The sequence below is a fragment of the Mesorhizobium sp. M1088 genome, assembly GCF_040318575.1.
In the GTDB taxonomy this organism is placed as follows: Bacteria; Pseudomonadota; Alphaproteobacteria; order Rhizobiales; family Rhizobiaceae; genus Mesorhizobium.
This window is the reverse complement of the sequence record NZ_JAMYMO010000002.1, coordinates 229,110-285,257: the sequence shown is the minus strand read 5'-3', so window position 1 is coordinate 285,257 and position 56,148 is coordinate 229,110. Positions and strand designations below refer to the sequence as shown.

The 56,148-nt window shown below is 61.8% G+C and carries 55 protein-coding genes and 1 pseudogene (2 of these 56 running past the window's edge); 18 read left to right on the top strand and 38 right to left on the bottom strand.

The features are described 5' to 3' along the window. Window positions 1–1,259 carry the 5' portion of a leucyl aminopeptidase family protein gene (locus tag NKH49_RS04090; protein ID WP_352613902.1) on the bottom strand. 106 nt of this gene lie to the left of the window's left edge, so only the first 1,259 of its 1,365 coding nucleotides appear in the window; its start codon is at window positions 1,257–1,259; its stop codon lies off the left edge, out of view. A gap of 122 nt (window positions 1,260–1,381) precedes the next feature. Between NKH49_RS04090 and NKH49_RS04085 the strand changes: the two genes are divergently transcribed. Further along, window positions 1,382–2,203: a tetratricopeptide repeat protein gene (locus NKH49_RS04085; protein WP_352470190.1), complete on the top strand. Its 822-nt coding sequence runs from the start codon at window positions 1,382–1,384 to the stop codon at window positions 2,201–2,203. Window positions 2,204–2,319: 116 nt separating this feature from the next. On the opposite strand, the gene NKH49_RS04080 is transcribed toward NKH49_RS04085, so the two are convergent. The 9 genes from NKH49_RS04080 to NKH49_RS04040 form a co-directional block, all read right to left on the bottom strand. After that, a complete protein-coding gene (locus NKH49_RS04080; protein ID WP_023676936.1) occupies window positions 2,320–3,336 on the bottom strand; it encodes a type II secretion system F family protein in 1,017 nt (338 codons plus the stop codon). 8 nt (window positions 3,337–3,344) lie between these two features. Further along, window positions 3,345–4,358, bottom strand: a complete 1,014-nt coding sequence (locus NKH49_RS04075; RefSeq protein WP_023676935.1) for a type II secretion system F family protein — start codon at window positions 4,356–4,358, stop codon at window positions 3,345–3,347. 29 nt (window positions 4,359–4,387) lie between these two features. Further along, a complete protein-coding gene (locus tag NKH49_RS04070; RefSeq protein ID WP_352613901.1) occupies window positions 4,388–5,896 on the bottom strand; it encodes a TadA family conjugal transfer-associated ATPase in 1,509 nt (502 codons plus the stop codon). A gap of 29 nt (window positions 5,897–5,925) precedes the next feature. Further along, the gene (locus NKH49_RS04065) at window positions 5,926–7,209 is read right to left on the bottom strand and encodes a CpaE/TadZ family protein (protein ID WP_352621909.1); all 1,284 of its coding nucleotides are present in this window, start codon (window positions 7,207–7,209) and stop codon (window positions 5,926–5,928) included. A gap of 55 nt (window positions 7,210–7,264) precedes the next feature. Further along, a complete protein-coding gene (locus NKH49_RS04060; protein ID WP_352448620.1) occupies window positions 7,265–7,999 on the bottom strand; it encodes a CpaD family pilus assembly protein in 735 nt (244 codons plus the stop codon). Window positions 8,000–8,013: 14 nt separating this feature from the next. Continuing rightward, window positions 8,014–9,540, bottom strand: a complete 1,527-nt coding sequence (locus tag NKH49_RS04055) for a type II and III secretion system protein family protein (protein ID WP_352613899.1) — start codon at window positions 9,538–9,540, stop codon at window positions 8,014–8,016. Further along, window positions 9,537–10,352 carry a Flp pilus assembly protein CpaB gene (gene cpaB, locus NKH49_RS04050; protein WP_023676931.1) on the bottom strand — a complete coding sequence of 272 codons (816 nt, stop codon included), beginning with the start codon at window positions 10,350–10,352 and terminating at the stop codon, window positions 9,537–9,539. The genes NKH49_RS04055 and cpaB overlap by 4 nt, the downstream gene beginning before the upstream one ends. 189 nt (window positions 10,353–10,541) lie before the next feature. Next, on the bottom strand, window positions 10,542–11,060 hold the full coding sequence (locus tag NKH49_RS04045; RefSeq protein WP_352613898.1) for an A24 family peptidase: 519 nt from the start codon (window positions 11,058–11,060) through the stop codon (window positions 10,542–10,544). A gap of 149 nt (window positions 11,061–11,209) precedes the next feature. Beyond that, complete coding sequence (locus NKH49_RS04040) at window positions 11,210–11,380, bottom strand: Flp family type IVb pilin (RefSeq protein WP_023676929.1); 171 nt, start codon at window positions 11,378–11,380, stop codon at window positions 11,210–11,212. A 342-nt stretch (window positions 11,381–11,722) separates the two neighbouring features. On the opposite strand from NKH49_RS04040, the gene NKH49_RS04035 reads away from it, so the two are divergent. The 3 genes from NKH49_RS04035 to NKH49_RS04025 all read left to right on the top strand — a co-directional run bounded on the left by NKH49_RS04035 (window position 11,723) and on the right by NKH49_RS04025 (window position 13,508). Continuing rightward, on the top strand, window positions 11,723–12,145 hold the full coding sequence (locus NKH49_RS04035) for a pilus assembly protein N-terminal domain-containing protein (protein ID WP_352613897.1): 423 nt from the start codon (window positions 11,723–11,725) through the stop codon (window positions 12,143–12,145). A 151-nt stretch (window positions 12,146–12,296) separates the two neighbouring features. Continuing rightward, entirely contained in the window at window positions 12,297–12,857 is a 561-nt protein-coding gene (locus NKH49_RS04030) for a TadE/TadG family type IV pilus assembly protein (RefSeq protein WP_352613896.1), read from the top strand. A 30-nt stretch (window positions 12,858–12,887) separates the two neighbouring features. After that, window positions 12,888–13,508: a TadE/TadG family type IV pilus assembly protein gene (locus NKH49_RS04025; protein ID WP_352470083.1), complete on the top strand. Its 621-nt coding sequence runs from the start codon at window positions 12,888–12,890 to the stop codon at window positions 13,506–13,508. A 101-nt stretch (window positions 13,509–13,609) separates the two neighbouring features. Here the strand turns inward: NKH49_RS04025 and NKH49_RS34900 are convergent. Beyond that, window positions 13,610–13,738: pseudogene (locus tag NKH49_RS34900) on the bottom strand (phosphate/phosphite/phosphonate ABC transporter substrate-binding protein); the annotation flags it as partial. Window positions 13,739–13,898: 160 nt separating this feature from the next. On the opposite strand from NKH49_RS34900, the gene NKH49_RS04020 reads away from it, so the two are divergent. From NKH49_RS04020 to NKH49_RS03980, 9 genes are all read left to right on the top strand, one after another. Beyond that, the gene (locus tag NKH49_RS04020) at window positions 13,899–15,140 is read left to right on the top strand and encodes a phosphopentomutase (protein ID WP_352613895.1); all 1,242 of its coding nucleotides are present in this window, start codon (window positions 13,899–13,901) and stop codon (window positions 15,138–15,140) included. Beyond that, window positions 15,133–16,023, top strand: a complete 891-nt coding sequence (gene mutM, locus NKH49_RS04015; protein WP_352613894.1) for a bifunctional DNA-formamidopyrimidine glycosylase/DNA-(apurinic or apyrimidinic site) lyase — start codon at window positions 15,133–15,135, stop codon at window positions 16,021–16,023. Before NKH49_RS04020 ends, mutM begins: the two co-directional genes overlap by 8 nt. 24 nt (window positions 16,024–16,047) lie before the next feature. Beyond that, window positions 16,048–16,821, top strand: coding sequence for an enoyl-CoA hydratase (locus tag NKH49_RS04010; RefSeq protein ID WP_352613893.1), 774 nt, complete (start codon window positions 16,048–16,050; stop codon window positions 16,819–16,821). A 160-nt stretch (window positions 16,822–16,981) separates the two neighbouring features. Beyond that, window positions 16,982–17,248 carry a 30S ribosomal protein S20 gene (gene rpsT / locus NKH49_RS04005; protein WP_023676922.1) on the top strand — a complete coding sequence of 89 codons (267 nt, stop codon included), beginning with the start codon at window positions 16,982–16,984 and terminating at the stop codon, window positions 17,246–17,248. Between the two features lie 841 nt (window positions 17,249–18,089). Continuing rightward, window positions 18,090–19,637 (top strand): chromosomal replication initiator protein DnaA, encoded by a 1,548-nt coding sequence (gene dnaA, locus NKH49_RS04000; protein ID WP_031211816.1) that lies wholly within the window; start codon window positions 18,090–18,092, stop codon window positions 19,635–19,637. A 199-nt stretch (window positions 19,638–19,836) separates the two neighbouring features. Continuing rightward, entirely contained in the window at window positions 19,837–20,955 is a 1,119-nt protein-coding gene (gene dnaN / locus NKH49_RS03995) for a DNA polymerase III subunit beta (protein ID WP_352613892.1), read from the top strand. 26 nt (window positions 20,956–20,981) lie between these two features. Further along, entirely contained in the window at window positions 20,982–22,130 is a 1,149-nt protein-coding gene (gene recF, locus NKH49_RS03990; RefSeq protein ID WP_352613891.1) for a DNA replication/repair protein RecF, read from the top strand. Between the two features lie 76 nt (window positions 22,131–22,206). Then, the gene (locus NKH49_RS03985) at window positions 22,207–22,968 is read left to right on the top strand and encodes a molybdopterin-synthase adenylyltransferase MoeB (RefSeq protein WP_352470078.1); all 762 of its coding nucleotides are present in this window, start codon (window positions 22,207–22,209) and stop codon (window positions 22,966–22,968) included. Then, window positions 22,965–23,453, top strand: coding sequence for a GNAT family N-acetyltransferase (locus tag NKH49_RS03980; RefSeq protein ID WP_352613890.1), 489 nt, complete (start codon window positions 22,965–22,967; stop codon window positions 23,451–23,453). Before NKH49_RS03985 ends, NKH49_RS03980 begins: the two co-directional genes overlap by 4 nt. 64 nt (window positions 23,454–23,517) lie before the next feature. Here NKH49_RS03980 and NKH49_RS03975 read toward each other — a convergent pair whose 3' ends face one another. After that, window positions 23,518–24,519, bottom strand: a complete 1,002-nt coding sequence (locus NKH49_RS03975) for a 2-hydroxyacid dehydrogenase (protein ID WP_352470076.1) — start codon at window positions 24,517–24,519, stop codon at window positions 23,518–23,520. Between the two features lie 156 nt (window positions 24,520–24,675). Here NKH49_RS03975 and NKH49_RS03970 point away from each other — a divergent pair, with 156 nt between their 5' ends. Beyond that, window positions 24,676–25,233: an SH3 domain-containing protein gene (locus NKH49_RS03970; RefSeq protein WP_352541270.1), complete on the top strand. Its 558-nt coding sequence runs from the start codon at window positions 24,676–24,678 to the stop codon at window positions 25,231–25,233. Window positions 25,234–25,314: 81 nt separating this feature from the next. Here NKH49_RS03970 and NKH49_RS03965 read toward each other — a convergent pair whose 3' ends face one another. Beyond that, a complete protein-coding gene (locus tag NKH49_RS03965) occupies window positions 25,315–25,674 on the bottom strand; it encodes a DUF4260 domain-containing protein (RefSeq protein WP_352613888.1) in 360 nt (119 codons plus the stop codon). A gap of 10 nt (window positions 25,675–25,684) precedes the next feature. Beyond that, the gene (gene irrA / locus NKH49_RS03960) at window positions 25,685–26,116 is read right to left on the bottom strand and encodes an iron response transcriptional regulator IrrA (protein ID WP_023676913.1); all 432 of its coding nucleotides are present in this window, start codon (window positions 26,114–26,116) and stop codon (window positions 25,685–25,687) included. 240 nt (window positions 26,117–26,356) lie between these two features. Here irrA and fabA point away from each other — a divergent pair, with 240 nt between their 5' ends. From fabA to fabI, 3 genes are all read left to right on the top strand, one after another. Further along, window positions 26,357–26,875, top strand: coding sequence for a 3-hydroxyacyl-[acyl-carrier-protein] dehydratase FabA (gene fabA, locus NKH49_RS03955; protein ID WP_352470073.1), 519 nt, complete (start codon window positions 26,357–26,359; stop codon window positions 26,873–26,875). A gap of 120 nt (window positions 26,876–26,995) precedes the next feature. Beyond that, entirely contained in the window at window positions 26,996–28,216 is a 1,221-nt protein-coding gene (gene fabB / locus NKH49_RS03950; RefSeq protein WP_023676911.1) for a beta-ketoacyl-ACP synthase I, read from the top strand. Between the two features lie 13 nt (window positions 28,217–28,229). Beyond that, a complete protein-coding gene (fabI, locus tag NKH49_RS03945; protein ID WP_352613887.1) occupies window positions 28,230–29,042 on the top strand; it encodes an enoyl-ACP reductase FabI in 813 nt (270 codons plus the stop codon). 36 nt (window positions 29,043–29,078) lie between these two features. Here the strand turns inward: fabI and NKH49_RS03940 are convergent, their stop codons facing one another. The 10 genes from NKH49_RS03940 to rimP all read right to left on the bottom strand — a co-directional run bounded on the left by NKH49_RS03940 (window position 29,079) and on the right by rimP (window position 42,030). Beyond that, a complete protein-coding gene (locus NKH49_RS03940) occupies window positions 29,079–30,092 on the bottom strand; it encodes a class I SAM-dependent methyltransferase (RefSeq protein WP_352613886.1) in 1,014 nt (337 codons plus the stop codon). Window positions 30,093–30,180: 88 nt separating this feature from the next. Further along, a complete protein-coding gene (gene pnp / locus NKH49_RS03935; protein WP_023676908.1) occupies window positions 30,181–32,328 on the bottom strand; it encodes a polyribonucleotide nucleotidyltransferase in 2,148 nt (715 codons plus the stop codon). A 408-nt stretch (window positions 32,329–32,736) separates the two neighbouring features. Then, window positions 32,737–33,048, bottom strand: a complete 312-nt coding sequence (rpsO, locus tag NKH49_RS03930) for a 30S ribosomal protein S15 (RefSeq protein ID WP_280940423.1) — start codon at window positions 33,046–33,048, stop codon at window positions 32,737–32,739. A 139-nt stretch (window positions 33,049–33,187) separates the two neighbouring features. After that, the gene (gene corA / locus NKH49_RS03925) at window positions 33,188–34,282 is read right to left on the bottom strand and encodes a magnesium/cobalt transporter CorA (protein ID WP_352613885.1); all 1,095 of its coding nucleotides are present in this window, start codon (window positions 34,280–34,282) and stop codon (window positions 33,188–33,190) included. Window positions 34,283–34,428: 146 nt separating this feature from the next. Beyond that, window positions 34,429–35,382 (bottom strand): tRNA pseudouridine(55) synthase TruB, encoded by a 954-nt coding sequence (gene truB / locus NKH49_RS03920; RefSeq protein WP_352925204.1) that lies wholly within the window; start codon window positions 35,380–35,382, stop codon window positions 34,429–34,431. Continuing rightward, window positions 35,382–35,807 carry a 30S ribosome-binding factor RbfA gene (gene rbfA, locus NKH49_RS03915; RefSeq protein ID WP_352613883.1) on the bottom strand — a complete coding sequence of 142 codons (426 nt, stop codon included), beginning with the start codon at window positions 35,805–35,807 and terminating at the stop codon, window positions 35,382–35,384. Before rbfA ends, truB begins: the two co-directional genes overlap by 1 nt. A gap of 694 nt (window positions 35,808–36,501) precedes the next feature. Next, a complete protein-coding gene (infB, locus tag NKH49_RS03910; protein ID WP_352613882.1) occupies window positions 36,502–39,069 on the bottom strand; it encodes a translation initiation factor IF-2 in 2,568 nt (855 codons plus the stop codon). Next, window positions 39,066–39,716 carry an RNA-binding protein gene (locus NKH49_RS03905; protein ID WP_352455116.1) on the bottom strand — a complete coding sequence of 217 codons (651 nt, stop codon included), beginning with the start codon at window positions 39,714–39,716 and terminating at the stop codon, window positions 39,066–39,068. The genes infB and NKH49_RS03905 overlap by 4 nt, the downstream gene beginning before the upstream one ends. Before the next feature lie 38 nt (window positions 39,717–39,754). Beyond that, window positions 39,755–41,350: a transcription termination factor NusA gene (gene nusA / locus NKH49_RS03900; RefSeq protein WP_023676901.1), complete on the bottom strand. Its 1,596-nt coding sequence runs from the start codon at window positions 41,348–41,350 to the stop codon at window positions 39,755–39,757. 47 nt (window positions 41,351–41,397) lie between these two features. Beyond that, window positions 41,398–42,030, bottom strand: a complete 633-nt coding sequence (gene rimP / locus NKH49_RS03895) for a ribosome maturation factor RimP (RefSeq protein WP_023676900.1) — start codon at window positions 42,028–42,030, stop codon at window positions 41,398–41,400. A 281-nt stretch (window positions 42,031–42,311) separates the two neighbouring features. Here rimP and NKH49_RS03890 point away from each other — a divergent pair, with 281 nt between their 5' ends. Continuing rightward, complete coding sequence (locus NKH49_RS03890) at window positions 42,312–42,476, top strand: hypothetical protein (protein ID WP_352470065.1); 165 nt, start codon at window positions 42,312–42,314, stop codon at window positions 42,474–42,476. A gap of 60 nt (window positions 42,477–42,536) precedes the next feature. Here NKH49_RS03890 and trmB read toward each other — a convergent pair whose 3' ends face one another. From trmB to NKH49_RS03820, 14 genes are all read right to left on the bottom strand, one after another. Then, on the bottom strand, window positions 42,537–43,238 hold the full coding sequence (gene trmB, locus NKH49_RS03885; protein WP_352925202.1) for a tRNA (guanine(46)-N(7))-methyltransferase TrmB: 702 nt from the start codon (window positions 43,236–43,238) through the stop codon (window positions 42,537–42,539). A gap of 11 nt (window positions 43,239–43,249) precedes the next feature. Beyond that, window positions 43,250–44,539: a methionine adenosyltransferase gene (gene metK / locus NKH49_RS03880; protein WP_023676896.1), complete on the bottom strand. Its 1,290-nt coding sequence runs from the start codon at window positions 44,537–44,539 to the stop codon at window positions 43,250–43,252. Window positions 44,540–44,868: 329 nt separating this feature from the next. Beyond that, window positions 44,869–45,288 carry a helix-turn-helix domain-containing protein gene (locus NKH49_RS03875; RefSeq protein ID WP_023676895.1) on the bottom strand — a complete coding sequence of 140 codons (420 nt, stop codon included), beginning with the start codon at window positions 45,286–45,288 and terminating at the stop codon, window positions 44,869–44,871. 137 nt (window positions 45,289–45,425) lie between these two features. Further along, entirely contained in the window at window positions 45,426–47,012 is a 1,587-nt protein-coding gene (gene lnt, locus NKH49_RS03870; protein WP_352470063.1) for an apolipoprotein N-acyltransferase, read from the bottom strand. 377 nt (window positions 47,013–47,389) lie between these two features. After that, on the bottom strand, window positions 47,390–48,463 hold the full coding sequence (locus NKH49_RS03865; RefSeq protein WP_352613880.1) for a hemolysin family protein: 1,074 nt from the start codon (window positions 48,461–48,463) through the stop codon (window positions 47,390–47,392). Window positions 48,464–48,491: 28 nt separating this feature from the next. After that, the gene (gene ybeY / locus NKH49_RS03860) at window positions 48,492–48,989 is read right to left on the bottom strand and encodes an rRNA maturation RNase YbeY (RefSeq protein WP_352541254.1); all 498 of its coding nucleotides are present in this window, start codon (window positions 48,987–48,989) and stop codon (window positions 48,492–48,494) included. A 17-nt stretch (window positions 48,990–49,006) separates the two neighbouring features. Further along, window positions 49,007–50,056, bottom strand: a complete 1,050-nt coding sequence (locus tag NKH49_RS03855; RefSeq protein WP_352541253.1) for a PhoH family protein — start codon at window positions 50,054–50,056, stop codon at window positions 49,007–49,009. Between the two features lie 26 nt (window positions 50,057–50,082). After that, window positions 50,083–51,492 carry a tRNA (N6-isopentenyl adenosine(37)-C2)-methylthiotransferase MiaB gene (gene miaB, locus NKH49_RS03850; RefSeq protein WP_352613879.1) on the bottom strand — a complete coding sequence of 470 codons (1,410 nt, stop codon included), beginning with the start codon at window positions 51,490–51,492 and terminating at the stop codon, window positions 50,083–50,085. Window positions 51,493–51,555: 63 nt separating this feature from the next. After that, window positions 51,556–52,356 carry a lyso-ornithine lipid O-acyltransferase gene (gene olsA, locus NKH49_RS03845; RefSeq protein ID WP_352613878.1) on the bottom strand — a complete coding sequence of 267 codons (801 nt, stop codon included), beginning with the start codon at window positions 52,354–52,356 and terminating at the stop codon, window positions 51,556–51,558. A 21-nt stretch (window positions 52,357–52,377) separates the two neighbouring features. Continuing rightward, the gene (gene rimI, locus NKH49_RS03840; protein ID WP_352470057.1) at window positions 52,378–52,872 is read right to left on the bottom strand and encodes a ribosomal protein S18-alanine N-acetyltransferase; all 495 of its coding nucleotides are present in this window, start codon (window positions 52,870–52,872) and stop codon (window positions 52,378–52,380) included. Then, window positions 52,872–53,564 (bottom strand): tRNA (adenosine(37)-N6)-threonylcarbamoyltransferase complex dimerization subunit type 1 TsaB, encoded by a 693-nt coding sequence (gene tsaB / locus NKH49_RS03835; protein WP_352613877.1) that lies wholly within the window; start codon window positions 53,562–53,564, stop codon window positions 52,872–52,874. Before tsaB ends, rimI begins: the two co-directional genes overlap by 1 nt. Before the next feature lie 159 nt (window positions 53,565–53,723). Further along, window positions 53,724–54,830 (bottom strand): DUF1513 domain-containing protein, encoded by a 1,107-nt coding sequence (locus NKH49_RS03830; RefSeq protein ID WP_352925200.1) that lies wholly within the window; start codon window positions 54,828–54,830, stop codon window positions 53,724–53,726. A gap of 2 nt (window positions 54,831–54,832) precedes the next feature. Then, complete coding sequence (locus tag NKH49_RS03825) at window positions 54,833–55,906, bottom strand: imelysin family protein (protein ID WP_352767057.1); 1,074 nt, start codon at window positions 55,904–55,906, stop codon at window positions 54,833–54,835. After that, window positions 55,906–56,148, bottom strand: partial view of a di-heme oxidoreductase family protein gene (locus tag NKH49_RS03820; protein ID WP_352925199.1) — the final stretch only. It continues 1,365 nt past the right edge of the window; the window shows 243 of its 1,608 coding nt (coding positions 1,366–1,608); its start codon lies beyond the right edge, outside the window; its stop codon occupies window positions 55,906–55,908. Before NKH49_RS03820 ends, NKH49_RS03825 begins: the two co-directional genes overlap by 1 nt.

The window sequence follows — 56,148 nt, the reverse complement described above, 5'->3', positions numbered from 1 at the left end:
ACATGCGCCCAGCCGGCGGTCTTTTCCACGAAGCGCTTCAGGAAAAGCGCCGCGGTGATCGAGCCGGCGAAACCGTCCGGCGTGACGTTGTTGACGTCGGCCACCTTCGACGCCAGCTTGGCGTCATAGGGCTTCCACAACGGCATCCGCCATAGCGGATCCTCGACCGCAACGGAGGCGTCCGCCAGCTCGGATGCAAGCGTCTCGTCACCGGTATAGAACGGCGGCAAGTCGGGACCGAGCGCAACACGGGCAGCGCCTGTCAGCGTTGCCATATCGACCAGCATCTGCGGCTCTTCGTCATCGGCCAAGGCCAGGGCATCGGCGAGCACCAGCCGTCCTTCGGCGTCGGTGTTGCCGATTTCGACGGTAATGCCCTTGCGGCTCACCAGCACGTCGCCTGGCCGGAAGGCGTTGCCGGCTATCGAATTCTCGACAGCCGGGATGAGCACGCGCAGCCGAACCTTCAACCCGGTGGCCATGATCATGGAAGCGAGACCCAGCACGTTGGCAGCGCCACCCATGTCCTTCTTCATCAAAAGCATGCCCGAGGACGGCTTGATGTCGAGACCGCCTGTATCGAAGCAGACGCCCTTGCCGACCAGCGTTATCTTGGGGGCATTGTTCGGCCCCCAAATCATGTCGATCAGGCGTGGCGCGTCGGCAGAAGCCCGACCGACGGCGTGGATCATCGGAAAGTTGGCGGTAAGAAGATCGTCGCCTTTGGTCACCGATATTTCGGCCTTGTGCGTCGCGGCCAAGGTCCGGGCGGCCTTTTCCAACTGCCCGGGGCCCATATCGCTGGTCGGCGTGTTAACCAGATCGCGCGCCAGGAAAATGCCATCGGCGAGGCGGCGGATGCGGGCGGCGTCGGTGCCTGCCGGCAGCGCGAGGCGAAGCGTCTTGCCTGGCTTCTTGCCGTAGCGGGTGAAGACATAGCCGCCGAGCGCCACGGCGAGTGCCGTAAGCTCCGGCTTGGCCGGTGCGGACGCAAAATGCCACTCGCCTGCGGGCAAGGCTCTCGCTAGTGCGCCGATGGCCAGTGCGCCCTCGCCATCACCGGTGCCGAACAGGGCTCCGGCAATCGCGCCGTTGTCGCCAGGCATGATCAGCGTCCTGCCGGCCTCGCCGGAAAAGCCGTTGGCCTTGGCCCAGGCGACCGAGGATGGCGCAAGGCCCGCCGCCGCCAGAGCATCCTTCGCCACCAGATGGACCGGCAGCGCATTGCTCAATTCTTTCTCGACGAGTTCGACAGGCATTCGCTGGCCTCCGGCTTCCGAGTCGGCGTTTCTTAACTCTCCGTTAGGGTTAACAGAATATTTCTGCGGGAGGAAAGATGACCTCGCAAATGGTCACGCGCATGAACGGAGCCCTGGTGCCGATGCCGACCAACCGCAGGATGAACGCCAGCGCAAATAGGCTGATCACCACGGCGTTGATGATGGTGCTTGCTGCAGGCGTCGCCGGCTGCGGAACCAGCAAATTGACGACTGGCTCGATTTCTCGTCCAAGCGGCAAGCCGCTGGAAACAATGTCGGCGGGCGAACTGCACAACGCTACGATGGCGCTCGGCCAGTCCTATTCGAAAAACCCCAGCGACAAGCGGATCGCGACAAATTATGCCGCGGCGCTGCAGATGGACGGCGACGCAGACCAATCGCTTGCGGTGATGCGCAAGCTGGCGATCGCCTTGCCGAAGGATCGCGACGTGCTCGCCGCCTATGGCAAGGCGCTTGCCGCCAACGGACAGTTCGAGCCGGCACTCGATGCCGTGCGCCGCGCCCAGACGCCCGAATATCCTGACTGGAAACTGGTATCGGCGGAAGCTGCTATTCTCGACCAGCTCGGCCAGAAGGACGAGGCTCGCCAAGGCTATCGCAAGGCGCTTGACCTCAGGCCGAACGAACCGTCGATCCTTTCCAATCTCGGCATGTCGTACGTGCTGGAAGGTGATTTGCGCACAGCCGAAACCTATATGCGCTCAGCCGCCCAGCAGCCGAATGCAGACAGCCGCGTCCGCCAGAACCTTGCGCTGGTCGTCGGTCTGCAAGGCCGTTTCGACGAGGCAGAGAAGATCGCCTCGCAAGAGCTGTCGCCGGATCAGGCGCAGGCTAACGTCGCTTACCTTCGCCAGATGCTGGCGCAGCAGAATGCCTGGAGCCAGCTCAAGGACCAGGACAAGGCAAAGCCCGCCACCAACTGACCGCTTCGAGCGCCGAACCGGCGCGCGAATTCCGCAACATGTCTAACGCAAAGAGCCGCGCTGCACCGGCAGCGTGGCTCTGAATCGTATCAGCGTTTCTGGCAACGCCGCTGGCGCTACTCGCTGCTTGATTTCGGCTGGTCGCCAAAGATGCCGCGCTGGCTCACCTGGATGCCGGCGGGACCCAGAATGATGGCGAACAGCACCGGCAGGAAGAACAGGATCATCGGCACGGTGAGCTTCGGCGGCAGCGCGGCCGCCTTCTTCTCGGCGGCATTCATGCGCATGTCGCGGCTCTCACTGGCAAGCACCCGCAATGCATGCGCCACGGGCGTGCCGTAGCGCTCGGCCTGAACCAACGCCTGGGACACCGACCTGACGGATTCCAGGCCAGTTCGGCTTGCAAGGTTCTCGTAGGCCTGCTTGCGCTCCTGCAGATAGGAAAGCTCGGCGTTTGTCAGGATGAATTCTTCCGCCAATGCCACCGATTGCGCGCCGATCTCATCGGCGACCTTGCGAAGCGCCGCTTCCACCGACATGCCGGACTCGACGCATATCAGCAACAGGTCGAGCGCGTCCGGCCACGCCATCTGAATCGATTGCTTGCGCTTGGTAGCGCGGTTGTTGACGTAGAGCACCGGCGCGTAGAATCCCGCATAGGCTACCACGATGCACACGAACAGCTTCACGAAAAGCGGCTGCTCGGGCAATCCGCCGAGCACGAACAGATACATCGCCGCCAATGCAAAGCCGATGAAGGGCAGGACGAGACGGAAGAAAAGGAAGCGCGTCAGCGGATTTTGCCCGCGAAAACCCGCCACTTTCAATTTCTGCAAGGTACCTTCATCCGCCAGCGCACGCCTGAGATCCAGGCGATCGACAATATTGCGCATGCCGACCGACTGTTCTTCGCGCAGGCCCTTGCGGCGGCGGTCGGCTTCGACTGCCAGCCGCGCGCGCTGCTTGGCGCGCAGCTCATCGCGCTCCAGCGCTACGGATTTCATGCGCGCCTTGAGCTGGTTCCCGCCAAAAGCGGGCAGCAGCGTGAAGACGGTCGCAAACACCGCGATGCCGACCAGCAGTGCGATCAGCAGGGACGGGTCGGTGAGAGTTCTGATGACGTGATCGGTCATAACGGGTCCTAGACTTCGAAATTCATCATCTTGCGCATTACCAGGACGCCCATCGACATCCAGATGCCGGAACAACCGAGGATCAGATGGCCGGTGCTGGTGATGAAGAGGGGCATGATGTAGTTCGGGCTCGTCAAATAGACGAGAAAGGCGACGACGAAAGGCAACGCGCCGATGATCACGGCGGATGCCTTGGCTTCCATGGACAATGCCTGGACCTTGGCTTTCATTTTCTTGCGGTCGCGAAGCACGCGCGAAAGATTGCCCAGCGCTTCGGAAAGATTGCCGCCGGCCTGAGACTGGATCTGGATGACGATGCCGAAGAAGCTCGCCTCGGTGCACGGCATCGTTTCTGGCATGCGCATGGCCGCGTCAGGGATCGACAAACCCATTTGCTGCGAATCGACTATGCGGCGGAACTCGGTCTTGACCGGCTCGGGGGATTCGTTGGCGATCAGACGCACGGCGTCGTTCAGCGGCAGGCCGGATTTTACCGCACGCACGATGATGTCGAGCGCGTTCGGAAATTCGTTGAGGAACGCCTTGACGCGGTGCGCGCGGCGAAACGAGACGAACCAGCGGGGCAGACCCAAGACGCCGACCAGCAGCGCAGCCGGCAAGACCAGCAACGGTGCGCCGATGAAATATACAAGAGCCGTCAATACGACGCCGCAGACCGCCGAGTAGACATAGAAGCGCTCAAGCGAGATCTTCATGCCGGCCTGGCGGATTTGGATCTTCAGCGGTGGTTTCTTGACCAGGCTCTGATTGGACTTTTGCTTTTGATCGAGATCCTTCAGCGAATCCTGGACGGACTTGCGACGCTTGGCCGCTTCCGCCACGCGATCGCGCGACGCCTTGACGACGGAACGATCCGTCTCGGCGGTCTTGATCGATTCAAGCCGCTTGCCGACCTGCTTCTCGGTGCTGATCCGGTTGAACAGGAAAGCATAGGCCACAGCGCCGGCGCTGAAGCCGGCGAGCACGACGAATGCCAATACGGTGCCGTCAATTCCGAACATCGACCCTGGCCCCCACGCTTCCAGACGGATCAATCAGCGCGTTTCTCCATCGCCTCGAGCGCGACCGCGAGGCGCTGCTCCTCACCGTAGTAGCGGGCGCGCTCCCAGAAATGCGGACGGCCGATGCCAGTCGACACGTGCTCGCCCAGCAGCCTGCCGTTCGCGTCCTCGCCCTTGATGTTATAGAGAACGATGTCCTGGGTGATGATGACGTCGCCTTCCATGCCGATTACCTCGGTGATGTGGGTGATACGCCGCGATCCGTCGCGCAGGCGTGCAGCCTGTATGATCACGTCGACGGAGCCGACGACGATCTCGCGCACGGTTTTTTGCGGCAGCGTGTAGCCGCCCATGGCGATCATCGACTCTATGCGGTTGAGGCATTCGCGCGGGCTGTTCGAGTGGATCGTTCCCATCGAGCCGTCATGGCCGGTGTTCATCGCCTGCAGCAGGTCGAACACTTCGGGTCCGCGCACTTCGCCGACGATAATACGTTCGGGGCGCATGCGCAGACAGTTCTTGACCAGGTCGCGCATGGTCACTTCGCCCTCGCCTTCGAGGTTGGGCGGACGGGTTTCGAGACGCACCACATGCGGCTGCTGCAATTGCAGCTCAGCTGAGTCCTCGCAGGTGATGACGCGTTCTTCGCGGTCGATATAGTTGGTCAGGCAATTGAGCAGCGTCGTCTTGCCTGAGCCGGTACCGCCCGAGATGACAATGTTGCAGCGGACACGCCCGATGATCTTGAGAATCTCGGCCCCTTGCGGAGAAATCGAACCGAACTTGACCAGCTGGTCGAGCGTCAGCTTGTCCTTCTTGAACTTGCGGATGGTAAGTGCGGTGCCGTCGATAGCCAGGGGCGGTGCGATGACGTTGACACGGGAGCCATCAGGAAGACGCGCATCGCAGATCGGGCTTGATTCATCGACGCGGCGGCCAACCTGGCTGACGATACGCTGGCAGATGTTGAGGAGCTGCTGGTTGTCGCGGAAACGGATGCCGGTCTGCTCGACCTTGCCGTTGACTTCGATGTAGACGTTCTTGGAGCCATTGACCATGATGTCGGCAATATCGTCGCGGGCAAGCAGTGGCTCCAGCGGCCCGTAGCCCAAAACGTCGTTGCAGATATCCTCGAGAAGCTCTTCCTGCTCGGCGATGGACATCGCGAAATTCTTGATCGCGATGATGTCGTTGACAATATCGCGGATTTCCTCGCGCGCGCTTTCGGGATCGAGTTTGGCGAGCTGCGACAGATCTATCGTATCGATGAGTGCGGCGAAGACCTGGCTTTTGGTGTCGTAGTAGGTTTCGCTCTTTTGGCGCTGGATACTTTTCGGCTCCGGCGCCAATGGCGGCGGCTCGACCGCACGGCGAACCGCCGGCGCGGCAGGCGCGCCGGATGGCGGCAGCGCCGCCGGCCTGGCAGCTACAGCCGCTTCCACAGGGTTCGCGGCCGCCGGCGCGGCAGGCGCGGGTGCTGGCTGACGGAATTCCGGAATGGTCCGGTTGCCGTCGTCGCTGCCTCTTTTACCAAACATGATCGCTTACCAATTCCACCGCTGAGGCATCACTTCTTGTTGCGCGAAAGCTTGCCGATCAGATTGCCGAGGCCAGCCTTTTTCTTCACCTTGATTTCGCTGCGCCCTGTCAGCACATGGGCGATCTCGTTGATCGTGGCGACAACCGGACTCTTGGCATCCATCTCACCGAGCATACGTCCGTTGTTGGCAGCATTTCCGAACAAAAGCGGCTCGAACGGGATGACCGACATCGGCGAAAGGCCGAGCGATTCGGAGAAGTCGGACGGCGTAATCTCAGGACGTTTCGGCACACCGGCCTGGTTGATCACAAGCTTTGGCGCGGGGTCGTTCGGACGAAGCCGCTTCAGCATGTCGACCAGGTTCTTCGTGTTGCGCAGATTGGCAAGTTCGGGCGTCGCCGTGATGACGATCTCGTCGGCCTTGACCAGCGTGTTCTTGGTCCAGCCGGCCCACACGTGGGGAACATCGAGCACGAGGAGCGGCGCGCTACGCTGGGCTATGTCGATAAGCTGGGTGAAGGCGTCTGGATCGAAATCGTAGACCCGCTCCAGGGTCGAAGGGGCCGCAAGCAGCGACAGGTGCTCGGCGCATTGGGCGAGCAGCCGGTCGAGATAGACCTCGTCGACGCGTTCCGGCGAGAAGACTGCCTCGGCAATGCCTTGCGCCGGATCCTGGTCGAAATTGATATTGGCCGTTCCGAAGGCGAGGTCGAGATCGGCGACAACCACTTCGGATTTGAAAAGGGACGACATGGCCCAGGCCACATTATGGGCTATGGTCGAGGAGCCGACGCCGCCTTTGGCGCCGATGAAGGCAATCGAGCGGCCGATCGGCTCAGCTTCCGGATCAACGAAGATCGAAGACACCACGCTGACGATGTCGGCCATCGATACGGGCGCGATGACATACTCGGAAATGCCCGAACGGATGAGTTCGCGGTACAGGCCGACATCGTTGTAGTGGCCGACAACCACCACCTTGGAGGTCGGGTCGCAATGCTCGGAGAGCTGGGCGAGTTGTTCCAGCAACAGCTTCGGCTCGCTGCGCGATTCAAGCAGGATCAGGTTCGGCGTCGGCGCCGACTGATAGAATTCGATAGCGGTGGGGATGCCCCCCATATGCACCTTCAAATGGGCCTTGGCCATGCGGCGATCCTCGCCGGCGCGCTCGACCGGATTGGCTACGCCTTCGGTCTCGCAAAATGCCTGGATCGAAATGCGCGGGATCGGCCGCAACGCCTGCATCGCGGCAATATCCTGCTCCGAGGTTTCGCCGCCCGGTACCTCTGTGTCATAGGCAAGATTGCTCATTGTCATCACTTTCCGTGACTTGCGCGGCTTAGGGTTTGTTGAGCCTCAACACTCGTTAATATTCGACTTCCGAATTGCCGAGGAATTCGTCCGAAATACCTCTGTCACGATAGACGTCGATCACCGCGCCGCGATTTTCCGCGTCGATCGGCGTCGGCTTGCGTGGCCCGATCAGATCGGACGGATTGGCCATCTGGGCAGCCAGGTTGTTCTGATACGAACAGCCGAAATCGGCATAGTGCTTGTTTTCCGAAGTCTGCAGCAGGTCTTCGGGCCAGCGCCCGCATTTATCCGTCTGAGCCTTCACCGAGACGTAGGCAACACGAACCGGTGCGGACGCTTCGGCCGAAACAGACTGATAGGACCGCATGTCGATCCGCTTCCGGCTGATGCCGCTGGCTATGGCCAGCCTGGCGAAATCGCGGCCGGCCGCGGCCGCTGCGATTTCGTTGGCTGAGCCGCTCGGAATCTCGATCGTCAGCACCGGAGCCGCGCTCCTGTCGTATCCGTCCAGGAAGCCCAGGAGCGTGTCACGCTGGGATCTGGTCATGCCACGGTCGCCGGCGCCGACCGGAAGGTCGATCTTCTGTATCTTCTCAGCTATGACGATCGGATGGGTGGTGCGATAATCGTCCGGTATGGCACCCACCGTGACGCTGTCGCGATTGGCGCAGCCGGCCAGCAATGCCGCCACCGCGATCGCCATAATGGGAACGGCCGGCCGCCAGATTCGCGAATGGACTGACCGCGTCGCGGTGATCGCCCGTGCCTTCGATGTTGCCTTAGACATGACCGCTTCCCCGCTTACTTGTAGATAAAGCCGACAACGCCGTGGTAACGGCCGTTGGGCTTGTTGGTCTGCATGGTGCCGTAGACACGGTTGACGCGGCCAAGGAAAATGCCGGCGCCATCGCTGGCGGCGTTGAAATTGTCATCCGGCTTGGCAAGATCGTTGCGCGCCACCGGCTTCACCAGATAGGGCGTAATGATGATGACGAGCTCGGTCTCGTTGCGAACGAAATCCCTGCTGCGGAACAGCGCGCCAAGCACTGGAATCTTTGTCAGACCGGGCAAGCCGTTGACAGCTTGCCTGAGATCATCGCGGACAAGGCCGGCAATCATCATCGAGCCGCCCGAAGGCAGTTCCACTGTTGTGTCGGCCAAGCGCTTGCGGAGCGACAGGGCATTCATGCCCGGGCTCGTTACGCCTTCGGACAAAGACACAGATCCCTCCGTTGTCGGCTCGGAAACCGAGGTTCTGACTTTCAGGCTGATACGGCCGGGAGACAGCACCACCGGCTGGAATTCCAGGCCAATGCCGTATTCGATCTTCTCGACCGAATACGTCTTCAGACCGGTCTGGTTATCGTTTGATACGGCTTGGGAAACGCTGGTCACCATGTTGTATTCGCCGCCAACCTTGAAGGTCGCCTTCTCGCCGGATACGGCCGTCAATGTTGGTTCGGCGAGGGTTTTCATGACACCGGACTGTTCCATGGCATTGATGTAGGCCTGCAGCGTCGAGCTCCCGATAGAGAGGCCCGAGTTCGACAGCGACTTGCCCAAACCAGTGAAATTGTCGCTTACCGCGCCCCAGCTGATGCCGTTGCTGCTGCCGTTGCCCACCATGTTGACGCCGAGCTGCTTCATCACCGAGCGGCTGACTTCCGCGACCGTCACCTTCAGCGTCACCTGGTCGTCGCCGATGATCTGCAGCAGGTTGACGATCTTGCTGACGCGGCGCTCGGCATCCGGGTTATCGATCGCGACGCCGGCTTCAGCCGAACCGCCGGCAGCGGTCTGCGAGTATTGACCCGTGGTTGCCTCGCCGCCGGACACGAAAATAGTTGCCAGATCGGCCGCGCGCTTGGCGTCCAGAGGAGTGTCCACGGTTCCGGTCAGAACGACGTTGTCGTTCAGCAACTCGACCTTGACCTCCGATGACGGGATGAAGCGCTTGATATAATCCTCCAGCCCGGCGACGTCACGTTCGACCGCTAGGTCAAGGCTGACGATCTGCTCGCCATTCGAGCCAAAGACGAAGATATTTGTCTCGCCGACCGCCTTTCCAAACAGATAGATGCGCCTGGCGGTGCGGGTCACCGCGTCGGCTACAGCGGGGTTGGCGACGAGAATGTCGTAGGCATCGCTCGGGAGGTCGATGACCACCGACTTGTTCAGTCCGAGCTTAACCCGCTGGGTGGCGGTCGAAGCCGTCACCCTGGCATTGCCCGCCGCACTGGCATCGACAATGCCATATGCATTCGTTCCAAGGAGAAACAGGCCGATCGCCGCAGCCAGGATGAGCGGCAGTTTGGTTTTTAGCCTCATTTCCTTGCCCCCACTTCGGAAACTTCGCCCGACTTGATCAACCGCACTGTTCCGCGCCGGCCATTGCCGGAAACCAGGTAATCGGCTTCGCCCACATTCTTGTCCTGGCTGTCCTTGATCGAGCGCAGCGCCAATGTCAGGCGATCCGCCATCTGCTGTGCGACGGTGATGATCTCGGACTGCTGCGGCGTCAGTTCCAGGGTGGCGGTCTGGCCAACCCTGGTCTTCTTACCTTCCTCGTCCTCCTGAATGGTCTGGTCGATCGCCAGGACGCGAATGTTCTTCAGGATAGTTTCGGTCGTGAAGCCCGGACCACCGCCATTGGCGGGATCGGCTCGGCGGGTCATGATGACGTCGACGAAATCGTTGGGAAGAATAAAGCCACCGGCCGAGGTGTCGGCCGAGATGCTTGTGGCAACGGCCCGCATGCCGGAGGGCAGGATCGACGACATGAAGCTTTGCCCTTCACCGATCAGCTTCGAGCGCCGCAGCGGCTCGCCGGCGTAGAGCGCCACGCGAGCGACGGCGCCCTTCAGCTTGTCCAGCGCTTCAGGCTCGGCGGCGCGGGTGATGAAATTTGCGTTGATGCCTGCGGACGGCCATGACTCCCAGGAAATGTTGTTTTCAAGCGGACTGCCCATCGGAACGTCGCCGGAAAGAACAAGCACATCCTGCAGCGCGATCGCCGGCGCCTGAGGACCGGAATCGACAACCGGAGGCGGCGGAGCCACGACCATGTTCTTCGCGACATAGCCTGCACCACCGGCCGCGGCTATCGCCACGCTCAGAATAATCAATCGGGATGCTGGCATCTGTCCGAACCTCGCCTTGGCAAACCACGTAGCCAAGCGGGACTTTGCAGCGGCAATCGTCAAAACAAGGTTAATGTTATACTTACGATCGTGATTAATTTAACGTTTATATAAATTGGACCGACAAGCCCGGCCCGAAGGAAAACGTGGCCAACTCGCCTGCTCGGCGCCAACCGCGTAAAGTGAAATTCAGCCCGCCAGCCTGGTGAGTGCCCAGGCCATCAATGGCGAGTCGGAATAGGTGAGCAGACCGCCAATGCCAAGCGCGATGCCGTACGGAACGCCGGTCGCCTCATCGGCGAAATGGCGCAGGAACGGATTATGGCTTGTGACGGCGGCAAGCGGCGATTTTCGATAGGCGAGGATGGCTAGCGTCAGCAGGCCGCCGATGAATGTCGAGGCGACGAGGTATTCGATGAGATGGATGTTCAGTCCCATCCACATGCCAGTGGCAGCCAGAAGCTTGGCGTCGCCGCCGCCCATGCCGCCCAGCGCGAACAGGCCGAACGTCACCGCGAGAACCAGGCCGGCGGCGGCGAAATGCCAGCCATAGGTGGCCCAGTCCATACCGGTCAAAGGCGCAACCAAGGCGAAGACGACCACAAGCAACACCGGCACGCGATTGGCGATCGTCATCGAAAGCATGTCGGAGATCGCGGCAAAAAGCATGCAGAACGGAAATACGACGAAGATCACGGCTTCAAGCATCGGCGCGCCTATGACCCAATTGCATCTGGCCCCCAACCCAATCCTATTCGACTAACGACTGATGAGGCGCAAATTTCAATTCATACCAGGACTAAATAAGGGCCGCCAGTGCGGCGGCCCTTATTTCAGAACAAGCGAACCCGTTACGGTCAGCTACCGTTCACCTTAGTGGAGATGGCGGTGAACTTGGCGTTCAGCGAGTTGCCGAGCTGGCCGGCGCCGACCATGATGGCGAGTGCGATAAGAGCGGCGATCAGACCGTATTCGATAGCGGTCGCGCCGGATTCGTCCTTCACAAAACGTGCGATGAGGTTAGACATTCGAGCTCCTACTCCAATTGTTACAGCACTTCCGTCAACTTCTCTTGGTGGCTGATCGGATACTGCGAATCTAAGGAGAAGCTGTTTCAATCGGCTTAATAAACAGGCTTACCGATTCCTTTCCCGCTTCGACGACATTGCGTGGTTAACCCAGAACTAAAATACCCGCCGCCAGGGCCCCGGCCGACAAAAGGCGCAACAGGCGCAATTCGGCAAAGACGTTTCAGCCGTGCCGGCTAGACCCAATGCCGGTTCCGGCTTGATTCTGAATTCCAGCCGCTTAACGGTTGGTTCACCAATCTCGTTCATGTTCCGTTGAACAGTTTGCCAGGGGGCGCCTCAATGGCCGGGCCGAGATCATCATTTCCAGTTGCCGTGCTTTTTGCCGCAGCGGCTTTCGCCTTTCCAGCCAAGGCCGGCGCCGGCATCGAGGTGACGATGAACCAGGCAAAGATCATCAAATTGTCGCGCGCCGCCGATACGATTGTCGTCGGCAATCCGGCGATCGCCGACGCCTCCGTGCAGGACGCATCGACGATCGTACTGACCGGCAAGGGATTTGGCGTCACCAATCTCGTCGTCCTCGACCAGCAGGGCAATCCGATCGTCGATGAGCAAATAACCGTCGTGCGCCAGGCAGCGTCGTCGGTGCGCATCTATCGGCGTTCCGAAGTACAGACCATGTCCTGTGCGCCATATTGCGAAAGCTCGTATAAGAGCGATGCCGAGAAGGCCTCTGAAGCCGAAATGAGCGCCGTGCATTAGCTAGCCGACGTCTCCGTCTTTGGCGGGAACGTGCTTCGGTTATCGCCGGGTTAAGGCCTTCCCGTTGAATTTAACGGTCATTCCAACCGGACTTCAATCGGTTCCGACTAAGGGTGGACCGATACAGAAGCGGCATCGGCGGGCAGCGGACATGAGCAAGGCAGGACGAGCAGGTTCTCCAAGACGGTTTTTGGGCGACCGCCGCGGAAGCACGGCGATCGAATTCGCCATGCTTGCAATTCCTTTCGCGCTTCTTGTCTTCGCCATCCTGGAGAGCTGCATTTCTTTTGCCGCACAGGAAGTGATGGCAAACGCAACCGACGACATCGCGCGCCAGCTGCGTACCGGCCAATTAAGACCGACCGATGTGTCCGGCACCAAGCTGCGGGATATGATCTGCACCAAATTGGAGATCATGGTCGCCAAGACCTGTCCCGGATTGCTGGTGGACTTGCGCGAATATCCGACCTTCGCCGATGCGGCGCTGGCCGGTTTCAAGGTCCAGGATGGCGACGTCGTGCTGACCAAAGGCACGAGCACACAGACCTTCACCGTCGCACCTGGCCTGGCGGAGTCGAGAAACATGCTGCGTGTTTTTTACAAATGGCCGGTGATGACCGACTTCATGGCCAAATCGATGGCCAACCTGAAGGACGGCAAAACGCTGCATTTTGCTTCGATCACTTGGCAGAACGAGCCGTTCGACAACTGAACCACGTAGTCGCTTGAAAAGGGCAAAGCCATGATTCGTGCGGGGGCACAGCTGGGCATCGCAGGGATTTGTACAAGAGCAGTCCGACTTTGCTCGGACCGCCGCGGTATTGCGGCTGTCGAGTTTGCCCTCATCGTGCCTATCCTGTTGATCATGTACTTTATGACAATGGAGGCCTCGCAAGCCATCGAGACCAGCAAGAAGGTCAGCCGCATCGGCAGCATGGTAGCGGACCTCGTCACGCAGCAGCAGACCGTCAAGGCGGCCGATGTCGATGCCATCATGGCGATCGGCAGTTCCACGCTCCAGCCCTACAACCGCTCGAAACCGAAGATCATTATCACGGCGATACAGGTGACGAACGAGACGACGCCGAAAGTCCTGGTCGTGTGGTCGCGCAAACTGGTCGATGGCGTCTCTAGCGTCGACGCGGTCAAGGATTCCACCACAACGGTCCCTAGCGCGCTCAAGATCAAAGGCACGTTCCTCATCCGGGTCGAAAGCGATCTCGCCTACAAGCCAATCATTACCTGGTCGGCGGACGGCCAAAGCCGGTTCGGGTTGAGCTCGGTCTTCAATTCGATATCGATGGCGGAAACTTATTATCTGCGGCCGCGCAGGAGCCCGACCATTCCGTGCAGCGATTGCTGACGCCTGAAGCCCGCTAACCGGTCTGTTGCTATTGCTTGCGACCGCGGGCCGAGACTAGACGCACGATGGCTGCAGCCAGCACATAGTCCCTCGACCGGCAACGGTTCGGCGACGATACCGATACGGAACGTTCTGATAACATCGCGCCAATCGGCTCGCGCCAGGTTTGTGCAAGACGCATCCAGCAGCAAAGCCAGTACGGTGGCGAATGCTGTCAGGGCAAGCCTCATGCGAGCTCCGCGCCGCGCATTTCCATCCGCAGATCGACCATGCCGCGATTCGTCTCTCCGGGACCAGCACGCCAAGCCGTGCTGTTTGGGTTTCCGAATTGCCAATGGCGGCGCGGAACCCTATGTCTGAGCCAACACACAGGCAATGATGAACCTTTCGATGGCACGCGCCTTCCTTTTTGTCCTCGACTCCTTCGGCATCGGCGGCGCGGCCGATGCCGAACGTTATGGCGACACCGGCTCCAATACGTTCGCACACATCGCGCGGGCCTGCGCAGAAGGCCGCGCCGACCGCGAAGGCCTGCGTGCCGGACCCCTTCTTGTACCAAACATGCTCGCGCTCGGTCTCGGCCAGGCCGCGGCAACGGCAACGGGTTTCAGGTTTGAGAATGCCGGCAGTGCACCGCTTGCCGCCGCCTTTCACGGCGCGGCCCAAGAGGTTTCGAGCGGCAAGGATACGCCATCGGGCCATTGGGAAATAGCCGGCCTGCCGGTCCGTTTCGACTGGGGTTACTTCCCAGACAAGATTCCTGCCTTTCCGGCCGAGTTGACCGAAGCAATGGTGCGTGAAGGGAAGGTGCCTGGCATCCTCGGCAATTGCCATGCTCCGGGCACCGAGATTATCGAACGGTTCGGCGAAGACCATATCCGCACCGGCAAGCCGATCTGCTACACTTCGATCGACTCCGTCCTGCAGATCGCCGCGCATGAGGTTCATTTCGGCCTGGAACGGCTTTACGAGTTCTGCAAACTGGTGCGCAGGCTCGTCGATCCGCTGAATATCGGCCGCGTCATCGCGCGGCCGTTTATCGGTGAAACCGCCGCCACGTTCGAGCGAACGCATAATCGTCGCGACTATGCCGTACCGCCACCGGAACCGACGCTGCTCGACCGGCTGACGGCGCGCGGCAGCCGGGTTATCGCGATCGGCAAGATCGGCGACATTTTCGCCCATCGGGGGATCTCGGAAGTCCGCAAGGCTGCCGGCAACATGGCGATGTTCGACAAAACGCTTGGTGCCATGGAAGACGCCCGCGACGGCGACCTCGTCTTCGCAAACTTTGTCGACTTCGACACCGAGTTCGGGCATCGGCGCGACGTTGCGGGATATGCCGCCGCACTCGAAGCTTTCGACCGGCGCCTGCCCGAGGCATTCGCACGGCTGAGGCCAGGCGATCTGCTCATCTTGACCGCCGATCACGGCAATGATCCGACGTGGCGCGGCACCGACCACACGCGCGAGCGTATTCCGATTATCGGGACACGGCCGGGTTTCAAAGGCGCAGACATCGGACTGAGGACAACATTTGCCGACATCGGCGAAACCGTGGCCGAACATCTCGGGCTGGCGCGCGGCCGTCACGGCACCTCCTTCCATGCCACGATAGGTGGCCATGCCTGAGCTGCCGGAGGTAGAGACAGTCAGGCGCGGTCTGCAGCCGGCCCTTGAAGGTGCCCGCATTGTCGGTGTCGAGGCACGCCGGCCGGATTTGCGGTTTCCGTTCCCCGAGAGATTTTCGGAGCGGCTGACCGGCAAGACGATTGCGGCGCTCGGCCGCCGTGCCAAATATCTGACAATGCACATGGACAACGGCCCGGTTCTGATCTGCCATCTCGGCATGTCGGGTTCGTTTCGCATCGAAACGGCCGACGAGAGCGCAACGCCCGGCGCGTTCCACCACGAACGCTCGAAAAACACTGCTCACGATCACGTCGTCTTCGACATCGCATCCCCTTCCGGCGTCCGCTCTCGCGTGATCTTCAACGACCCGCGCCGCTTCGGGTTCATGCTGTTTTCGGAAGGCGAGCCCGACATGCATCCGATGCTGGCGGGATTAGGCGTCGAGCCTACAGGCAACGCACTGGACGGCGCGCTGCTCGCTTCGTTGCTGAAAGGTCGCAAGTCACCGCTGAAAGCGGCACTTCTGGACCAGAGGCTGATTGCCGGGCTAGGCAATATCTACGTCTCGGAAGCGCTTTGGCGGGCCGGCCTGTCGCCGCTGCGCGAAGCGGGCACCCTCGCGAGAGCCGGCAAGAAAGCCAAAGAGCAAAGCGAACGCCTGGCCGAAGCAATCCGCTCGGTCGTCGCCGATGCGATCGCCGCCGGCGGCTCGTCGTTGCGCGATCATATGCAGACCGATGGATCACTGGGCTACTTCCAGCATTCCTTCGCGGTTTACGATCGCGAGGGGGAAGGCTGCTCCAAGCCTGGTTGTGGCGGCCACATCGAGCGTATCGTGCAAAGCGGTCGTTCGACCTTCCACTGCCGGGCCTGTCAGGCTTGAACCAGAACCGAGGAGGAGCAAAGCATGGGCTATGAAACCATCATCGTCGAAACCCGCGGCAAGGTCGGGCTGATTACGCTGAACCGGCCGCAGGCGCTCAACGCGCTGAATTCACAAGTGCTGGCGGAACTGGTCGCGTCGGTGAATAGCATGGGCGCCAATGCCGACATCGGCGCCATGGTCATCACTGGTTCGGAAAAGGCTTTCGCGGCAGGTGCCGATATCAAGGAAATGCAGTCCATCTCCTATGTGGATGCCTATCTGCAGGATTTCTTCGTCGGCTGGGAGGAATTTACGCGGGCACGAAAGCCGATCATCGCGGCAGTGGCGGGCTATGCGCTGGGGGGCGGCTGCGAACTGGCGATGATGTGCGACTTCATCATCGCCGCCGACACCGCCAAGTTTGGCCAACCCGAGATCACGCTGGGCGTCATGCCCGGCATGGGCGGATCGCAGCGCCTGACCCGCTTTGTCGGCAAGTCGAAGGCGATGGATATGTGCCTGACGGGTCGAATGATGGACGCATCCGAGGCCGAGCGTTCCGGCCTTGTCTCGCGCGTGGTGCCAGCCGGCGAGTTGATCGAGGAAGCGCTTAAGGCAGCGTCCAAGATCGCTGGTTTTTCCTTGCCGTCGGTGATGATGGCAAAGGAGGCCGTCAACCGCGCCTATGAGACGACGCTCACCGAGGGTCTGCGGTTCGAGCGCCGGCTATTTCATTCGCTGTTTGCGCTGGATGACCAGAAGGAAGGCATGGCGGCCTTCAGCGGCAAGCGGAAGCCGAATTTCACGAACCGATGAGATGACGAAGGCGCCGGTCAAAAAGAAAGCGCTGCAGCGTTGACGCGCCGGAAAAGCTGAACTATAAGCCGCACCAACCGAGGCGGCCCTGTGGCTGCCCGTTTGTTTTTTGCGCCCTGCGGTATCCCGCAAGCGCCCACCAGATCAGAAGAGAGGCACCATGGCCAATACCTCCTCGGCCAAAAAGGCAACGCGCAAGATCGCCCGTCGCGCAGCGATCAACAAGAACCGCCGCTCCCGCGTCCGGACCTACATCCGCCAGGTCGAAGAGGCGCTCGCGGCCGGCGACAAGGCGGCCGCACAGGCTGCCTTCAAGGTGGCCGAGCCGGAATTGATGCGCGCCGCGACCAAGGGCGTGGTGCACAAGAACACGGCATCGCGCAAGGTGTCGCGGCTGGCCCAACGGGTCAAGGTGCTGTCGGCCTAATATATCTTTTCCTGAACTGCGCTTCTTCAAACCCGGCCAATCGCGCCGGGTTTTTTTCGTTTGCCGGCAAGTACTTAAAAGAAAGCCCGCAAAATGGCGCCCCGCATGCATTTCAAAGTTCGAAATGCTTTGCCGGCGTATACATACCCGCTGATATTCGCAGCCTTCGAAACCGCCAATGCGAAAATTTCCGAGCGTCACAGATTACTGTTTTTTTTCAGAGGCTTACCGATGGTGATCCACAGCTTGTTCACATCGGCTGTGGCCGATAGGCGGCAATTGGCTGTCAAGTGAATTATTTCAGAAAATTTCGCGTTGTGTGGCCTTTTTCACATTCGCCGGAAAAGGGTTTGAATCACAATGGCTTTGTCAAAATCAACTGTTGCGGCATGGCGTTCGAAACGTCCCTTGCTAGTCAGATTCCTTAAAAATCCGTTAGGGGTGGCCTTGCCCTATCCACAGCGATTTCGGTAATGTCTGTCCATCGAAGGGACGGGCCCTTGGCCCTTGACCAGCCTGAAACCGGCCAGCTCAAATTGGCAGAGTTTACAGCGCGGATTCAACTCCGCGGACGGGGTTGGTTTGTCTTTTCGATACGGTAGGGGACTGGCGTAATTGTACATGGCAGGTCGACGGTGCGCCGGCGGTTTTTCGCCGGACGGCATTTTGTTGCCCTGACATGACCAAAGCGGATCGGCTCTTCGGCGCCGGACCGACAACGAGGCGATTCATCAGCCCGGCGGCGGCGATGGTGTCGCAGCGAAGACACGGTCGCCGGAAACATGGATGCAGGAGGCGCATCCCCGGCGGAAAACAGGTACAAGAGACAAGGAACTCGATCATGCAGAGCGGCGGCATCGAAAGGGAGCTTACAGGCGACCTCCCATTTCCTGGAACGTTAATCGGAAGGAACGACATGGCGGCTTCCAATGAAGCTGAACAGAAGTTCGATCGGGTCAAGGCCCAGTTGAAGGCGCGTCTGGGAACCGAGGTCTATTCGAGCTGGTTCGGGCGCATGAAGGTCGCTGAATCCTCTAAGGGCATTGTCCGCATCTCAGTGCCAACCGCATTCCTGCGTTCATGGATCAACGGCCACTATCTCGATCTCATCACCGAGTTGTGGAAGCACGAGGATCCGGAAATCCTCAAGATCGAGATCGTGGTTCGCACCGCCACACGGCAGGGCCGCAACAGCGTCGAGCCAGAAGTGGCCCCGGCGCGCAAGATGACCAGGCAGACGCAAACCGCGCTCTCTGCGGGCACGGCGAGCCCCAGCAGGGTCGAACGGGTCCCGGTACCCCGCCCGGGGATGCCGGCAGAAACCGAGTTCCGGCACAATGTTCTCGGTTCGCCACTCGATCCACGCTATACTTTCACCTCCTTCATCGAAGGACCATCGAACCGAGTGGCTTTTGCCGCCGCCAAGGCGGTCGCGGAATCGCAGTCGAGCGCGGTGCGTTTCAATCCGCTCTTTCTTCACGCGACGGTCGGGCTGGGCAAAACGCACCTGTTGCAGGCGATCGCCGCAGAATCGCTGAAGCAGAATCCGAAATCGCGGGTCGTCTATCTGACGGCTGAGTATTTCATGTGGCGGTTCGCCACCGCGATCCGCGACAACAACGCACTGACGCTGAAAGAACAGCTGCGCGACATCGACCTCCTCATCATCGACGACATGCAGTTCCTGCAGGGCAAGTCGATCCAGCACGAATTCTGCCATTTAATCAACATGCTGCTCGACAGCGCCAAGCAAGTGGTGGTCGCTGCCGACCGGCCGCCGTCGGAATTGGAGTCGCTGGAGCCACGCGTCCGCTCGCGCCTCAACGGCGGCGTCGCGCTGGAAATGTCAGCCCCGGATTTCGCCATGCGTATCGGTATGCTCAAGCTCAGGCTTGCCACCGCCAAGCTCGACGATGCGTCGCTCGATATTTCCGAAGAGATCCTCAACCACGTCGCCCGCACGGTGACCGGCAGCGGACGCGAGCTCGAAGGTGCCTTCAACCAGCTTTTGTTTCGTCAATCCTTCGAACCGCAGATCACCATCGACCGCATCGACGAGATCCTTGGCCACATCTATCGTTCGGGCGAACCCAAGCGGGTGCGTATCGAGGACATCCAGCGCATCGTCGCGCGCCACTACAACGTGTCGAAGACCGAACTTCTGTCCAACCGGCGCACACGCACCATCGTCAAGCCACGGCAGGTCGCCATGTATCTGTCGAAGGTGATGACGCCGCGCTCGCTGCCGGAGATCGGGCGGCGGTTCGGCGGTCGTGACCATACGACCGTGCTGCATGCGGTGCGCAAGATCGAGGATCTTTCCGGTGCCGACAACACACTGGCGCAGGAACTCGAATTGCTGAGAAGGCTGATCAACGACCAGGCCTGACGGCCCGAAAAACGCCGGCTCGCGGACTCCGGCCTTTTTATCCCCAGAAAGCCCGTGCAGCCGGTCCGAACCGGTGGCGCGGGCTTGCGTTTGCCGGGTTTTTCCTGTCAGTTTACGCAGATTCTGAGCCTGTTCAGACCTTTCGCGGGGCGCCGCTTGCCGGAGACCCGTTCATTCATTCAAGCGAGCCTGTTTTGTCATGCGTGTTATCCTGGAACGGTCAAATCTCCTGAAGTCGCTCAACCATGTTCACCGCGTGGTCGAGCGGCGCAATACCATTCCGATCCTGTCGAACGTGCTGCTCAGCGCCGAGGGGGCCAGCCTTGAAATGAAGGCGACCGACCTCGACCTGGAGGTGACCGAAGCAACGCCGGCAAAGGTCGAACGTGGCGGGGCGACGACGGTCCCGGCACATCTGCTCTACGACATCGTGCGCAAGCTTGCCGACGGCGCGGAGGTGGCGCTGAAGACCGACGAAGACGGCAACGCCATGACGGTGACGTCGGGGCGCTCGAGCTTCCGCCTGCAATGCCTGCCGCAGTCCGACTTTCCCGAGCTTTCAGCCGGGTCGTTCTCGCATATTTTCCGGCTCGATTCCTTCGGACTAAAGGGCCTCATCGAAAAGACCCAGTTCGCCATTTCCACCGAGGAGACGCGCTATTATCTGAACGGCATTTATCTGCACACGCACGAGGCCGGCGGCAAGCTGAAGCTGCGCTCTGTCGCGACCGACGGCCACCGGCTGGCGCGCGCCGAGATCGATGCGCCGGCAGGCTCTGAGGGCATGCCTGGCGTCATAATCCCGCGAAAGACGGTCAGCGAGCTGCAAAAGCTGGTCGACGATCCCGATGTTGCAGTCACCACCGAGTTGTCCGACACCAAGATCCGTTTCACCATCGGCAGCGTTATCTTGACCTCCAAGCTGATCGACGGCACTTTCCCGGACTACCAGCGCGTCATTCCGACCGGCAACGACAAGAAGCTGATTATCGATCGCCAGAGTTTCGCCGCTGCCGTCGATCGCGTTTCGACCATTTCGTCCGAACGCGGCCGGGCGGTGAAGCTTTCGATCGCCGAAGGGCAGGTCACGCTTGCGGTCAACAACCCGGATTCGGGCAGTGCCACCGAGGAACTGGCGGCCGACTATTCGTCCGATCCGATTGAAATCGGCTTCAACGCCAAATACCTGCTCGACGTTGCCGCGCAACTGACCGGCACGGAGGCGAAGTTCATGCTGGCGGATGCCGGTTCCCCGACACTGATCCACGATATGGCCGACGAGACCGCGCTCTACGTGCTGATGCCGATGCGGGTGTAGGGCCCGAACGGGGCCATCTTGCTGTCGTGACCAGATCTGCAAAACCGCAGCAGACGTACATAAGTAAGCTCATACTTACGAATTTCCGCAACTATGCGGCGTTGGCAATCGACCTTGATCCCGGCGCTGTCGTTTTCTCCGGCGACAATGGCGCCGGCAAGACCAATCTGCTTGAAGCGATCTCGCTGCTCACGCCGGGCCGCGGCCTGCGCCGCGCACCCTATTCCGAGGTGGCGCGCGAAGGCGGCGACGGTGGCTTTGCGCTGCATGCCCGGCTTGACGGGCCGGAAGGCCAGGTCGAGATCGGTACCGGAATATCGGGCAGCGACGGCGAAGCCGGCCGGCGGGTGCGGATCAACGGCGCGACGGCACGCTCAGCCGAAGACATGCTGGAATGGCTGCGCGTGGTCTGGCTGACACCGGCCATGGACGGCCTGTTCCCCGGGCCGGCTGCCGACCGCCGGCGCTTCCTAGACCGGCTGGTGCTGGCGATCGATCCTGGCCACGGCCAGCGCGCGCTTGACTACGAAAAGGCAATGCGCGGCCGCAACAGACTGCTCGCCGACGGTTCACGCGACGGTGCCTGGTTCGATGCGATCGAGATGCAAATGGCCGAGACCGGCGTGGCGATTGCCGCGGCGCGTGCCGAACTGGTGCGCCTGCTCGCCGCCATGATCGACCGGCTGCCCGGCGACGGACCGTTTCCGCAAGCCGACATCGGCATCTCTGGCGAACTGGAAGGCGAACTCGGTATTTTGCCGGCCGTCGACGTAGAGGAACGGTTCCGTCGTGCGCTTGTCCAGGGGCGCGACCGCGACCGCACCGCCGGACGCACGCTCGACGGCCCGCACCGTTCCGACCTCGTGGTGCGCCACCGGCCCAAGGCGATGCCGGCCGAGCTCTGTTCGACCGGCGAGCAGAAGGCGCTGCTGGTCGGCATTGTCTTGTCGCATGCGCGGCTAACCGGTGAGATGTCGGGCATGACACCGATCCTGCTGCTCGACGAGATCGCCGCCCATCTCGACGGCGGTCGACGGGCGGCCTTGTTCTCGATCCTGGAGGAACTAAACTGCCAGGCCTTCATGACCGGGACCGATGCCGCGTTGTTTGACAGCCTCAAGGGACGCGCGCAATTCCTGACCGTCGATCACGGCACGGTCAGGCCGACCATTTGAACTTGGTTCATGGCGCACTTCTGAGCGGCATGCATTGATACCTGACAAGCTTTTTCCTCCGCTATATGGTCCGGCGATGATCACAGCCGCCCTCACCGATGAAGAGCTCGAACGCTACGCCCGCCACATCGTGCTGCCCGAGATCGGCGGCGCCGGCCAGCAGCGGCTGAAGCGGGCGCGGGTGCTCGTCATTGGCGCCGGCGGATTGGGAGCGCCTGTGCTCGAATATCTCGCCGCCGCAGGGATTGGCACTCTCGGTATCGTCGACGACGACATCGTTTCGCTTTCCAACCTGCAACGACAAGTGATCCACGGCACGGACATGGTCGGCATGGCAAAAACCGACAGTGCCAGAGCGGCGATCATCCGCATCAATCCAAACGTCGTCGTGGAAGAGCACAATTTCAGGCTGACCGTCGACAACGCCCCTACCCTCATTGCCCGTTATGACATCGTCGTTGACGGCTCCGACAATTTCGAGACACGCTACGCGGTGGCCGACGCCTGCGCCGCGGAAAGCCGGCCGCTCGTGCATGCCGCCGTTGGCCGCTTCGACGGCTCGGTCACCGTACTGAAGCCATTCGAAACCGGCCCGGACGGCAAGTTGAACCCAAGCTACCGCGATCTCTTTCCCGAGGCGCCGCCGCCGGGACTTGTGCCATCCTGCGCGGTGGCCGGCATTGTCGGGGCGCTGACCGGGGTCATCGGCACGCTGCAAGCCATGGAAGCGATCAAGCTGATCACCGGGATTGGCGAGCCGCTGGTCGGACGACTGCTGCTCTACGATGCGCTGGCGGCACGCTTCGACACGATCCGCTACAAGCGAACCAGCCCATGAGCCTGCCTGCCGACGTTTCCATCGTGCAGCTTGCGGCCGATTTCGACCGTTGGGACGAGGTGCTGGCGCTGGTCATGCGCGCCTTCGCCTTTATGGACGAGGTTATTGACCCGCCGTCCTCGGCGCATCGGCTCACCGTTGAAAATCTCAGGGCTAGAGCGCTGGAGGAGACAGCATTCCTGGCACTGAAGGGAAACGAGATCGTCGGTTGCGTCTTCGTCCTGAAGCGCGCAGACGACCTCTATATTGGAAAGCTCGCGGTCGAGCCGACGCTTCAGGGACAAGGCATTGGAAAACAGCTGATGCAGGCCGTCGAAGATCTTGCCCGCAGCCGCAACAGGACCGCCATCGAGCTCCAGACCCGGGTCGAACTGACTGGAAACCACGCTGCCTTCGCCCGCCTCGGCTTTCGCGAAACCGAACGGACAGCACACAAAGGTTACGACCGGCCGACCTCAATCACCATGCGCAAGGTGCTTTTGTAAGCAAACGCTATCCAAAAGCGAGCAGGCAGCTGCCGCGACCAGAATTCGCTGCCACGATGGCCGGTCACGCCCGCAGCGGCAGCACGCGGTCGGGCGGGCGATGACCGTCGAAGAAGGCGCGGATGTTGATGATTACCTTCTCGCCCATGTCGATACGGCCTTCGAGCGTCGCCGAGCCCATATGCGGCAACAGCACGACCTTGCCTTTGTGGGCGAGTTTCAGCAGCTTGCTGTTCAGCGCCGGCTCGTGCTCGTAGACGTCGAGGCCGGCGCCGGCGATCTTGCCGTCATGGATGAGCTTGACCAGCGATTCCTCATCGATGATATCGCCGCGCGCGGTGTTGACTATGTAAGCTGACGGTTGCAGAAGCGCCAGCCGCCGCGCCGAAAGCAGGTGGAAGGTTGCCGGTGTCGATGGACAATTGACCGAGATAATGTCCATGCGGGCGAGCATCTGGTCAAGGCTTTCCCAATACGTGGCTTCCAACTCGTCCTCGATTGCCGGCAGTACGCGGTGGCGGTTGTGGTAGTGGATCGAGAGGCCAAACGCCTTGGCACGCCTGGCGACGGCGGTGCCGATGCGACCCATGCCGACAATGCCGAGCCGTTTGCCCCAAATGCGCCGGCCGAGCATCCAGGTCGGCGACCAGCCCGCCCATTTCTTATCGCCGGTCAGCACGTTGGCGCCTTCGGCCAGCCGCCGCGGTACGGCCAGCATCAGCGCCATGGTCATGTCGGCCGTATCTTCGGTCAGCACGTTCGGCGTGTTGGTCACGGTGATGCCTTTCTTGGCCGCTGCCGCAACGTCGATCTTGTCTACCCCATTGCCGAAATTGGCGATCAGCTTGAGGTTGTCGCCGGCCTGGGCAATCAGCGCCGCGTCGATATTATCGGTGACGGTCGGCACCAGCACATCGGCCTCCTTGACCGCAGCCACCAGTTCCGGCTGCGTCATCGGCCTGTCCTCCACATTCAAGCGGGCGTCGAACAACTCGCGCATGCGGGTCTCGACCGGGTCGGGCAATTTGCGCGTGATGACGACGAGGGGCTTCTTTTTGCCTGCCATTGTTTTCCTCGAACCCGATCTCGTTGAGACCTCTTTAACCAAGAACGGCGAAACTGAGAGCCGATCGCGGTACCGGTCATTCATGTAACAAGCGGTTCCGCCGAAGACAAAGAAAAAGGGGCGAAGGCCGATGGGCCGGTGCCGAAAGGAACGAAAGTGTCTGGTTTCGCGTCGCTCCGCCTGACCCTCAGTGCAGCATTCCTCGGCGCTCTCATCCATAGCCCACTGGTGATGGCGCAAAGTGCCGCCGCACCCGCCCAGAGCATCACGCTCGGACCAAGCGGCTTGCCGCTGCCGCGCTTCGTCAGCCTGAAATCCGGCCGCGTCAACTCGCGCGTTGGGCCGGGCGTCAATTATTCCGTCGACTGGATGTATATGAAGCCAGGCCTGCCGATGGAGATCATCCAGGAGTTCGATACGTGGCGCCGTGTGCGTGATGCCGACGGCTCGGAAGGCTGGATCAATCAGTCGCTGCTTTCGGGCCGTCGCACGGCGATCGTCGCCCCCTGGCAGCGCGGCAAGGACGCTCGCGTCAACCTCCTTGACGACCCGGCAAAAGACGCAGGCGTCATCGCGATCCTCGAACCGGGGGTGATGGGCACGATCAAGTCCTGCGATGGCCAGTGGTGCGAAATGACCTTCGACGGCCATACCGGCTGGCTCGCGCAGTCGCTGGTCTGGGGTGCCTATCCCGGCGAAAAGGTCAAGAACTGACTTTTCCGAACCGCAGGTCGGGCCAGCGCTGGAAGCACCGGATCCGGCATTTGTTTCGCTGATCTTCGGTTCGGGGATGGTTTAGCGGCCGATGCGGCCGAGATGGGTATCCTGGAAACTGCTTGACAGCTTCAAACCGTAGCCCAGAGCGCGGTCGATGGCGATGTGGGCGATCCAGATCAGCGCGACAGCTATCGCCATTGCATTGTCAAAGACGCTGCCGAGAAGCGCCAGCAGAACGGGCAAGATCAGTGTGTGCAAGGCGTTGTAGGCGACGGCCCCGACGCGCGGCCCGGCGATGTAACCCAGCATCGACAGGTCGGGCGCCAGAATGAGCACGGCAAACAGCCACCAGGAAACACCGGCGATTGCATAGAAGACAAGAGCCGCCACCGCGACGGCGACCCATTCGAGCCGGAGCGTCAAATCCAGGAATTTCATAAGATGCCGGTCAGTCGCAGCGTTTCGGACGCAGTCTCACCACGATATCGACATTGGCGATCTCCATGCCCTCCGGCGGCTCCGGCAGGTTGGAAACCGTCACCGGGCCGCTGTCGATATCGAAGATCCTGTTTTCGCCCTCGATATAGAAATGATGGTGATCGGAGGTGTTGGTGTCGAAATAAGTCTTCGATCCCTCGACGGCAAGGATGCGCAGAAGACCGGCCTGGGTAAACTGGTGCAGAGCATTGTAGACGGTGGCCAGAGACACCGGCACGCCGGCGGCAAGCGCCTCCTCGTGCAGTTCCTCGGCCGAAAGATGGCGGTCGCCCTTGGCGAAAAGCAGATCGGCCAGCGCGATGCGCTGGCGTGTCGGCCTCAGACCGGCCTCACGAACCCGCTTGTCCACAGCGACATTATCCTTCCGGCAACCCAGATCCATCTATCCGTCGCGCTCACAGTTCCGCCTCAGACAGGTCCAAAATGGCAGAAATTGAGCATCTGCCGAAACTGGACGTGTCCTGAGATATATTCTGTCGACCGAATGCGATCAATAGCGCGCATTGACCCGGGCAGACGGGCAGGTTAAGCGCAAACGCCGGTTTCCGGCCTGAAACAGATTGTGTTAGGAAACCACCGACAAGGGCTCCTTTCGCGCGGGACGATCACGGGGACGAGATTGATGGCGGATCCGAAATCCAGCTACGGTTACGAGGAATTGCTTGCCTGCGCCCGCGGCGAGCTGTTCGGACCGGGAAATGCGCAGTTGCCCTATCCGCCGATGCTGATGTTCGACCGCATCACCGAGATCAGCGAGACCGGCGGTGCGTTCGACAAGGGTTTCATCCGCGCGGAATTCGACATCAAGCCGGATTTGTGGTTTTTCGCCTGCCATTTCATCGGTAATCCGATCATGCCGGGATGCCTGGGCCTGGACGCCATGTGGCAGTTGACGGGGTTCTATCTCGGATGGCTCGGTGAACCCGGCAAGGGGATGGCGCTGTCGACCGGTGAGGTGAGGTTCAAAGGCATGGTCACGCCTTCGGTCAAGAAGGTGGAGTATGGCGTCGACTTCAAGCGCGTGATGCGCGGTCGGCTTGTGCTTGGCATCGCCGATGGCTGGCTGAAGGCAGATGGCGAGCCCATATACGCGGCAACGGATCTGAAGGTCGGTCTGTCCAAGCAATCGGCCGCCGTCTGAACGAAGACCCTGCAGTACGACGTCTTGGACGTCTGATGAACGCTGTAGCACTTTAATTTTGCGCATGGTTCCATTCCGGAAATTGATTTCAGGTTCGGGGTCCGCTGGAAGGAGTTGCGAATGAGACGGGTCGTAGTCACAGGTCTCGGCATCGTGTCGTCGATAGGCAACAATGCCAACGAGGTGCAGACCTCGCTGCACGATGCCAGATCCGGCATCAGCTTCTCCGACTCTTTCGCCGAGCATGGCTTCCGTTGCCGGGTGTGGGGTGCGCCGACGCTGGACCCATCGGGCATGATCGACCGTCGCGCCATGCGCTTCCTGTCGCAGGGTGCTGCCTGGAACCATGTCGCAATGGACCAGGCGATCGCAGACGCCGGCCTCGACGAGGCCGACATCACCAATGAGCGCACCGGTATCGTGATGGGCTCCGGCGGACCGTCGACCCGTGCAATCGTCGAGGCGGCCGAGACCACGATCAAAAACGGCAGCCCCAAGCGGATCGGGCCGTTCGCGGTGCCAAAAGCGATGTCGTCGACCGCGTCGGCGACGCTTGCCACCTGGTTCAAGATCCACGGCGTCAACTATTCGATCTCATCGGCCTGCTCGACGTCTGCGCATTGCATCGGCAATGGCTACGAGCTGATTCAGTGGGGCAAGCAGGACATCGTCTTCGCCGGCGGCCATGAGGATCTCGACTGGACGATGTCGGATCTCTTCGATGCCATGGGCGCCATGTCGTCCAAGTTCAACGACAGGGCGTCGGTCGCCTCACGCGCCTACGACGTCGATCGCGACGGTTTCGTCATTGCCGGCGGCGCCGGCGTGCTGATTCTTGAAGAGCTCGAGCATGCCAAGGCACGCGGCGCCAAGATCTATGCCGAGATCGTCGGCTATGGCGCGACATCGGACGGCTACGACATGGTGGCACCGTCGGGCGAAGGCGCGGCGCGCTGCATGAAGCAGGCGCTCGCAACGGTGTCCTCGCCGGTCGACTACATCAATACGCACGGCACCTCGACGCCGGTCGGCGACTCCAAGGAAATGGGCGCCATCCGCGAGGTGTTCGGCGAGAAGATGCCTTTCATCACGTCGACCAAATCGTTAACCGGCCATTCTCTGGGCGCCGCCGGCGTGCAGGAATCGATCTACTCGATCCTGATGATGCAAGGCGGCTTCATCGGCGAGAGCGCCCACATTGAGAACCTCGATCCGGAATTCGAGGGCATGCCGATCGTGCGCAAGCGCATCGACGATGCAAGGATCGACACCGTTTTGTCCAATTCGTTCGGTTTCGGTGGCACCAACGCAACGCTGATTTTCCAGCGCTATTCCGCATAAGGATTTGCCGACCATGGACGGATTGATGAAGGGCAAGCGCGGGCTTGTCATGGGTGTTGCCAACGATCATTCGATCGCCTGGGGTATCGCCCGCAAACTGTCCGAACATGGCGCGGACCTCGCCTTCACCTATCAGGGCGAGGCCTTCGGGCGCCGGGTCAAGCCGCTCGCCGAGAAATTGGGCGCATCCCTGGTGGTGCCTTGCGACGTCGAGGACAGCGTGTCGGTCGCCGCGACTTTCGAGACTTTGGGGAAGGCGTGGGGCGGGCTGGATTTCGTCGTCCATGCCATCGGCTTTTCCGACAAGAACGAGCTGAAAGGCCTCTACGCCGACACGAGCCGCGACAACTTCATCCGCACCATGGTGATCTCCTGCTACTCCTTCACCGAGATCGCCCGTCACGCCGCCACATTGATGAAGGATAGCGGTTCGATGGTCACGCTGACCTATGCCGGTTCGGTCCGTGTCATGCCGAACTACAACGTTATGGGTGTCGCCAAGGCGGGGCTGGAGGCCAGCGTCCGCTATCTCGCCAACGACTACGGCCCGCGCGGCATCAGGGTGAACGGCATATCGGCGGGACCGGTACGGACGCTTGCGGGCGCCGGGATTTCCGACGCACGCCACATGTTCTCCTACCAGCAGCGCAACTCGCCGCTACGCCGTACAGTGACGATCGATGAAGTCGGCGGCTCCGCGCTCTATTTGCTGTCCGACCTGTCCTCCGGCGTCACCGGCGAAATCCATTATGTCGATTCCGGCTATCACATCGTTTCCATGCCGACGCTTGACGAATTGAAGCAGACCGACGGCGGGCGGGAATAGCGCGAGCGACGTATCGCCGGCTTGCCCCGCAGGATTTCAGCGTCGCGCCGATAAGACCTTGAACATGCCGTCGCGGGCGAGCTCCGCATGGCTGGAGAAGGCGGCCGCCAGCACCGGTTCGTAGGGAAGCTGGCGGTTTGCCACCATGAACAGCCGGCCGCCGGGCTTCAGCGCCTTGCCTGCCGCGCGGATCATGCCGGCACCGATTTCCGGCTCAGTCGCCCGGCTGCGGTGAAAGGGCGGGTTCATGACGACCACGTCGTAGCGGCGCTCGACCGGTTCGCTCAACAGATCTATCCAGAAGAAACGTGGCTCCACGCCTGTGTTGCCGACATTGGCCTTGGCCGCCTCCAGCGCCTCGAAATCCGCTTCGTAAAGGTCAAGCGCCGATATGCCGGGTGAGCGGGCGGCGACTTCGGCGGCGACATAGCCCCAACCGGCACAGAAGTCCGCAACGCTGCCACGCAGATCGTTGGGCAGATTTTCGACTAGCAGCTTCGATCCGGCATCGATCTTGTCGAAGGAAAACATGCCTGGGGCCGTGCGGAAGCGGTCCTCGACCACCAAGTCCGGATTGGCGGCGCGAAGCGTTGCCGCGGCAACGGTATCGGCCGGCCGGCGAAACCAGAAGGCAATGCCGTGATGCTTCGGCAGGTGGCCTTCGAGCGGCACAAGGGCGCCGACATGCTTGCGCAGGCTGGCGATTCCATCGTCCTTGCTGCCGGCGACGACGATCAACCCGCCTGGTGCTGCGCGTTCGACCGCTTCGGCAACGCGCAACTCGTTTTGGCCGCGATGGCGGCCAGCGAGCACAAATGCCGCGTCGAAAGCCTCGCCTTCGACCTGCGGCGTGACCGCGAAGCCGGACGCCTGCAAGGCGCGAAAGTGCGGCCTGAAGCCTTGGACAAGATGAAGCTTGGCATCAAAACTTTCCGGCAAGCGAAAGCCGGGCTCGGCACCGAGAAAGAGTATGCGTTGAACCTTTCGTGGCAGGGAGACAGCACCGGCCTCGAACGGATGGAAAAGCGTTTTCAGCGGCTCGGCGGACATTCACCACTCTTGAACTGCAAGGCTGTTGTTGAACGCAAACGGGCGCGACCTTCCGGCGCGCCCGCTTCGATTGCATAGTTAGATCAGCTTAGGCGGCGTTTTCTTCGCCTTCGCTCTTCTTGTCGCGCACGATTTCCTTGCCGGTGGCCTGGTCGACGACCTTCATCGACAGGCGGACCTTGCCGCGCTCGTCGAAACCCATCAGCTTGACCCAGACCTTGTCGCCTTCCTTGACCACATCGGAGGTCTTGGCGACGCGGTCATTGGCGAGTTGCGAGATGTGGACGAGGCCGTCACGCGGACCGAAGAAATTGACGAAAGCGCCGAAGTCGGCGGTCTTGACGACCGTGCCTTCGTAGATTTCACCGACTTCCGGCTCGGCGACGATGGTGTGTATCCACTTCTTCGCCGCCTCGATCTCCTTGGCATTGGCCGAGGCGATCTTGACGGTGCCGTCGTCCTCGATGTTGATCTTGGCGCCGGTCTTTTCGACGATCTCGCGGATGACCTTGCCGCCCGAGCCGATCACGTCGCGGATCTTGTCGGTCGGGATGTGCATGACCTCGATGCGCGGCGCGAACTCGCCGAGCTCGGCACGTGCGCCGGACAGAGCGTGGGCCATTTCGCCGAGAATGTACTGACGGCCATCCTTGGCCTGGTCGAGGGCGATCTTCATGATCTCCTCGGTGATGCCCTCGATCTTGATGTCCATCTGCAGCGAGGTGATGCCGTAGGCGGTGCCGGCAACCTTGAAGTCCATGTCGCCGAGGTGGTCCTCGTCGCCAAGGATGTCGGAGAGCACGGCGAAGCGCTCGCCTTCCTTGATCAGGCCCATCGCAATGCCGGCGACCGGCTTGGCAAGCGGCACGCCCGCGTCCATCAGAGCCAGCGAGGTGCCGCAGACGGTAGCCATCGACGACGAGCCGTTGGACTCGGTGATCTCCGAAACGACGCGCAACGTATAGGGGAACTGGTCGGCGGTCGGCAGCATCGGCCGGATGGCGCGCCAGGCGAGCTTGCCATGGCCGATTTCGCGGCGGCCCGGCGAACCCATGCGGCCGGTTTCACCGACCGAATAGGGAGGGAAGTTGTAGTGCAGGAGAAACTTCTCCTTGTACATGCCGGTCAACGAATCGACATACTGCTCGTCCTCGCCGGTGCCGAGCGTGGCGACGACCAGCGCCTGGGTCTCGCCGCGAGTGAACAGCGCCGAGCCGTGCGTGCGCGGCAGGACGCCGACTTCCGAGACGATCTTGCGGACCGTCTTCAGGTCGCGGCCGTCGATGCGCGAGCCGGTGTCGAGGATGTTCCAGCGCACGACCTTGGCCTGGAGCTCCTTGAACACGGTGCCGATCTGTTCGGACGTGTATTTGGCCTCTTCGCCTTCTGCCGGCGCGAACGCGGCCTTGACCTTCGCCTTGACGGCGTCGACGGCGGCATAGCGCTTCTGCTTGTCGGTGATCTTGTAGGCGTCGCGAAGCTCGCCTTCGACGATCTTGAGCATCTCGGCTTCAAGTGCGGAATAGTCCGGCGCGTTGAAGTCGCGCGGGTCCTTTGCCGCGACTTCAGCCAGCTTGATGATCGCGTCGATCACCGGCTGGAAGCCCCTGTGGCCGAACATGACGGCGCCGAGCATAAGGTCCTCGCCGAGTTCCTTGGCTTCGGACTCGACCATCAGCACGGCGTCGGCGGTGCCGGCGACGACCAGGTCGAGCTTCGATTCCTGCATCTCGTCGACATGCGGGTTGAGCACGTATTCGCCGTTGATGTAGCCGACGCGGGCGCCGCCAACCGGACCCATGAACGGCACGCCGGACAAGGTCAGGGCGGCGGAGGTGGCGACGATCGACAGGATGTCCGGGTCATTTTCGAGATCGTGCTGGACGACGGTGACGACGATCTGGGTGTCGTTCTTGTAGCCTTCGGCGAAGAGCGGCCGGATCGGGCGGTCGATCAGGCGGGAAACCAGCGTTTCCTTCTCGCTCGGACGGCCTTCACGCTTGAAATAGCCACCCGGGATCTTGCCGGCGGCGTAAGTCTTCTCCTGGTAGTTGACCGTCAGCGGGAAGAAATCGAGGCCGGGTTTCGGCTCTTTCATCGAGACTACGGTGGCGAGAACCTTGGTTTCGCCGTAGGTGGCCAGCACCGCGCCATCAGCCTGACGCGCGATCTTGCCGGTTTCGAGAATGAGCGGACGGCCGCCCCATTCGATTTCGACTTTGTGGTAATTGAACATGTCTTGTCCTTCGTATGCGGAAAGGGCCGCGCCGTTTCAGCGTGCGCGGATGCCCCTTTCCCTTGGCTTCCTTTCTCGGGCAGCCACGGGCAAGACAACGGGAGGCTCGGCTTATTCGGCGCGGTGCCGCACGAGCGTCCTGCAATCCTGCCCCATGACCGTCCATGGGCGGTTTCGAGTAGCCCTCTGCTGTTTCGAAACCGGGTTGGCCAATCGATCCGACTGGCCTTGCGCGTGAACCCGAAAACCAGGTTTTCGGAAAGTATCCTGCGCAAATCTAAACTTCAGAGCGTCCTTTGCGCGTCCAAACCGGTGCGCGGCGCTCTGCTTTCTTCATTGGAGCCTCGGATGATCCGATGCTCCAATGCGCGACCGGCGGGCTCTCGAAAGAACCCGCCGGTCAATTCGTCAACGGCGCAGACCGAGCTTCTCGATCAGCGTCTGATAGCGCGCGTCGTCCTTGCGCTTGAGATAATCAAGCAGGCTGCGGCGCTGGGAAACGAGAGCGAGCAGACCACGGCGGGAATGGTTATCCTTCTTGTGGTCCTTGAAATGATCGGTCAGGTTCTTGATGCGCTCGGAAAGGATGGCCACCTGGACTTCCGGAGACCCGGTATCGCCCTTGGCGGTTGCGAATTCGCCCATCAATTCCTTCTTGCGTTCGGCAGTAATCGACATCGTGTTTTTCCTTGTCTGTTTGAGGAAACGGGACGCCCTCAGCCGGGATGTCGTCCAGCAGGGGCCGGTGCAAGCAACGCGTCAAAGCGCGAGGCTGCGGCGGATATAGTGCAATTCCGACAAAAAGGCCAGCCTAATTCACAAGCCGGCTTTTGCTGCGTAAACGGGCACTTCCGCCTAGTCAGAGCCATTTCTTCCATTTGAAGTACGCAAAGAGCCCGACCGCCACAAGCGCCATGAAGGCGAGCGACAGCGGATAGCCGTAATAGGCCTTCAGCTCCGGCATGTTCCAGGGCGAGGTGTCGGGGTCGAAATTCATGCCCCATACGCCGACGAGAAAGGTAAGCGGCATGAAGATCACCGAGACGATCGTCAGATAGCTGATGACGTCGTTGGTGCGCGCCTGGCTGAGCGACAAGTGCATCTCGATCAGGCCGGTCAGCATGTCGCGCTGGGTTTCGACCAGTTCGATCAATCGCAGCGAATGATCGAGCGTGTCGTTCAGAAATATCTTGGTTTCGGCCTTCACATAAGAGACGTCGTTGCGGATCATGGTCGCCAGCGCGTCGCGCATCGGCCAAAGCACGCCCTTCAGCACATTGGCATCGCGCCGCAATTCGTGAAGCTGCCGCATCTGATGCTTGTGCGCCTGGTTCAGCATTTGGTCCTCAATGCTGTCGACCAATTCGCCGGCAGCCTCGATCGGCGGGAAATAGCTGTCGACGATGGCGTCGATCAAAGCATAGGCGAGATAGTCGGCGCCGCGCGAGCGCAAGCGGTTGGGCACCGAGCTTGCGATCCGCTTGCGCACGGGATCGAACGGGTCGCCTTCGCGCTCCTGGAAGGTGACGACGAAGTTCCTGCCGAAGAAGACGGCGATCTGTTCGTAGCGATGCGCGGTGACATCGTCGATCATCCTGACGACGACAAAGGCATGGTCCTCGAAGAAATCCACCTTCGGCCGCTGGCCGGTGTTGACGACATCTTCCAGCGCCAGCGGATGCAGGTTGAAGATCCGGCCGATCTCCTCGATCAGCTGGATGTTGGCGAGGCCTGTGCAATCGAGCCAGATAACCGGCCAATTGTGGCAATGGGTGTTGACGTCGTCGATGCTGGCATTGTCGATGGTCTTGAACTTTTCGGGCGAGATCAACGTCAGCCTGAGCTCGGAGCGGCGCGCCGCCGGGTCGGCGATCAGCGTGCCCGGCGAAGCCCCGACCGGCGGCCTCCGTGTTTTGAGCGCCGCTCGTTTGTTGACCGTGTCAGCCTTTGCCATGTGCCCCCTCGAGTGCAGCGTCGAACGGCACTACAGCGCAGCGCATCCTTTCGGACGGCAAACGACGCCGTAGGCCTGTTGATTTAGCGCATGATCCTTTCCCAAAATAGAATCCGGTTTGGAGATCATGCGCCGGGCGACAGCTGTTACCCGACAAAGACCCGCTTTGGCTTGAACATGCCTTGCTCGATGGCGCCGATGGCGACCAGCTTGCCGCGCGCGGTGGCGCAGGCCTCCTCAGCTTCAACCGGCGCGTCACGGCCGCGAATGATGACCGGATTGCCGAGGCGGATTTTGGTTGCCGCATCATCGCTGATCGCAACCTGCGGCAAGCATTCGAGCGCCGCGGCGGTGTCGACCACAAGTGCATCGATGGTACCGAAGTCGATCGGCGCGTCTGCTGCTTGCGGCTCGCCCTGCTCGCCGAAGCGGGCGGCCTCCAACTCGGCCAAGGTGACGAAATCTTCCTGCGTGAACGGCTCGACCTCGACCCGCCGCAGCTCGGCGATGTGACCAAAGCAGCCAAGGTCGCGCCCCATGTCGCGCGCCAGCGAGCGGACATAGGTGCCCTTGCCGCATTCGACCTCGAAGATGGTGCGATCGGCCATGTGCTCGACCAGATCGAGCCGGCCGATCTCGACCTCGCGTGCCGGAATGTCGATCGTCTCGCCATCGCGGGCAAGGTCGTAGGCGCGCTCGCCGGCGATCTTGATCGCCGAAAATTGCGGCGGCGTCTGCATGATGACGCCGGTATATTTCGAAAGCAGCGCCCGTACGTCGGCTTCCGCCGGACGGCGGTCCGAGCTTTTGGTCGCCGGGCCTTCGAGGTCGTCGGTCGAACGCTCCTCGCCCCAGGCAACCGTGAAGCGGTAGACCTTGGCGCCGTCCTGGACGTATGGCACGGTCTTGGTCGCTTCGCCGAGCGCGATCGGCAGCATGCCGGACGCCAGCGGGTCGAGCGTGCCGGCATGGCCGGCCTTTTCCGCCTGGAACAGCCATTTGATCTTGGAGACGGCTTCAGTCGAGCCCATGCCGACCGGCTTGTCCAGTACCAGCCAGCCCGAGATCGGGCGGCCCTTCTTCTTACCGCGACGCGCCACTATTCGCTGTCCTTCCGGTCGTCTTTGTCTTTGTCGTCGGCGCTGAGATCGCGCGCCACTTCGGGCGAGTGCAGCAATTCGTTGATCTTCTGGAAATTGTCGTAGCTGGTGTCGAGCCGGAAGCGGAATTCCGGCATGTACTTCATCTGCCGCAGCGCGCCGGAGACGCGGCCGCGCACGAACTTCGCATGCTTGTTGAGCGCCTCGATCACCGCCCCGGCATCCTTGGCGCCGAGCGGCGAAACGAAGGCGGTGGCGATCTTGAGATCGGGCGACATGCGCACTTCCGAGACCGAAACCACCGTGTTCTCGATCAGCGGATCGAGGATCTCGCCGCGCTGCAAGGTCTCGGACAGCGCATGGCGCACCTGCTCGCCGACGCGCAGCATGCGCTGGGATGGGCCAGCCGTTGATGGTCTAGGCATCAAAATTCTTCCTTCGCGCGGGTTCGAACCGCCTCAAGCCGCCCACTTAGCGCTGTTGAACTGGCTTGGCTACCCTTGGGAACCTGCGTTAATTGGTCCTCATTCTATGACCGAGCGTCAGCTACCCAGATTTTTATTTTCGCAAGCGCATCGGCGGTAACGACATCTCTCGGGACAAAAACGAAACGGGTGCCGTCGTCAATAACGAAGAATAAATAATCGTGGCTGAGATGCATCCGTTCTATCTTTCGATTCTTTATCGAGCTCTCGTCCAAAAACTGGATAATATACCCGTCGAAAATCTTAACTGATTCAGCGATATTGCCAAGCTTCTTATTACCTGCCTTCCTTTTTAAAGGAACCAAAAAACTACGAGCTATTATTATATATATTGTCCCCATAGCAATTGGGGGCCAGAGCGTAAATTGTCTCACTGGAAACCACGCCCTTTGCAAGGTACTCCAGCAGAGCGACGGCCAACGCAGATGTCCAGATAATCAAAAGAATTGCGGCTATCAAAATCAGCCAAGCAAGCCCTGTAAGAATCCAACGCCTGGATCGACCATACCTCAGATCGGAAAACGAACGCGCAGCACGTTTAAGCTGCGTATCATTTGTCTGGAAGGTATACTCCCATAGAGGGAACATACCTTCCAAATTTGGAACGTCCTGGCCCATATCGGTGCCAAGCGCTTTATAGTGTCCTGGTCACCATCTCGACGCGGAAGCACTCGATGACGTCACCGACGCGCATGTCCTCGTAGTTCTGGAAGGCCATGCCGCATTCCTGGCCGCCCGGAACTTCCGAAACCTCGTCCTTGAAGCGCTTCAGGGTCTTCAGCGTGCCTTCGTGGATGACGACGTTGTCGCGGATCAGGCGCACGCCCGCACCACGCTCGACCTTGCCTTCGGTGACACGGCAGCCGGCGATCTTGCCGACCTTGGTGATGTCGAAGATCTCGAGGATCTCGGCATTGCCGATGAAGGTCTCGCGACGCTCCGGCGAGAGCAGGCCGGAGAGCGCCGCTTTCACATCATCGACCAGATTGTAGATGATCGAATAGTAGCGGATCTCGATGCCTGCCGCAGCCGCGGCTGCGCGGGCCTGCGCATTGGCGCGAACGTTGAAGCCGATGATCGCAGCCCCCGAAGTTTCCGCCAGCGACACGTCGCTTTCGGTAATGCCGCCAGCCCCCGCATGGACGATGCGGGCGCGCACCTCGTCGGTGCCGAGATTGTCGAGCGCGGCGTTGATCGCCTCGATCGAGCCCTGCACGTCGCCCTTGATGACCAGCGGGAATTCCTTCAATCCGCTGGTCTGCAACTGCGACATCATCTGTTCAAGCGAGCCGCGCTGGCCGGCATGCCTGGCCACCGCCTTCTCACGCGCCAGACGCTGGCGATATTCGGTGATCTCGCGGGCGCGGGCTTCGTTGTTGACCACGGCGAAGCGGTCGCCGGCCTGCGGCGTGCCTTGCAGGCCGAGCACCTCCACCGGCATTGCCGGCGGCGCTTCCTTGACCTGCTCGCCGCGATCATTGACGAGCGCGCGTACCCGGCCCCATTCGTTGCCGGCGACGAGAATGTCGCCCGGCATCAACGTGCCGGTCTGCACCAGCACGGTAGCGACTGGGCCGCGGCCCTTGTCGAGCTGGGCTTCGATGACCACGCCTTCGGCGGTGCGGTCCGGATTGGCCTTCAGGTCGAGGATTTCGGCCTGCAGCAGGATCGCTTCGAGCAACTTGTCGAGATTGATGCCCTTGGTCGCCGACACCTCGACATCCAGCACCTCGCCGCCCATGGATTCGACGAACACCTCGTGGCGCAGCAGTTCCGAACGCACCTTCTGCGGGTCGGCGTCATGCTTGTCGATCTTGTTGATCGCCACAATGATCGGAACGCCGGCCGCCTTGGCGTGATTGATCGATTCGATCGTCTGCGGCATGACGCTGTCGTCGGCTGCCACCACGAGGATGGCGATATCGGTCGCCTGGGCACCGCGGGCACGCATCGCCGTGAAGGCGGCGTGGCCGGGCGTGTCGATGAAGGTAACCTTGTGACCGTTCTTCTCGACCTGATAGGCGCCGATATGCTGGGTAATGCCGCCGGCCTCGCCGGAGACGACGTTGGCATTGCGGATGGCATCGAGCAACGAGGTCTTGCCGTGATCGACATGGCCCATGATCGTTACCACCGGCGGACGCGGCCGCAGGTCCTCGGGACGATCGGCGATGTTGAACAAGCCCTCTTCGATGTCGGACTCGGCGACGCGGCGGACCGTGTGGCCAAATTCGGTGGCGACGAGTTCGGCCGTGTCGGCGTCGATGACGTCACCAGGCTTCAGGATCTGGCCCTGCTTCATGAAGAACTTGACCACGTCGACAGCGCGCTCGGACATGCGCTGCGCCAGCTCCTGGATGGTGATGGTTTCGGGCAGGATCACTTCACGCATGACTTTCTCGCGTGGCTCGTTATGCAACGCGCGCTTGAATTTCTCCTGACGGCGGCGCATCGACGAGAGCGAGCGGGCGCGCGCATCCTCGTCGGAAAGCGCCGAATTCAGCGTCAGCTTGCCGCGGCGGCGGTCTTCCTCGCCCTTGGTCGGTTTGGCCGGACGCGCCACTTCCGGCGTGACCAGACGGCGCACTGGTGCGCCGGCACCGGTCCGCTTCGGTTTGACCTCTTCCTCGTCATCGACTGTTGCCAGTTCGGCGGCGAGCGGCGCACGGCGGCGCGCCTCTTCCTCGGCACGGCGGCGGGATTCGGCCTCGGCTTGCAGCCGTGCCTCTTCCTCGGCCTGACGGCGAGCCGATTCCTCGCGCTCGCGGCGGCGGCGCTCTTCGTCCTCGCTGCGGCGCTTGGCTTCCTCGATGGCGCGCTGGCGATCCTCGACATCGCGGACCTTCGAGCCCTCGAGAGCCCGGCGGCGCGCTTCCATTTCCTGGCGCGACAACTCGTTCAGCACCATGCCGCCGCGTTCGACCGGCGGCGGAGGGGGAGGCGCCTTGGGAGCTTCCTGCACGGCAGGCGCTGCCGCGACCGGCTTCGGCGTGAAGACGGAAACAGGCGCTGCCGCCGGCTCCGGCTTGTCGCCGGGCAGCGAGAACTTGCGCTTCTTGGTCTCGACGACCACCGACTTGGTGCGGCCGTGCGAGAAGTTCTGGCGCACCGTGCCCTGTTCCATACCGGGGCGCTTCAGCGTCAAGGTCTTCTTCGGCGTAACACTCAGCGTCTTGTCGTCGCCCGATTTCGTATCGCTCATTCCATATCCTCTGCGGCATCATCTTCGTCAGCAACGGCCGCAAGCATTGCCAGATCGTCCGGGGAACCGCCCCGATATCGGTCGAGCGCAACCATGCGCTTCTGGACCGCCCTGCCCGCGTCTCCCGCGAGAACGGCAGCATGTATCACATTTGTACCCCCCAATGCCAAGCTCAACTCGGCCTCGGAGAAAAGTTTGTAAGCGCGGATCGCAGGCCCGCCAAGGTGGACGGTTGCCCGTCGCGCCTGGCTTATCTTGCGGACGCCATCGTCGGAAGCCTCGGTCGCGTGGAGCACGAAAAGTGCAAGTCCGCCGCGCACGGCGCTCTCGACCTTGGTCGCTCCGAGCGCTATGGCGCCCGCCTTGCGGGCCAGGCCAAGCATGCCCAGAGCGGACCTGGAAAGCAGCGCGTCGACCATGCCGCCAAGATCGGCCGGCACGCTCACCTGCGCCTTAAAAGCACGGGCAAACAGGTTTTTGGCCGCTGCCTTTTCTATATGTAGGCGGTCGGCCGTCACCCAGCAACCGCGGCCGGGCAGGTTTCTCTTGATGTCCGGAACGACGGCCGAATCCGGGCCGACGACGAAACGGATCAGTTCATCCGGTTCGGCTTGCCTGCGGGTGACGATGCAGGTGCGATCGTTCATCTCGTCCAAGGGCGGGTTCGGTGCGATGCGGTTTCACCTCACGCACCGACGGTTTCGTCAGCCGGCACGCCCTCGGCGGCAAGCTCGTCTTCGGTGATCCAGCCAGCCTTCAGGCGAGCCGCCAGGACCATCTGCTCGGCATCGGCGCGTGATACGCCGTGGTTGGCGAGCACACCCGGGAATACCTTCGTCTCGCCGTCCTTGCGTTCCTTCCAACCGGTCAGGTCGTCGGCGGCGTAGCCGGCGAAATCCTCGATCGTCTTCACGCCGTCCTCGCCGAGCGTCACCATCATGGCGGTGGTGATGCCGGGAATCTCGCGCAGCTCGTCCTTGACGCCGAGCGCCTTGCGCTTCTCGTCATGCTCGGCTTCGATCTTCTCCAGATATTCGCGGGCGCGGGTCTGGATTTCCGAAGCCGTGTCCTCGTCGAAGCCGTCGATCGACGCGATTTCGCCGGAGTCGACATACGCGACCTCTTCGACGCTGGTGAAGCCTTCGGAAGCGAGCACCTGGCCGACCATCTCGTCGACGTCGAGGGCTTCCATGAACAGCGACGACCGTTCGACGAATTCCTTCTGGCGGCGTTCGCTCTCTTCCTGCTCGGTCAGGATGTCGATATCCCAGCCGGTGAGCTGCGAGGCAAGACGGACGTTCTGGCCGCGGCGGCCGATGGCCAGCGACAGCTGATCGTCGGGAACGACGACCTCGATGCGCTCGGCATCCTCGTCGAGCACGACCTTGGCGACTTCCGCCGGCTGCAATGCATTGACAATGAAGGACGCCGCCGAAGGCGACCAAGGAATGATGTCGATCTTCTCGCCCTGCAATTCACCGACGACCGCCTGGACGCGGCTGCCGCGCATACCGACGCAGGCACCGACCGGATCGATGGAGCTGTCGCGCGAGATGACAGCGATCTTGGCGCGCGAACCCGGATCGCGGGCGACCGACTTGATCTCGATGATGCCGTCGTAGATTTCCGGCACTTCCATGGTGAACAGCTTCGCCATGAACTGCGGATGGGTGCGCGACAGGAATATCTGCGGGCCGCGCTGTTCGCGGCGCACGTCATAGACATAGGCACGGACGCGATCGCCATACTTGTAGTTTTCGCGCGGAATCAGCTCGTCGCGGCGGATGATCGCTTCGCCGCGGCCGAGATCGACGATGACGTTGCCGTATTCGACGCGCTTGACGGTACCGTTGACGATCTCGCCGATACGGTCCTTGTATTCGTCATATTGCCGGTCGCGCTCGGCCTCGCGCACCTTCTGCACGATGACCTGCTTGGCCGACTGGGCGGCGATGCGGCCAAAATCCATCGGCGGTAGCTGTTCGGCAATGAAATCGCCGAGCTGGGCGTCCGGATTGCGCTCGCGCGCCGAGGAAATGGCAATCTGCGTCGCGTAGTCATCGACCTTCTCGACCACTTCCATCAGCCGCTGCAGCTTCATCTCGCCGGTGTTGGCATTGATGTCGGCGCGGATATTGGTTTCCTGGCCGTAGCGCGAGCGCGCGGCCTTCTGGATCGCATCGGCCATGGCGGCGATGACGATCGACTTGTCGATCGACTTTTCACGCGCGACCGCATCGGCGATCTGCAGCAGTTCAAGCCTGTTGGCGCTTACAACCATCTTCTTTCTCCCGAGCTTGTTGCCGACCTTTACGGCCGGCAGCCCAATCACATTTCCTGTTCGGTTTCGTCTTCCGCACCCTCTGGTGCGTCTTCGGGTTCGCCGCGGCGTTTCCTGGCTTCCTTGCGCGCCCGATTGTCCTTCGACAGCGCATCGCGGATAAGGTCGTCGGTCAGAATCAGCCGCGCTTCGGCAATCGCATCGTAGGGAACACGTACCGTCGGCTCCTCGCCGTAAGCGGCCTTGTCACGCTCGATCAGCACACCGTCCGCGTCGCTTTCGGCGATCTTGCCCTTGAAGCGCTTACGGTCGGCGACGAGAACCGACGTTTCCATCTTCACCAGATGGCCGGTCCAGGCTGCAAAGTCCGATTTGCGGACCAGCGGCCGGTCGATGCCCGGCGACGACACTTCGAGATGATAAGCCTTCTCGATCGGATCATCGACATCGAGCGCCGGCGATACCGCCCGGCTGACCTCTTCACAATCCTCGACCGTCATCGTGCCGTCCTCGCGCTCGGCCATGATCTGCAGCGTCAGCCCGTTCTGGCCCGACAGGTGCACACGTACCAAGCGGAAGCCAATGGCGCGCAGTACCGGCTGAACGATCAGCGCGATGCGCGCATCGATGCCGCTTTCGCGGATGATGCGGTCGTCGCCTTCGCTTGCCGTCACTGTCATTCGGTCCTGTCACTCGATTTCTGTCGGTCGGCAGGTAATAAAAAAGAGCGGGACCGGGTGGACCCACTCTTCGTCATACCGACCAAGAATTTGAAGCTGATATAGACGATCGTGGTCCTCGTTTCAAGCCCGTCCTGCATGACGGCAAGGCTCCGAGTCCGCAGCGCTGCTCCAAATGCATGGCGCCCATGCAGTGATCACCGTTTGAGCACCGGCCACGCACGACTATCTACGTTGCATTGCACAATTGGAGCGCTCACTGCGCTCGAAAGGGTCCCATCATGAACAATCGTGGATTTTTTTCAGCCATAGGCGATGTCTTTAGCGTGTTCGGCAGCGCCGTAGCCGCGTCGCGGGCTGTGGAACGCGGTCGCAAGCCGCGTGCGCATGATCTGCGCAATCTCGGCATGGAGCCGGCAGCCTTCAACAAGATCCGTCGCTTCTGAGCCAGGTGGCCGCCGAGAGCCTTCGGCCCGCTCGCCTTGTGCTCAGCTCTAATCTCCCGCTTATTTCCGCACGAAGGTGAGATAGGCGGGCCGTCGGCCTTCGCGAATGGCCTTGGCCTCATAGCGCGTCCCCGGCCAGCCATCATAGGGCCGGTGCCAGTCGGCTGGTTCGCTTGCCTGCCACGTGAAGGCGTCGTGCGCCCGGCAATGCAGGAGCGTCCAGTTCACATAGCTATCGATATCGGACGCAAAGTGGAACTTTCCGCCGTGCTTCAGGACGCGCGCGAAGCGGTTGAGATTGACCGGGCTGACGAAGCGCCGCTTCCAGTGCTTCTTCTTCGGCCACGGATCCGGATAGAGAAGGTCAATGCCGTCAAGCGAAGCCTGCGGCAGCCAGTCCTGCAGACGTGTGGCGTCGTCGTCGTAGACGCGCAGATTGGCAAGCGGCCGCTCCCGGACCGCCATCATCATCTTGGCCATGCCGTTGACGAAAGGCTCGACGCCGATAAAGCCGGTCGCCTGGCTGGCCGTAGCACGGTGCAGAAGATGTTCGCCGCCGCCAAAACCGATTTCGAGCTGGACAGCCGAAACTTCGGCTTCGAAAAGGCTCCGCAAGTCGGCCGGCGGTTCAACCGTCAGATCGAGCCTGTAGGCGGCGAAGCCGCTCTCCAGCGCCGCTGCCTGTTGTGGTCGAATGGCCTTGCCGCGCCGGCGACCGAAAAAGGCCTCGGTCGCACGGCTTGGCCGGTCCTTCGGATCCATAGGCGCCGCGGTTAGGCGGCGACTGCTTCGGCGACCGGTTCGGCGAGAGCGTCCTTGAGCGCCTTGGCGAGATCGGTCTTCTCCCAGGAGAAGGATCCGTCGCGGCCGGCCTTGCGGCCAAAATGGCCGTAGGACGACGTCTTGGCATAGATCGGCTTGTTGAGATCGAGGTGGCGGCGGATGCCGGACGGCGACAGGTCCATCACGGCGCGCAGTGCACGCTCGAGTTTTGCCTCGTCGACCTTGCCGGTGCCGTGCAGGTCGACGTAGATCGACAGCGGCTGGGCGACACCGATCGCATAGGAAAGCTGGATGGTGCAGCGATCGGCGAGCTTTGCGGCAACCACGTTCTTGGCGAGATAACGCGCCGCATAGGCCGCCGAGCGGTCGACCTTGGTGGTGTCCTTGCCAGAAAAAGCGCCGCCGCCATGAGGCGCAGCCCCGCCATAAGTGTCGACGATGATCTTGCGGCCGGTCAGGCCGGCGTCGCCATCAGGCCCGCCGATGACGAACTTGCCGGTCGGATTGATGTACCAGTTGCAATTGTCGGCAATCTTCAGGTCGCCCAGTGCTTCGCGAATATAGGGCTCGACGACGTTGCGCACCTTCTTCGAATCCCACGTCTCATCGAGATGCTGGGTCGACAGCACGATCTGCGTCACTTCCGCCGCTTTGCCGTCGACATAGCGGACGGTGACCTGGCTCTTGGCATCCGGCCCGAGCCTGCCGGCATCACCGCTGCCTTCATGGCGCGCAGCCGCCAGCAATTCGAGGATCTTGTGGCTGTAATAGATCGGCGCCGGCATCAAGTCCGGGGTTTCGCGGCAGGCATAGCCAAACATGATGCCCTGGTCGCCGGCTCCCTCCTCGCCTTGCCGGTCGGAGGCGTTGTCGACGCCTTGGCCGATATCCGGCGACTGGCCGTGCAGCAGGACCTCGATCTTGGCTGTCTTCCAGTGGAAGCCGGCCTGCTCGTAGCCGATTTCGCGGATCGCCTTGCGAGCGACCGACTTGAACTTGGCCGGGTTGACGATCGGATGGCCGGCCGCATCCTTCAGGACGTTGCCCTCCTTGTCCTTCTTGAGCAGCGTCTCGGGGACGCGCACCTCGCCGGCGATGACAACGCGATTGGTCGTCGCAAGCGTCTCGCAGGCAACGCGGACCTTCCACGGGTCCATGCCGGTCTTTCTGGCTTCGCGATAGACGAGATCGACAATCTCGTCGGAGATGCGGTCGCAGACCTTGTCGGGATGGCCCTCGGCAACGGATTCCGAGGTGAAGAAGTAATTGTGCCGCGTCACGGGTGTCCCCTCTTGAAAAAAATATCGGCAGGCCGCCGATTTTGGCGCGCCAGTTGTTAACGGTGCCGGGCGTCGCTAGTCAAGCCATGCAGCCGTTCTGGCATGAATTTTGACGTTATTATCCTTGCATCCCGAGACGGCGGCAGGGCGCACTGCGATCAGCCCTTGCGCAACAGACTGAGGAAAACGGCTTCCAGGAAGCGAGTCGAGCGAAATCGATCTGCGCTTTAGCGCATCTGCGGAATGAACATCCCTCAATGCGCGCAGCCGCGAGAAATTGCATGCCCAGCTAGGACGAGCCCTTCCTTGTTGAACTCTTCACGGGCCAGTCAATCGACTTCGTCGGTGGAAAGCGACTTCACCAACTCGATGATCTTGCGGCGCACTTTCACATCGGCGATCTTGACGAAGGCGCGATTCAGCTGGAGGCCTTCCGGGCTGCCGCAGAATTCGACGGCGGAGGTCATCGAAGCATCCTCGGCAAATCCACGGTTGCCCACGGGCTCCTGACCGGGCGCATCCTCGAAAAAGAAGGCGACGGGGACGCCGAGTATGGAGGCGATTGCCTGCAAACGGCTGGCGCCGACGCGATTGGTGCCCTTTTCGTACTTTTGGATCTGCTGGAACGTTATGCCGAGGTTTTCACCCAGTTTTTCCTGGCTCATTCCCAGCATATTGCGGCGAAGCCGGATGCGGCTTCCGACGTGGATGTCGATCGGATTCGGCTTTTTCTTGTTTTCTTCTGTCATTTTTTCCTCGCCGAATTTTTCCGGCTTTTTCTATTTTGCTGCCCAAACGACGCCGCGGCCCGTGCCCCAACAGAACGACCTTATCGACTTCGAAAATTTTCAGGCGCTTACAGTATGAGTTTCTAATGTGTCGGCTGTCAATTCGCCCGTAGCCTTTGCCTTACGTTCAAAATGCATGCCGCAACGGCAAGCAAAAACATGATCAGCATTCCGTTAATGCGTCGTTGGCCGGATGAAACGATGGCTTGGTCGGAGATCGGCACACGCACATCGATCGCGCCGCGTGCATCGATTGCCAGCGCGTCGACGATGCGACCGCGCGGGTCGACAACGGCCGAAATGCCGTTATTAGCCGCGCGCAACAGGGGCACCCCATTCTCCACCGCCCGGATCTGCGCCTGCCTGAAGTGCTGGTACGGCCCCGGCGTGTCGCCGAACCAGGCGTCATTGGTGACGTTCACAATAAGCTCGGCTGACGTTGCGTCAACTGCGACCAGATCGGGAAAGATGACCTCATAGCAAATAAACGGCAGCGCCCGGATACCGCCGGGCAGCGCGATCGGATGCCGCTCATTGCCCGCCGCGAAGGTCATTGGACCGGCAACAAGCTGCTCAAGCCCGAAGCGGCCGAGCAGATCGGCAAAAGGCAGGTATTCGCCGAAGGGTACCAGGTGGACCTTGTCGACGGCATCGACGATTTCGCCTTTTTCGTCGATCGCCACCACAGAGTTGTAGTAACGGCTGCCGGCCGCCGAGCCGCCTTCTTCGCGAACGACGCCGGCGACCAGCATCTGGCCATCGCCGAGCATCTCTCCGATCGCAGGCAGGGCATCCGGACGTTCGGTGAACAGAAACGGCACGGAGGTCTCCGGCCACAGGATCAATTGCGGCCTGTCATGGCCGGGTTCCGGCGCCTTGGCCGAAAGCCCCATCATGGTGGCGAAGATGCGGTCACGCACCGAGGTATCCCATTTTTCCGTAAGGTCGACGGCAGGCTGCACGATACGGACGTCAAGGCTGCGGGCGGCCGGCTTTTCGGGGGCGGCGAGCCGGATATAGCCGAAGCCGGCATGGGCGGCGACGAGCACGACAAGCAATGCCGCGCCGAGGCGGAGATGCCGGCGCGCCGCAAGCAGCGCCGGCAGCGCAAAGACGAAGACCGCAAGCGCGTCCATGCCGACCATGCCGGTCACCGAGACGCTCTGCATCAGCAAAGGTACCGGCATCGCCGCATAGCCGACGGCATTCCACGGAAAGCCGGTGAACAGGAAGCCGCGCAGCCATTCCGCCAGCGCAAAGCCGAAGGCGAGCGCGGCGATGCGTCCGATGTCGTTGCTCCACAACAGCCGGGCGACCACGGCGGCGAAACCATAGAAGAAGGCGAGCGCGAGGGGGATGCCGACCACCGCGAACGGCAAGGCCCAGGCAAAGCTGTCGGCCTCGACCAGAAGCGCCGAGCCGACCCACCAGAGACCGGCAAGAAAGTAGCCGAAACCGAACCACCAGCCGATGGCGAAAGCCGGACGCAAGCGCCGCAGAAAACCGTCCGAGGCTTCGCCGGTCGCGCCGTCGAGGAGCCACACCAGCAGGGGAAACGAAACGAAACAGACGGCGAAGAAATCGTAAGGCGCCTGGGCAAGAACCGCCAGCGCGCCGGCAAGAAACGCCACCAACGCGCGCCGCCAGCCCCAAAGCAGAATTATCCGGCCGGCCTGGCGCTCCATCTATGCTTCCGAGTCGTGCGAATCAGGAAGCAAGATTTATCAGGCCGCGGCCTTGGCTCCAAATGGCGCCCAGCTGGGGCTGCCGAGCATTAACTTCGGCCTCGACCTTGGCAGACCTTGCCCAGCGATGCGATGATGCTGGTCGTCACGGGAGCACAATTCACTTGAAGCGACATTCGCTGCTCAATAGCGTTCTGGCCATGCTCATGGTTTCCGTCCCAAGTGCAGTCCTGCTGTTCGCGCTGGCTCGGCCTTGGAAAGGAACCCTTTCGGTGTCGGATCTTTGGACCGCATTCGCTGCAAGCCATGGTCCAGGGTTGGCTCTAACGGCCAGCTAAGACGCTAAACGGTTTCCACCGCTTGCCGAAACGCAGCGTCTAAGCCTGCTCGGTGCGGACGGCGCGGCGGCGGCGCTCGCCCTTCAGGGTCTCGACGATGCGCACGCGCTTGACGCGGCGCGGATCGGCGTCGAGCACATGGAACTCGAAGCCGGGTATGGCCTGCACCACTTCGCCGCGCGCCGGCACCCGGCCAAGCGTGTTGAAGATCATGCCGCCGATCGTGTCGACATATTCGCCGTGCTCGCCGGCGGCGAAATCCTCGCCGATCATCTTGGCGACGTCGTCGATCTCGGCCTTGCCGTCGACGATGAAGACGCCTTCGCCGGCCTGGGTAATCATCGGCTCGTCCTCGTCATGCTCGTCCTCGATGTCGCCGACCACCATCTCGACGATATCCTCGAGCGAGACGAGACCGTCAGTGCCGCCATATTCGTCGATGACCAGCGCCATCTGGGTGCGCGTCGTCTGCATTCGCCCCATCAGGTCGGAGGCGAGCATCGACGGCGGCACGAACAGCACCGGTCGGATCAGGCTGAGATCGCCGATGGTGCGCGCCAGATCGACCTGGGCGAGATCGAGAACCGTCGCGACCGGAGTTTTCCTGGTCGTCCTGCCCTTTCTGACGCGGGCGACCTTGGTGATATGCGCCAGCACGTCGCGGATATGGACCATGCCGCGCGGATCGTCGAGCGTCTCCGAATAGACCGGCATGCGGGAATGGCCGGACTGCTCGAACAACCCCAGAAGGTCGCCGAGCTTCGTGGTGATCTCGACCGCCTCGATGTCGGCGCGCGGCACCATGACGTCCTCGACCCGCACTTCGCGCAGGCGCAGGATGTTGTTGAGCATGGCGCGTTCGCCGGGCGAGAAGGATTCTGCATCGCTCGCCGTTTCGGCAAGCGCACCGGCAATCTCCTCGCGCAGGCTGGTGCCGTTGCGGTGCCTGAAAAGCCCGAGCACGCGATCGAACAGGGAAGGACCGGCAGGCGATGCCTCGCTGGCGAAGCTGCCGGTCGTGGTACTCGGACTCGAGCCCTCTTCCGTCGTTTCGGAAGGCTTGATCACACTGCCGGCGTCGGAGCGGGCGGCAGTCTCTGGTTTGTCGTTCATCATCGTCCGGTCAATTGGTCTTTTGTAATTACGTGTAGGGATCGGGAATGGCAAGCCTCGCAAGTGCTGCGCGCTCTGTCGCTTCCATCAGTTCCGCTTCGGCATCCGTTTCGTGATCATAGCCCAGCAAATGCAGCAGGCCATGGATGACGAGATGGGAGATATGGTCCTCGATGGGCTTGTCTTCCAGTGCCGCCTCGCGCGCGACAGTCTCGGCGGCCAGCACGATGTCGCCGAGCATCGGCGGCAGAGGCCCTCCCCTGGCAAACGGAAAAGCTGGAAAAGACAGGACGTTGGTCGGCTTGTCCTTGCCGCGCCAGCCGGCATTGAGCGTGCGGATACGGGCATCGTCGGAAAAGACGATGCTGAGCTCGGAACGGCCGTCGGCACCGGTTTCGGCAAAGGCGGCCGAGACGGCGTGGTCGACCAGCCGCATCAGCACCGCCTCGTCGGGCCAGTCGCCCGCCTCGATCGCGATATCGATTTCGACGGGAAGCGGTCCCCCCGCCTTTTGCTCCTCAGCCATGCGGCCGCATAATCGTATCAGCTTTCGACACCCAAACCCCTGGCCAGCTTGCCGTCACGGTCGTAGGCCTTGACGATCTCGGCGACCAGCGGATGCCTGACGACGTCGCCTTCATTGAAGCGTACGGTCACCATGCCGGTGACGCCGTCGAGGATTCTCAGCGCCTCGACCAGGCCGGATTTGGTGTTTGGCGGCAGATCGATCTGGGTCGGATCGCCGGTGACGATCATGCGCGAGTTCTCGCCGAGCCGGGTCAGGAACATCTTCATCTGCATCGGCGTGGTGTTCTGCGCCTCGTCGAGGATGACGGCAGCGTGCGCCAGCGTACGGCCGCGCATGAATGCCAGCGGCGCGATCTCGATGACCTCAGCAGCAATCGCCCGCTCGACCTTGTCGGCCGGCATCATGTCGTAGAGCGCGTCATAGAGCGGCCGCAGATAGGGATCGACCTTCTCCTTCATGTCACCCGGCAGAAAGCCAAGCCGTTCACCGGCCTCGACCGCGGGGCGCGACAGCACGATCCGTTCGACCATGCCACGTTCGAGCAGCATTGCCGCATGCGCCACCGCCAGATAGGTCTTTCCGGTGCCGGCCGGGCCGATGCCGAAGACGAGTTCCGACCGCTCCAGCGCGCGCATATAGGCGTCCTGGTTGAGCGAGCGGGCATAGATGGTCTTCTTGCGCGTCGATATCTGGGCGGCGGACACCTTGCCCTTGCGCTCCAGCGTCGGCAGCGTCAGCTGGTCGTCGGTGGCGATCGCCATGCGCACGGCGCCGTCGACATCGGACTGGCCGATATCGGTGCCTTTCTGCAGAATGCCGTAAAGATTGTCCAAGGCGCGGCGCGCCTGCTCGGCGGCCGAGGAAGAGCCCTTGATGGTCAATTGGTTGCCACGCGAGCGGATATCGACGCCGAGCTTCTGCTCGAGCCTGGCCAGATTCTCGTCGAACTGGCCGTAAAGGGCGCTGGCAAGCTTGTTATTGTCGAAAGTCAGTACGATGTGCGCGATATCCGAGGCCCCGGAGGGTAGATTCTGGGGCAGGTTCTTGACTTCAGCAGCGCTCAACCGTCTCTCCTCATCTGCCGAGGCCTTCAGGCCAATTCGGCGAACAGGCTGTTGTAGCCCGTCTTCGTGATTCGTACCTGGATAATGTCACCGATTTCGCCGGCGTTTTCATCAACAATAACCGGCTGCAGCCACGGCGAGCGGCCAACCTTCTGGCCGGCCTGGCGGCCAGGCTTTTCGATCAGCGTGTCGATAGTCCTGCCGACCAGGCTTGCGCCGAAATGCTGCTGCTGTTTCAGAAGCAGCGCCTGCAGCCGCTGCAGGCGCTCGTCCTTGACGGCCTCCGGCACGTGATCGCCCATCTCCGCGCCCGGCGTGCCGGGGCGCGGAGAATATTTGAACGAGAAGGCCGAGGCATAGTTGACGTCTTCGACCAACTGCATCGTCGCCTCGAAATCCGCTCCCGTCTCACCGGGAAAGCCGACAATAAAATCGCCGGACAGTGCGATGTCGTTCCGTGCGGCACGGATGCGGTCGATCAACGTCAGATAGTCCTTGGCCATATGCCTGCGGTTCATCGCCTTGAGTATGCGGTCGGAGCCGGATTGCACCGGTAAATGTAGATAGGGCATCAGCGTAGGCAAATCACGATGGGCGGCGATCAATTCATCGTCCATGTCGCGCGGATGGCTGGTCGTGTAGCGCAGCCGCGCCAGACCTGGAATCTCTGCCAGCCTGAACAGCAGCCGGCCAAGGCCCCATTCCTCGCCGTCTTCACCTCTTCCGTGCCAGGCGTTGACATTCTGGCCGAGCAGCGTCACCTCGCGCACGCCGGCATCCGCCAGGCGCTCGGCTTCGGCGACGATCTGTGCCACCGGCCGCGAGACTTCCGAGCCGCGCGTATAGGGCACGACACAGAAGGTGCAGAACTTGTCGCAGCCTTCCTGAACGGTCAAGAACGCCGTCACGCCGCGCCTGATCAGTTCGGCGCGCTTCGGCTGCGGCAGATGCTCGAACTTGTCTTCGACGGCATAATCGGTCTCGACGATCTTTTCGCCGCTCCGCGCCCTCGCCAGCACCCCGGGCAGCCGGTGGTAGGTCTGCGGACCGATGACCAGATCGACAGCCGGCGAGCGGCGGATGATCTCGGCACCCTCGGCCTGCGCCACGCAGCCGGCGACGCCGACCAGCATTTCGCGCCCGGCCTTGGCACGTTCCGCCTTCAGCTCACGGATGCGCCCAAGTTCGGAATAGACCTTTTCCGCCGCTTTCTCGCGAATGTGACAGGTGTTGAGCAGCACCAGATCGGCCTCGCCGATGGCGTCTGTCGCGGCATAGCCGTCGGCCGCCAGAGCATCGGTCATGCGCTGCGAATCGTAGACGTTCATCTGGCAGCCATAGGTCTTGACGAAGACCTTTCTGGTCGCGGCAGGCGGAACGACCAGGTTTTCGGCGGCAGCGCCGATGTCGTCACGTTCTATCGTGTTCAATTCCATTTCGCGGCTTCTAGCGCCTTTCCCCGACAAAAAACAGACGAATCTGGCCGGAACCTGCTCAGCCTACCGGCTCGGACGCGGTTCGGCGAGCGCCGCTTGTACCATCTCGCGAACCTGGCGTTCCATCTGCTTTGCCGTCTCCTTGCGGCTCGAGCCCCTGGAGAAAGCAATCGCCTCGCCAAAATGCACCTCGACGTCGAGGGCGCCCTCGGCCATCAGCACCTTGAGGTGCGGCATCAGCTCCTCATCGCCGATCCAGGCGGCAACCGGCCGATGCCGGCGGCCGAGCGGCACGCCATGCAGGCGCGTATAGACGATCGCCACCGGTTGGATGAAGACCTGTTCGGTCGCCCCTTCCGCAATCGCCATTGTAGCGGCGCCGAACAGCGTGCTCTTGAACGGCAGGATCATGTTCCCGTCGCCGGTCGAGCCTTCGGCGAACAGCACCATGGCGTCGCCCTTGGCCATCCGGCCGGCGATCTCGCTCGCCTGGTCGCCCGACGAGCGTTTGCGCTCACGTTCAATGAAGACGGTGCGTTGCAGCTTCGACAGCATGCCGATCAGCGGCCAGCCTGCCATATCGGCCCTGGCGATGAACGTCACGTCGACCATCGACCCCAGCACCATGATGTCGGTCCAGGAGATGTGGTTGGCAGCAATCAGCAATGGGCGCTGGCCGGACAGCGCTCCCTTGACATGGATGCGCAGCCCCAGCGCCCTGACGATCATTCTGTGCCAGATCTTCAGGATGAAGGTCTCGCGCCAGAGTCCGGTCCTCATCGACAGTATCTGCAAAGGCACAAGCACCAATGAGCCGACGACAACCAGCCCCAGGGCCAGGAAAATCCTGATTTTTCCGATCATCCGCACCACCCCGGCGTTTGGCTAGCGAAGATCGCGGCGCATGACAAGCGCGCCGGTCGGGCCGTGCTCCGGCGACTTGTAATAGTTGGCGCGCTTGCCGACCTCGCGGAAGCCGAACCGCCGGTAGAGCGCGATCGCGGCGACATTGGTCTCGTCGACCTCGAGGAAAAGTGCCTCGGCGCGCTGTGCGTGCAGTTCACGCAGCACCGCATCCATCAATTGCCAGCCGAGCCCCCGGCGCCGATGCGAGCGTGCCACCGCGACCGTCAGGATCTCCCCCTCGCCGGCCGCCAGCCGAGCCAGCACGAAGCCGACCGGCGGCTTGGCACCCTGTCCGGTCTCGCGCGCGGCATAGCCGAACACCGTGTCCTGCTCGAGCAGCGCGGCGAATTCGTCGTCGGTCCACGGCCGCGCGAAATCCTCGCGATGCAGCACCGACATGGCCGCGCTGTCGGCAACCGTCAGCGGCTCGATCGCATAGTCCCTGCGACGCGGCTGGAGGAATGGAATGCGCATCAGTTTTTTTGCCTAGATAGAATAAAGCCGGCCTGCGGCTTGGCGTCGGCGCCGCGCAGATAGAGCGGTTTCGGCTTTTCGCCCTCGCCCTTTTTACCGGCACGTTGGGCGGCGGCCAGCCGGGCATAGACGGCGATGTCGGCGGTGGCCGCCGTCCCGCCGAGATCGAAGCTGCGCCCGGCCGCCGCGGCAATTTGGGTTGCCGCCGTGCCGGCGAGAACCGCAGATCTGTCGACCGCGATGGCGGCTGCTTGCGAGAGCGTGGTCACGGCCGGACCAAAGATCAGAACCGACCTCTCATCGTAAAGTGCCGCATGGATCTCCTCGCGACCTGCATCGAGCGCGGCGAGCACGGTGCGACCGGGAAATGCCGCTCTCGCTTGCGCCGCCAGGGCCTCCAGAGTCGTCACGCCGATCGCCGGGATTTTCAGCGCCAGCGCAAGGCCGCGCGCCGCCGAGACGCCGACGCGCAGACCGGTGAAGGAGCCCGGACCCGTCGAAACGGCAATGGCGCCGAGGCCGGAATAGTCGGTTCTGCTGGTCCCCAACGCCTTTTCGATGACACCCATCAGATGCTCGGCATGACCCTTACCGAGATCGAGCACCGAACGGCCGAGTTCTTTCCCGGCCGCCGCGTCGTAGACGCAGGCGGCGCAGAGATTGGCGGCACAGTCGATGGCAAGCAATTTCATGAAGCGGCCGGTTGAGACAGTTTCGAAAACAGCTTCCCTCTGCCCGCCCGGGCTGATCCCCGCAAGGCAATAATGGATAAATCGTCAGGCGACTTGGCTTCGGCGCGGGTCCAAGAATGTAAGTTCCAACGCACGCAACCGCCACAATAGGTATCGGGACTAGCCGACCTGCTCGATACGCAGCACGTGATTGTCCCAGACATAGTCCGGCTCGGAATGTATCGAGCCACCGGACTCGACGATATCGCCGGCGCCGGTCGTCGCCATGAAGCTTTCCCCATCGGCTGCAACGCCGCAAACCTCGACCAGCGCCTTGGTGGCGACGATGCGGCCGCTGGCCGCGTCGATCACGGCAAGCGAATTGCCCTCAGGCGAAGACACCGCGATGGTGCCGGCGGCAGGGTTGGCGGCGACCGAGCCGATATAGTTCCTGAAGGCGGAGAGCACGTCCTGCGACATGTCGAGTAATTTCAGGTCCATGCCGCGCGCCGCGCGGCCGAGCAGTGGGGGACGATCGGTACCGGGCCCCCTGTATTGACAGCCGAACCAGACGGTGCCGGAGCGGTCGGCATCCATATGGCGGATCGACAGTTTGTGTAGCGCCGGCGGTAATTCGTGCTTTTCGGTGAGATCGCCGGTAAGGCGGTCGACCAGAACATAGGAAGGCTTCATCGTTGCGATATTGAGCTCGGCGCGGCCATAATCCGGATGCGTTTCGATGCCGCCATTGGCGACAGCGATTGTCCTGCCGTCGGAGAGAAGCAGAAGTTCGTGCGGGCCCACGCCGTAGGTCGGGAACTCGCCGATGCGCTTGAATTTCGCATGCGCGTCATAGACGCCGACGACGCCGGCGGCATTGTCGAAATCGTTCTCGGTTGCGTAGAGCAGCGTGCCATCGGCCGAGAACACACCATGGCCGAAGAAATGCCGGCCGGCAACGCTGGCAATGGTGTGCGGTTTATAGCGGCCGGTATGGTCGAAGACGACAGCAAAGGTGCCCGGCTGCCTGGCAAACACCACCGAACGATTGGACACCGGGTCGAAGGTAACGTCGTGGCCCCGATCGGGCAGATCGATCGTGTGCAACAACTTGCCGGCCTCGGACAGGACGGCCGCGCCATAGCTGCCGTCGCGCTTGACGAAAGCGGTGACGAAGACCGCGTCGGCGTCGAGTGTCTTTGCCCAGGCCGACGGCGCCATCGCCGCTACGAAACCAGCGCCTGCGGCCCTCAGGAAATCGCGCCGATCGATCAGCGGCGTCCTCATGATCAGTCGCCATCCAATGACGAGAACCCGGCGGTCAGGCCGAATTCGGCGGTCAGCCTGGTGCCGATCAGGGTCGTCAGGCTGGATGTCACCAGCGAGAAATAGTCGAGCTTCTGGCGCAGCGCCGGATCGGCAAGTGCCTTGTCGATCGGTCCCCTGATCGCCTTGGCCGCCTCGATCCCGTTGGTGAGCTGGATGTGGACCGATTCTGCCATCCAGCGGGCATCGGGCGGCAGCGCGTCGCCAAGCTGCGAGGCCTGGAACAGCGTGTCCATGCCCGCCAGATTCCCGGTCAGCGAGCGGGCGGTGTTTTGCGAGCGCCAATAGATCGCCTGTTTCGGTTTGTCGGCCTCCGGCTTGGCGCCCAGGAAGCCTTTCAGGCGCACGTCGCGGACCATTTCCAGCTCGTTGATGAAGACGCCGACCAGTTCGGTCACCGCTTCGGTGCCGTCGTGGTAGAGCGCGTTCTGCGGACCCGGATTGGCCCAGAGCGCGGCAAAGCCGTTGGGCTCGTTCCAGGCATCGCCAACCTCGCCCGCAATCGTCTCGACATTGCCGGCAATGGCCGCACCGTAGGCGCAGCGATAGGCGTCGTCCCTGCCGACCAATTGACCGGCTCCGTCGCCGTAGAGGACGAATTCCAGTGCGCCGAGCCCTTGCATGGCGACGCTCTTTGTAGCCAGCTGGGCCGGATCGGCGGCTGTCGGATCCTTGCCGGCAAGTGCTGCCTGCACCTGCTTCAGGCCGATGCTCTTGCGGTCCGGCCAAAACAGCATGCGCTCAAGCCGGTTGTTTTCCGCGATCGGCCCGAAACGGATGATTTCCACCACCGACCAGGCATCCACGACGCCTGAGAATTCGGCGCGTGCCGCATCGAGAGTGTCTTGCGAAGGCGCCTGGCAAAGCGCGTGCATGGTCTTGGCCAAGCTGTCCGCATGGTCATGCAGTCTGGCATAGGCCGGGCGGACGAAGCCGTCGATCGCCCGCTGGATCACATCCGAAGCCTTCACCGCCGCGGATGCCGGCAGCGCACCGGCGAGGACCAGCATCAGAGCGAATGCAAGACGCTTCCGCATCAGAGCGACTCCAGAAACTTGATCAGCGCGGCGCGGTCGGCCGCATCGGCAGCGGCAAAGCGGTCACGCGCCTTCTGACCCTCGCCGCCATGCCACAGAATCGCCTCGGCCAGGCTTCGTGCGCGCCCGTCATGCAGGAAGAAGGTGTTGCCGCTGACGGTCTGGGTGAGCCCGATGCCCCACAGTGGCGGCGTGCGCCATTCGCTTCCCGTGGCCTCGCCCACCGCCTGTCCGTCGGCAAG

Excerpts from the sequence above, each read along its gene's own strand:
- NKH49_RS04085 (WP_352470190.1), top strand. The coding sequence starts at position 1,382 with ATGCCGACCAACCGCAGGATGAACGCCAGCGCAAATAGGCTGATCACC.
- NKH49_RS04080 (WP_023676936.1), bottom strand. The coding sequence starts at position 3,336 with ATGACCGATCACGTCATCAGAACTCTCACCGACCCGTCCCTGCTGATC.
- NKH49_RS04075 (WP_023676935.1), bottom strand. The coding sequence starts at position 4,358 with ATGTTCGGAATTGACGGCACCGTATTGGCATTCGTCGTGCTCGCCGGC.
- NKH49_RS04070 (WP_352613901.1), bottom strand. The coding sequence starts at position 5,896 with ATGTTTGGTAAAAGAGGCAGCGACGACGGCAACCGGACCATTCCGGAA.
- NKH49_RS04065 (WP_352621909.1), bottom strand. The coding sequence starts at position 7,209 with ATGAGCAATCTTGCCTATGACACAGAGGTACCGGGCGGCGAAACCTCG.
- NKH49_RS04060 (WP_352448620.1), bottom strand. The coding sequence starts at position 7,999 with ATGTCTAAGGCAACATCGAAGGCACGGGCGATCACCGCGACGCGGTCA.
- NKH49_RS04055 (WP_352613899.1), bottom strand. The coding sequence starts at position 9,540 with ATGAGGCTAAAAACCAAACTGCCGCTCATCCTGGCTGCGGCGATCGGC.
- cpaB (WP_023676931.1), bottom strand. The coding sequence starts at position 10,352 with ATGCCAGCATCCCGATTGATTATTCTGAGCGTGGCGATAGCCGCGGCC.
- NKH49_RS04045 (WP_352613898.1), bottom strand. The coding sequence starts at position 11,060 with ATGCTTGAAGCCGTGATCTTCGTCGTATTTCCGTTCTGCATGCTTTTT.
- NKH49_RS04040 (WP_023676929.1), bottom strand. The coding sequence starts at position 11,380 with ATGTCTAACCTCATCGCACGTTTTGTGAAGGACGAATCCGGCGCGACC.
- NKH49_RS04035 (WP_352613897.1), top strand. The coding sequence starts at position 11,723 with ATGGCCGGGCCGAGATCATCATTTCCAGTTGCCGTGCTTTTTGCCGCA.
- NKH49_RS04030 (WP_352613896.1), top strand. The coding sequence starts at position 12,297 with ATGAGCAAGGCAGGACGAGCAGGTTCTCCAAGACGGTTTTTGGGCGAC.
- NKH49_RS04025 (WP_352470083.1), top strand. The coding sequence starts at position 12,888 with ATGATTCGTGCGGGGGCACAGCTGGGCATCGCAGGGATTTGTACAAGA.
- NKH49_RS04020 (WP_352613895.1), top strand. The coding sequence starts at position 13,899 with ATGGCACGCGCCTTCCTTTTTGTCCTCGACTCCTTCGGCATCGGCGGC.
- mutM (WP_352613894.1), top strand. The coding sequence starts at position 15,133 with ATGCCTGAGCTGCCGGAGGTAGAGACAGTCAGGCGCGGTCTGCAGCCG.
- NKH49_RS04010 (WP_352613893.1), top strand. The coding sequence starts at position 16,048 with ATGGGCTATGAAACCATCATCGTCGAAACCCGCGGCAAGGTCGGGCTG.
- rpsT (WP_023676922.1), top strand. The coding sequence starts at position 16,982 with ATGGCCAATACCTCCTCGGCCAAAAAGGCAACGCGCAAGATCGCCCGT.
- dnaA (WP_031211816.1), top strand. The coding sequence starts at position 18,090 with ATGCAGAGCGGCGGCATCGAAAGGGAGCTTACAGGCGACCTCCCATTT.
- dnaN (WP_352613892.1), top strand. The coding sequence starts at position 19,837 with ATGCGTGTTATCCTGGAACGGTCAAATCTCCTGAAGTCGCTCAACCAT.
- NKH49_RS03985 (WP_352470078.1), top strand. The coding sequence starts at position 22,207 with ATGATCACAGCCGCCCTCACCGATGAAGAGCTCGAACGCTACGCCCGC.
- NKH49_RS03980 (WP_352613890.1), top strand. The coding sequence starts at position 22,965 with ATGAGCCTGCCTGCCGACGTTTCCATCGTGCAGCTTGCGGCCGATTTC.
- NKH49_RS03975 (WP_352470076.1), bottom strand. The coding sequence starts at position 24,519 with ATGGCAGGCAAAAAGAAGCCCCTCGTCGTCATCACGCGCAAATTGCCC.
- NKH49_RS03965 (WP_352613888.1), bottom strand. The coding sequence starts at position 25,674 with ATGAAATTCCTGGATTTGACGCTCCGGCTCGAATGGGTCGCCGTCGCG.
- irrA (WP_023676913.1), bottom strand. The coding sequence starts at position 26,116 with ATGGATCTGGGTTGCCGGAAGGATAATGTCGCTGTGGACAAGCGGGTT.
- fabA (WP_352470073.1), top strand. The coding sequence starts at position 26,357 with ATGGCGGATCCGAAATCCAGCTACGGTTACGAGGAATTGCTTGCCTGC.
- fabB (WP_023676911.1), top strand. The coding sequence starts at position 26,996 with ATGAGACGGGTCGTAGTCACAGGTCTCGGCATCGTGTCGTCGATAGGC.
- fabI (WP_352613887.1), top strand. The coding sequence starts at position 28,230 with ATGGACGGATTGATGAAGGGCAAGCGCGGGCTTGTCATGGGTGTTGCC.
- NKH49_RS03940 (WP_352613886.1), bottom strand. The coding sequence starts at position 30,092 with ATGTCCGCCGAGCCGCTGAAAACGCTTTTCCATCCGTTCGAGGCCGGT.
- pnp (WP_023676908.1), bottom strand. The coding sequence starts at position 32,328 with ATGTTCAATTACCACAAAGTCGAAATCGAATGGGGCGGCCGTCCGCTC.
- corA (WP_352613885.1), bottom strand. The coding sequence starts at position 34,282 with ATGGCAAAGGCTGACACGGTCAACAAACGAGCGGCGCTCAAAACACGG.
- rbfA (WP_352613883.1), bottom strand. The coding sequence starts at position 35,807 with ATGCCTAGACCATCAACGGCTGGCCCATCCCAGCGCATGCTGCGCGTC.
- infB (WP_352613882.1), bottom strand. The coding sequence starts at position 39,069 with ATGAGCGATACGAAATCGGGCGACGACAAGACGCTGAGTGTTACGCCG.
- NKH49_RS03905 (WP_352455116.1), bottom strand. The coding sequence starts at position 39,716 with ATGAACGATCGCACCTGCATCGTCACCCGCAGGCAAGCCGAACCGGAT.
- nusA (WP_023676901.1), bottom strand. The coding sequence starts at position 41,350 with ATGGTTGTAAGCGCCAACAGGCTTGAACTGCTGCAGATCGCCGATGCG.
- rimP (WP_023676900.1), bottom strand. The coding sequence starts at position 42,030 with ATGACAGTGACGGCAAGCGAAGGCGACGACCGCATCATCCGCGAAAGC.
- NKH49_RS03890 (WP_352470065.1), top strand. The coding sequence starts at position 42,312 with ATGAACAATCGTGGATTTTTTTCAGCCATAGGCGATGTCTTTAGCGTG.
- trmB (WP_352925202.1), bottom strand. The coding sequence starts at position 43,238 with ATGGATCCGAAGGACCGGCCAAGCCGTGCGACCGAGGCCTTTTTCGGT.
- NKH49_RS03875 (WP_023676895.1), bottom strand. The coding sequence starts at position 45,288 with ATGACAGAAGAAAACAAGAAAAAGCCGAATCCGATCGACATCCACGTC.
- lnt (WP_352470063.1), bottom strand. The coding sequence starts at position 47,012 with ATGGAGCGCCAGGCCGGCCGGATAATTCTGCTTTGGGGCTGGCGGCGC.
- NKH49_RS03865 (WP_352613880.1), bottom strand. The coding sequence starts at position 48,463 with ATGAACGACAAACCAGAGACTGCCGCCCGCTCCGACGCCGGCAGTGTG.
- ybeY (WP_352541254.1), bottom strand. The coding sequence starts at position 48,989 with ATGGCTGAGGAGCAAAAGGCGGGGGGACCGCTTCCCGTCGAAATCGAT.
- miaB (WP_352613879.1), bottom strand. The coding sequence starts at position 51,492 with ATGGAATTGAACACGATAGAACGTGACGACATCGGCGCTGCCGCCGAA.
- olsA (WP_352613878.1), bottom strand. The coding sequence starts at position 52,356 with ATGATCGGAAAAATCAGGATTTTCCTGGCCCTGGGGCTGGTTGTCGTC.
- rimI (WP_352470057.1), bottom strand. The coding sequence starts at position 52,872 with ATGCGCATTCCATTCCTCCAGCCGCGTCGCAGGGACTATGCGATCGAG.
- tsaB (WP_352613877.1), bottom strand. The coding sequence starts at position 53,564 with ATGAAATTGCTTGCCATCGACTGTGCCGCCAATCTCTGCGCCGCCTGC.
- NKH49_RS03830 (WP_352925200.1), bottom strand. The coding sequence starts at position 54,830 with ATGAGGACGCCGCTGATCGATCGGCGCGATTTCCTGAGGGCCGCAGGC.
- NKH49_RS03825 (WP_352767057.1), bottom strand. The coding sequence starts at position 55,906 with ATGCGGAAGCGTCTTGCATTCGCTCTGATGCTGGTCCTCGCCGGTGCG.